Source organism: Nisaea nitritireducens, assembly GCF_014904795.1.
Lineage (GTDB): Bacteria > Pseudomonadota > Alphaproteobacteria > Thalassobaculales > Thalassobaculaceae > Nisaea > Nisaea nitritireducens.
Window position 1 is genome coordinate 284,820 of sequence record NZ_JACZFS010000009.1, and the last position, 56,136, is coordinate 340,955.

55 protein-coding genes and 2 tRNA genes (2 of these 57 running past the window's edge) are annotated in these 56,136 nt (G+C 59.8%); 31 read left to right on the forward strand and 26 right to left on the reverse strand.

Features of this window, described 5'->3' with window-relative positions; genetic code table 11:
- The 4 genes from IG629_RS02905 to paaI form a co-directional block, all read right to left on the reverse strand.
- Positions 1–1,257: the 5' portion of a hydantoinase/oxoprolinase family protein gene (locus IG629_RS02905; RefSeq protein ID WP_193170479.1), read on the reverse strand. It extends 834 nt beyond the left edge of the window; only the first 1,257 of its 2,091 coding nucleotides appear in the window; the start codon lies at positions 1,255–1,257; its stop codon lies off the left edge, out of view.
- A gap of 92 nt (positions 1,258–1,349) precedes the next feature.
- A complete protein-coding gene (locus IG629_RS02910) occupies positions 1,350–1,547 on the reverse strand; it encodes a hypothetical protein (protein ID WP_028464789.1) in 198 nt (65 codons plus the stop codon).
- Between the two features lie 208 nt (positions 1,548–1,755).
- Positions 1,756–2,697, reverse strand: coding sequence for a PaaX family transcriptional regulator (locus tag IG629_RS02915; RefSeq protein WP_193170480.1), 942 nt, complete (start codon positions 2,695–2,697; stop codon positions 1,756–1,758).
- Positions 2,697–3,164 (reverse strand): hydroxyphenylacetyl-CoA thioesterase PaaI, encoded by a 468-nt coding sequence (gene paaI, locus IG629_RS02920; protein ID WP_193170481.1) that lies wholly within the window; start codon positions 3,162–3,164, stop codon positions 2,697–2,699. The genes IG629_RS02915 and paaI overlap by 1 nt, the downstream gene beginning before the upstream one ends.
- 109 nt (positions 3,165–3,273) lie before the next feature.
- Here paaI and paaA point away from each other — a divergent pair, with 109 nt between their 5' ends.
- From paaA to paaE, 5 genes are read left to right on the forward strand one after another with little or no spacing between them, the layout of a single operon-like run.
- Entirely contained in the window at positions 3,274–4,257 is a 984-nt protein-coding gene (gene paaA / locus IG629_RS02925; protein WP_193170482.1) for a 1,2-phenylacetyl-CoA epoxidase subunit PaaA, read from the forward strand.
- Between the two features lie 56 nt (positions 4,258–4,313).
- A complete protein-coding gene (gene paaB / locus IG629_RS02930) occupies positions 4,314–4,604 on the forward strand; it encodes a 1,2-phenylacetyl-CoA epoxidase subunit PaaB (protein WP_193170483.1) in 291 nt (96 codons plus the stop codon).
- A 24-nt stretch (positions 4,605–4,628) separates the two neighbouring features.
- Positions 4,629–5,396: a 1,2-phenylacetyl-CoA epoxidase subunit PaaC gene (gene paaC / locus IG629_RS02935; protein ID WP_193170484.1), complete on the forward strand. Its 768-nt coding sequence runs from the start codon at positions 4,629–4,631 to the stop codon at positions 5,394–5,396.
- A 3-nt stretch (positions 5,397–5,399) separates the two neighbouring features.
- The gene (gene paaD / locus IG629_RS02940) at positions 5,400–5,909 is read left to right on the forward strand and encodes a 1,2-phenylacetyl-CoA epoxidase subunit PaaD (protein ID WP_193170485.1); all 510 of its coding nucleotides are present in this window, start codon (positions 5,400–5,402) and stop codon (positions 5,907–5,909) included.
- Positions 5,910–5,920: 11 nt separating this feature from the next.
- Complete coding sequence (gene paaE, locus IG629_RS02945; RefSeq protein WP_193170486.1) at positions 5,921–7,015, forward strand: 1,2-phenylacetyl-CoA epoxidase subunit PaaE; 1,095 nt, start codon at positions 5,921–5,923, stop codon at positions 7,013–7,015.
- Positions 7,016–7,067: 52 nt separating this feature from the next.
- Here paaE and IG629_RS02950 read toward each other — a convergent pair whose 3' ends face one another.
- A complete protein-coding gene (locus tag IG629_RS02950) occupies positions 7,068–7,319 on the reverse strand; it encodes a DUF1127 domain-containing protein (protein WP_226886396.1) in 252 nt (83 codons plus the stop codon).
- 125 nt (positions 7,320–7,444) lie between these two features.
- Between IG629_RS02950 and gcvA the strand changes: the two genes are divergently transcribed.
- Positions 7,445–8,359: a transcriptional regulator GcvA gene (gene gcvA / locus IG629_RS02955; RefSeq protein WP_193170487.1), complete on the forward strand. Its 915-nt coding sequence runs from the start codon at positions 7,445–7,447 to the stop codon at positions 8,357–8,359.
- On the forward strand, positions 8,359–9,693 hold the full coding sequence (locus IG629_RS02960; RefSeq protein WP_193170488.1) for a sodium-dependent transporter: 1,335 nt from the start codon (positions 8,359–8,361) through the stop codon (positions 9,691–9,693). Before gcvA ends, IG629_RS02960 begins: the two co-directional genes overlap by 1 nt.
- Positions 9,694–9,701: 8 nt before the next feature.
- Here the strand turns inward: IG629_RS02960 and IG629_RS02965 are convergent, their stop codons facing one another.
- Both IG629_RS02965 and IG629_RS02970 read right to left on the reverse strand, forming a co-directional pair.
- Positions 9,702–10,274, reverse strand: coding sequence for a PAS domain-containing protein (locus IG629_RS02965; protein WP_193170489.1), 573 nt, complete (start codon positions 10,272–10,274; stop codon positions 9,702–9,704).
- A complete protein-coding gene (locus IG629_RS02970) occupies positions 10,267–10,824 on the reverse strand; it encodes a thioredoxin family protein (RefSeq protein WP_193170490.1) in 558 nt (185 codons plus the stop codon). The genes IG629_RS02965 and IG629_RS02970 overlap by 8 nt, the downstream gene beginning before the upstream one ends.
- Positions 10,825–10,996: 172 nt before the next feature.
- Here IG629_RS02970 and IG629_RS02975 point away from each other — a divergent pair, with 172 nt between their 5' ends.
- Positions 10,997–11,341, forward strand: a complete 345-nt coding sequence (locus IG629_RS02975) for a DOPA 4,5-dioxygenase family protein (RefSeq protein ID WP_193170491.1) — start codon at positions 10,997–10,999, stop codon at positions 11,339–11,341.
- Positions 11,342–11,351: 10 nt separating this feature from the next.
- Here IG629_RS02975 and IG629_RS02980 read toward each other — a convergent pair whose 3' ends face one another.
- Positions 11,352–11,933 (reverse strand): pyridoxamine 5'-phosphate oxidase family protein, encoded by a 582-nt coding sequence (locus tag IG629_RS02980; RefSeq protein ID WP_193170492.1) that lies wholly within the window; start codon positions 11,931–11,933, stop codon positions 11,352–11,354.
- Positions 11,930–13,144: a multidrug effflux MFS transporter gene (locus IG629_RS02985; RefSeq protein WP_193170493.1), complete on the reverse strand. Its 1,215-nt coding sequence runs from the start codon at positions 13,142–13,144 to the stop codon at positions 11,930–11,932. Before IG629_RS02985 ends, IG629_RS02980 begins: the two co-directional genes overlap by 4 nt.
- Before the next feature lie 213 nt (positions 13,145–13,357).
- Between IG629_RS02985 and IG629_RS02990 the strand changes: the two genes are divergently transcribed.
- On the forward strand, positions 13,358–14,455 hold the full coding sequence (locus tag IG629_RS02990; protein WP_193170494.1) for a putative metalloprotease CJM1_0395 family protein: 1,098 nt from the start codon (positions 13,358–13,360) through the stop codon (positions 14,453–14,455).
- A gap of 8 nt (positions 14,456–14,463) precedes the next feature.
- Here the strand turns inward: IG629_RS02990 and IG629_RS02995 are convergent, their stop codons facing one another.
- Positions 14,464–15,228 (reverse strand): hypothetical protein, encoded by a 765-nt coding sequence (locus tag IG629_RS02995; RefSeq protein ID WP_193170495.1) that lies wholly within the window; start codon positions 15,226–15,228, stop codon positions 14,464–14,466.
- A gap of 150 nt (positions 15,229–15,378) precedes the next feature.
- On the opposite strand from IG629_RS02995, the gene IG629_RS03000 reads away from it, so the two are divergent.
- Positions 15,379–15,816, forward strand: a complete 438-nt coding sequence (locus IG629_RS03000) for a flagellar basal body rod protein FlgC (protein ID WP_193170496.1) — start codon at positions 15,379–15,381, stop codon at positions 15,814–15,816.
- A 10-nt stretch (positions 15,817–15,826) separates the two neighbouring features.
- On the opposite strand, the gene IG629_RS03005 is transcribed toward IG629_RS03000, so the two are convergent.
- The 7 genes from IG629_RS03005 to IG629_RS03035 form a co-directional block, all read right to left on the reverse strand.
- Positions 15,827–16,264 carry an iron-sulfur cluster assembly scaffold protein gene (locus tag IG629_RS03005; protein ID WP_193170497.1) on the reverse strand — a complete coding sequence of 146 codons (438 nt, stop codon included), beginning with the start codon at positions 16,262–16,264 and terminating at the stop codon, positions 15,827–15,829.
- A 1-nt stretch (position 16,265) separates the two neighbouring features.
- Complete coding sequence (locus IG629_RS03010) at positions 16,266–17,918, reverse strand: NTP transferase domain-containing protein (protein WP_193170498.1); 1,653 nt, start codon at positions 17,916–17,918, stop codon at positions 16,266–16,268.
- Between the two features lie 7 nt (positions 17,919–17,925).
- Positions 17,926–18,633: an XdhC family protein gene (locus IG629_RS03015; protein ID WP_193170499.1), complete on the reverse strand. Its 708-nt coding sequence runs from the start codon at positions 18,631–18,633 to the stop codon at positions 17,926–17,928.
- A 1-nt stretch (position 18,634) separates the two neighbouring features.
- On the reverse strand, positions 18,635–18,976 hold the full coding sequence (locus IG629_RS03020; protein WP_193170500.1) for an XdhC family protein: 342 nt from the start codon (positions 18,974–18,976) through the stop codon (positions 18,635–18,637).
- A 58-nt stretch (positions 18,977–19,034) separates the two neighbouring features.
- Positions 19,035–20,351, reverse strand: coding sequence for a vWA domain-containing protein (locus tag IG629_RS03025; RefSeq protein WP_193170501.1), 1,317 nt, complete (start codon positions 20,349–20,351; stop codon positions 19,035–19,037).
- A 7-nt stretch (positions 20,352–20,358) separates the two neighbouring features.
- Entirely contained in the window at positions 20,359–21,276 is a 918-nt protein-coding gene (locus IG629_RS03030; protein ID WP_193170502.1) for an AAA family ATPase, read from the reverse strand.
- A gap of 120 nt (positions 21,277–21,396) precedes the next feature.
- The gene (locus tag IG629_RS03035) at positions 21,397–22,608 is read right to left on the reverse strand and encodes a CaiB/BaiF CoA transferase family protein (RefSeq protein WP_036553113.1); all 1,212 of its coding nucleotides are present in this window, start codon (positions 22,606–22,608) and stop codon (positions 21,397–21,399) included.
- A 26-nt stretch (positions 22,609–22,634) separates the two neighbouring features.
- Here IG629_RS03035 and IG629_RS03040 point away from each other — a divergent pair, with 26 nt between their 5' ends.
- The 3 genes from IG629_RS03040 to IG629_RS03050 all read left to right on the forward strand — a co-directional run bounded on the left by IG629_RS03040 (position 22,635) and on the right by IG629_RS03050 (position 26,437).
- On the forward strand, positions 22,635–23,342 hold the full coding sequence (locus tag IG629_RS03040) for a nitroreductase (RefSeq protein ID WP_319024997.1): 708 nt from the start codon (positions 22,635–22,637) through the stop codon (positions 23,340–23,342).
- A gap of 50 nt (positions 23,343–23,392) precedes the next feature.
- Positions 23,393–24,553, forward strand: coding sequence for an acyl-CoA dehydrogenase family protein (locus IG629_RS03045; protein ID WP_193170503.1), 1,161 nt, complete (start codon positions 23,393–23,395; stop codon positions 24,551–24,553).
- 306 nt (positions 24,554–24,859) lie between these two features.
- Positions 24,860–26,437, forward strand: coding sequence for an AAA family ATPase (locus IG629_RS03050; protein ID WP_193170504.1), 1,578 nt, complete (start codon positions 24,860–24,862; stop codon positions 26,435–26,437).
- Here IG629_RS03050 and IG629_RS03055 read toward each other — a convergent pair.
- Entirely contained in the window at positions 26,416–27,360 is a 945-nt protein-coding gene (locus tag IG629_RS03055) for a UDP-glucuronic acid decarboxylase family protein (RefSeq protein ID WP_193170505.1), read from the reverse strand. The genes IG629_RS03050 and IG629_RS03055 overlap by 22 nt on opposite strands.
- A 308-nt stretch (positions 27,361–27,668) precedes the next feature.
- Here IG629_RS03055 and IG629_RS03060 point away from each other — a divergent pair, with 308 nt between their 5' ends.
- A complete protein-coding gene (locus IG629_RS03060) occupies positions 27,669–28,052 on the forward strand; it encodes a GcrA family cell cycle regulator (protein WP_193170506.1) in 384 nt (127 codons plus the stop codon).
- A 26-nt stretch (positions 28,053–28,078) separates the two neighbouring features.
- Here IG629_RS03060 and IG629_RS03065 read toward each other — a convergent pair whose 3' ends face one another.
- Complete coding sequence (locus tag IG629_RS03065) at positions 28,079–29,032, reverse strand: NAD(P)H-dependent flavin oxidoreductase (RefSeq protein WP_193170507.1); 954 nt, start codon at positions 29,030–29,032, stop codon at positions 28,079–28,081.
- A 100-nt stretch (positions 29,033–29,132) separates the two neighbouring features.
- On the opposite strand from IG629_RS03065, the gene IG629_RS03070 reads away from it, so the two are divergent.
- From IG629_RS03070 to IG629_RS03085, 4 genes are all read left to right on the forward strand, one after another.
- Positions 29,133–29,903 carry an SDR family NAD(P)-dependent oxidoreductase gene (locus IG629_RS03070; RefSeq protein ID WP_193170508.1) on the forward strand — a complete coding sequence of 257 codons (771 nt, stop codon included), beginning with the start codon at positions 29,133–29,135 and terminating at the stop codon, positions 29,901–29,903.
- 39 nt (positions 29,904–29,942) lie between these two features.
- Complete coding sequence (gene pepN / locus IG629_RS03075; protein ID WP_193170509.1) at positions 29,943–32,594, forward strand: aminopeptidase N; 2,652 nt, start codon at positions 29,943–29,945, stop codon at positions 32,592–32,594.
- Between the two features lie 11 nt (positions 32,595–32,605).
- Positions 32,606–33,268 carry an aspartate/glutamate racemase family protein gene (locus IG629_RS03080; RefSeq protein WP_193170510.1) on the forward strand — a complete coding sequence of 221 codons (663 nt, stop codon included), beginning with the start codon at positions 32,606–32,608 and terminating at the stop codon, positions 33,266–33,268.
- Positions 33,269–33,392: 124 nt separating this feature from the next.
- The gene (locus tag IG629_RS03085; RefSeq protein ID WP_193170511.1) at positions 33,393–34,610 is read left to right on the forward strand and encodes a pentapeptide repeat-containing protein; all 1,218 of its coding nucleotides are present in this window, start codon (positions 33,393–33,395) and stop codon (positions 34,608–34,610) included.
- Positions 34,611–34,616: 6 nt separating this feature from the next.
- Here the strand turns inward: IG629_RS03085 and IG629_RS03090 are convergent, their stop codons facing one another.
- The 3 genes from IG629_RS03090 to parE form a co-directional block, all read right to left on the reverse strand.
- Positions 34,617–34,859 carry an Lrp/AsnC ligand binding domain-containing protein gene (locus IG629_RS03090; protein ID WP_193170512.1) on the reverse strand — a complete coding sequence of 81 codons (243 nt, stop codon included), beginning with the start codon at positions 34,857–34,859 and terminating at the stop codon, positions 34,617–34,619.
- A 91-nt stretch (positions 34,860–34,950) separates the two neighbouring features.
- Entirely contained in the window at positions 34,951–36,333 is a 1,383-nt protein-coding gene (locus IG629_RS03095) for a DEAD/DEAH box helicase (protein ID WP_404923261.1), read from the reverse strand.
- A 344-nt stretch (positions 36,334–36,677) separates the two neighbouring features.
- Positions 36,678–38,684 carry a DNA topoisomerase IV subunit B gene (parE, locus tag IG629_RS03100; protein WP_193170514.1) on the reverse strand — a complete coding sequence of 669 codons (2,007 nt, stop codon included), beginning with the start codon at positions 38,682–38,684 and terminating at the stop codon, positions 36,678–36,680.
- 104 nt (positions 38,685–38,788) lie between these two features.
- Here parE and IG629_RS03105 point away from each other — a divergent pair, with 104 nt between their 5' ends.
- From IG629_RS03105 to IG629_RS03120, 4 genes are all read left to right on the forward strand, one after another.
- Positions 38,789–39,175, forward strand: coding sequence for an acyl-CoA thioesterase (locus tag IG629_RS03105; protein ID WP_193170515.1), 387 nt, complete (start codon positions 38,789–38,791; stop codon positions 39,173–39,175).
- A gap of 45 nt (positions 39,176–39,220) precedes the next feature.
- Positions 39,221–39,628, forward strand: coding sequence for a hypothetical protein (locus IG629_RS03110; protein WP_319024998.1), 408 nt, complete (start codon positions 39,221–39,223; stop codon positions 39,626–39,628).
- 57 nt (positions 39,629–39,685) lie between these two features.
- Positions 39,686–40,321, forward strand: a complete 636-nt coding sequence (locus tag IG629_RS03115; RefSeq protein WP_193170516.1) for a ParA family protein — start codon at positions 39,686–39,688, stop codon at positions 40,319–40,321.
- 155 nt (positions 40,322–40,476) lie between these two features.
- Positions 40,477–41,316 carry a DMT family transporter gene (locus tag IG629_RS03120; protein WP_193170517.1) on the forward strand — a complete coding sequence of 280 codons (840 nt, stop codon included), beginning with the start codon at positions 40,477–40,479 and terminating at the stop codon, positions 41,314–41,316.
- A gap of 171 nt (positions 41,317–41,487) precedes the next feature.
- Here the strand turns inward: IG629_RS03120 and glnA are convergent, their stop codons facing one another.
- The 3 genes from glnA to IG629_RS03135 all read right to left on the reverse strand — a co-directional run bounded on the left by glnA (position 41,488) and on the right by IG629_RS03135 (position 44,820).
- Positions 41,488–42,897, reverse strand: a complete 1,410-nt coding sequence (gene glnA, locus IG629_RS03125; RefSeq protein ID WP_193170518.1) for a type I glutamate--ammonia ligase — start codon at positions 42,895–42,897, stop codon at positions 41,488–41,490.
- Positions 42,898–43,102: 205 nt separating this feature from the next.
- Positions 43,103–43,441: a P-II family nitrogen regulator gene (locus IG629_RS03130; RefSeq protein WP_028464826.1), complete on the reverse strand. Its 339-nt coding sequence runs from the start codon at positions 43,439–43,441 to the stop codon at positions 43,103–43,105.
- A 212-nt stretch (positions 43,442–43,653) separates the two neighbouring features.
- Complete coding sequence (locus IG629_RS03135) at positions 43,654–44,820, reverse strand: pyridoxal phosphate-dependent aminotransferase (RefSeq protein ID WP_193170519.1); 1,167 nt, start codon at positions 44,818–44,820, stop codon at positions 43,654–43,656.
- 203 nt (positions 44,821–45,023) lie between these two features.
- Here IG629_RS03135 and IG629_RS03140 point away from each other — a divergent pair, with 203 nt between their 5' ends.
- The gene (locus IG629_RS03140) at positions 45,024–46,187 is read left to right on the forward strand and encodes an aminotransferase (RefSeq protein WP_193170520.1); all 1,164 of its coding nucleotides are present in this window, start codon (positions 45,024–45,026) and stop codon (positions 46,185–46,187) included.
- A gap of 93 nt (positions 46,188–46,280) precedes the next feature.
- Positions 46,281–46,357 (forward strand) — tRNA-His (locus IG629_RS03145).
- Positions 46,358–46,381: 24 nt separating this feature from the next.
- Here the strand turns inward: IG629_RS03145 and IG629_RS03150 are convergent.
- Positions 46,382–46,768, reverse strand: coding sequence for a DUF423 domain-containing protein (locus IG629_RS03150; RefSeq protein WP_193170521.1), 387 nt, complete (start codon positions 46,766–46,768; stop codon positions 46,382–46,384).
- A gap of 114 nt (positions 46,769–46,882) precedes the next feature.
- On the opposite strand from IG629_RS03150, the gene IG629_RS03155 reads away from it, so the two are divergent.
- From IG629_RS03155 to lon, 7 genes are all read left to right on the forward strand, one after another.
- Entirely contained in the window at positions 46,883–48,391 is a 1,509-nt protein-coding gene (locus tag IG629_RS03155; RefSeq protein ID WP_319024999.1) for an NAD(P)H-hydrate dehydratase, read from the forward strand.
- 31 nt (positions 48,392–48,422) lie between these two features.
- The gene (locus tag IG629_RS03160; protein WP_193170522.1) at positions 48,423–49,841 is read left to right on the forward strand and encodes a malonyl-CoA decarboxylase; all 1,419 of its coding nucleotides are present in this window, start codon (positions 48,423–48,425) and stop codon (positions 49,839–49,841) included.
- Positions 49,842–49,928: 87 nt separating this feature from the next.
- Positions 49,929–50,013, forward strand: a tRNA-Leu gene (locus IG629_RS03165).
- Between the two features lie 63 nt (positions 50,014–50,076).
- Positions 50,077–51,558, forward strand: coding sequence for a trigger factor (tig, locus tag IG629_RS03170; RefSeq protein ID WP_193170523.1), 1,482 nt, complete (start codon positions 50,077–50,079; stop codon positions 51,556–51,558).
- A 72-nt stretch (positions 51,559–51,630) separates the two neighbouring features.
- Positions 51,631–52,272, forward strand: a complete 642-nt coding sequence (gene clpP, locus IG629_RS03175) for an ATP-dependent Clp endopeptidase proteolytic subunit ClpP (protein WP_226886416.1) — start codon at positions 51,631–51,633, stop codon at positions 52,270–52,272.
- Positions 52,273–52,446: 174 nt separating this feature from the next.
- Positions 52,447–53,724 (forward strand): ATP-dependent Clp protease ATP-binding subunit ClpX, encoded by a 1,278-nt coding sequence (gene clpX / locus IG629_RS03180; protein WP_193170524.1) that lies wholly within the window; start codon positions 52,447–52,449, stop codon positions 53,722–53,724.
- A 111-nt stretch (positions 53,725–53,835) separates the two neighbouring features.
- Positions 53,836–56,136 carry the 5' portion of an endopeptidase La gene (gene lon / locus IG629_RS03185; RefSeq protein WP_193170525.1) on the forward strand. It continues 99 nt past the right edge of the window, so only the first 2,301 of its 2,400 coding nucleotides appear in the window; its start codon is at positions 53,836–53,838; its stop codon lies beyond the right edge, outside the window.

Below are 56,136 nucleotides of genomic sequence, written 5' to 3' on the forward strand. Positions count from 1 at the left end.
GTCCATCTTGTCGCCGACCTCGGCCTTGAGGGCGGCCTTGGCCTTCTCTGGATTGAGCGCGACCGATCCTCCGGCGAAGCTCGCCGGGTCGATCTTGCCAAGTACTACGTCAGCGTCGGTCACGGTCGGCCGGGTGCCGCCCTGATCGTAGCTGGCCGGTCCCGGGTCGGCACCGGCGCTGTGGGGGCCGACAGCAATCCGGCCGAGCTTGTCGACAGCCGCGATGGAACCGCCACCGGCACCGATCTCGACCATCTCGATGGCGGGAATGCGGACAGGCCAGCCGCTGCCCTTCATGTTGCGGTAGACCCGCGCGACCTCGAAGGTGCGCGTGGTCTGCGGCATGAAATCGTCCAGCAGGCAGATCTTCGCGGTGGTGCCGCCCATGTCGTAGGAGACGACGCTGGCAAGATCGCACTCGCGGGCAATTTCGCTCGCCAGGATGGCGCCGCCAGCGGGGCCGGATTCGACCAGCCGGATCGGGAATTTCATCGCCGTATCCAGCGTGGTCAGGCCGCCGCCGGATGTCATCAGCAGAACCGGACAAGCGAAACCGCGCTTTTTCAGATCCTCACGCAGGATGCCGAGATAGCGGGACATGATCGGCTGCACATAGGCATTGGCCGATGCCGTCGATTGCCGCTCATATTCGCGGATTTCCGGGCAAACCTCGCTCGACAGCGTGATGCTGAGATTGGGGAGGGCCTTGCGCAGGATTTCGCTGACACGCTCTTCGTGAGCGCCGTTGGCGTAGGAGTGAATAAGGCCGATGGCGATCGATCCGATGTCGTGGCTCTCGATCAGCGGGACCAGGGCATCGACGCTCGCCTCGTCCAGCGGGATCAGCACTTCGCCCCGGAAGTTCAGACGCTCGCGCACGGACCAGCGCAAATTGCGCGGCACCAGCGGGTCCGGCCGATCGATATTGATGTCATATTGCTCGAACCGGTTCTCGAAGGCCATTTCCACGGAGTCCCGTAGGCCCTCGGTGGTGATCAGCGCCGTCTTCGCGCCTTTCCGTTCGATCAAGGCGTTCGTTGCCAGTGTGGTGCCGTGGATCAGCAGACCGATATCGGCCGGCGAGGCATTGGCCACCTCAAGCGCCTTTTCGATCCCCTCCATCACACCGCGCTCGGGCATTGACGGGGTTGTCAGCACCTTCGCCGTGAAGCGCTTGGGGCCAAATTCGAGTGCGACATCCGTAAAGGTGCCGCCGACATCGACCGCGAGGCGGCCTTGCACAGAGGTCTCAGGCATTTCGATACAATCGGTTTTTAAAAGAGAGCAGTCGGAAAGGAACTGACGTTAGTAAAGACGTATGACCACCGGTCGTCAATGAATGACGCTCATCATAGCCGGACAACATTGCCCGGTTCCGTTTTCAGCACTTCGGCGCAATATCGCCGTGCCTCGGCTTCTGCCCGATCCTGATCCTCGTAGAGCCCGGATGCGTGCGAGGATTCGACTTGTCGGCCGTCCTGCCAGATTGACCACGGATACCGTATGCCGTCCGGACTGGCCCAGCATTCTATGTAGATCTCGATCATGACCTCGATCCCCAAAGCCGGCTTGATGAGTTGTCAGGTATAGACCGGTTGCGCGTCCGCTTTTTGACGCTGGACTCATTAAATCATCCCGGCGGGGGGCATGGCGAGTGTCTGGTTCCGATTTTCAGACAGAAAGGGAATACTGGATTGAGGCGGCGGGCAAAATCAGATCGGGCGGGATGCCGTCGCCGGGCAGTCGGCAGCGGGATCAGGCGACCATTCCCTGGAAACGCGAGAAATAGGCATCAGATGGAGGCGGCAGGGAGCCGTCCACGCCGTTGACAGTCTTTTCCAGATACGACTGTGCCGGTTCTTTGAGGATATCGTACATCCGAGCGGCAAGGTCGGTCGCCCGGCGTCCGCTCCATGTCTCCGGCATGATGTCGGCGGGAAGGCCCGGATCACGGAGCAATGCCCGCCGGTAGACGTGAACCATCAATATCCGCAGCTCGAACGCCGTCTCCGGCGTCAGGAGCCTGTGGTTTTCTTCAAGGGCGTTCAGAACCGGATCGAAGCTATCGATAAAGGCCCGATAGGCATTGTCGGTCTCTTCCAGGTCCCAGGTTTCACGACACAAGGTGCGCAAGGTCTCTATTGGGGAGCCCGGGGCGGCTTCGAACAATGCGACCCGGTCTTCAAGTCCGAGATTTGCAAGTTCCTGCTTCGCTCCGTCGAGATCGCCTCCGATACCGAGCAGGACCTGCGGGCCGAGAGAGCCGTATCCCGCCCATCCCAGGGCCTTTCTGAGAGCGTCACGCTCGGCGCTGTCCACAGCGCTTGTCAGCAGGGCAATCTGCCAGGCTGCATCGGCGGCTTTGCGGGTGCGGGGCGGCGCATAAATCCGCCTTTGCGCGGCATCGAATTCCTGGCGGCCGTTCTCAGTCAGGGAATAGATGCTGCGGCGCCCTATATGCCGTGCTGTCAGGATATCGTCCTGGGCCAATCTGAAAACGGCGGTCCGAACCACCCGCTCGCCGACATCGAAGACTTCCATCAATCTGATCAGGTCGCTGAGCCAGGCAGTGCCGCCATGCGGCAGGATGGCGTCTCCGTAGACAGTCACGATCAGGGACTTCGCGCGCGGTTTCAGCTCCGTGAGCGTGTCGCGGGCAAGAACCGAAAGCGTATCGGGATTAACGGCGATGCTCATTATTGCGGTGCGTCACCGACGAGGGCACCGCCGATGGTCCGCGATTTGCCGCGAAAGAAGGCGACGGGTGTGCCGTCGGATGTTGTCACAACGGTGTCGTAGATCCCCGAGCGGCCACGGTGAAACTGTTCTTCACAGGTTGCGACCAGATCGTCGCCTTCGCGTGCGGGATTGACGAAATTGATGTCGCAGCTCTGGGCCACTGTCAGGGCATTTGCCGAATTGCAGGCGAAAGCAAAGGCGCTGTCGGCGAGGGTGAATATCATGCCGCCATGACAGGTTTGATGACCATTCAGCATGTCCGCGCGCACTGTCATGCGCAGCCGCGCATATCCGGGCGCAATTTCCTCGACCTGCATGCCAAGGGCTTTTGTCGCCGCGTCGTTCGCGTACATCCAGTCGGCTACGCGCCGGGCCGTTTCTTCCGCGTTTTCCTGTGCGCCACTGCTGGTCTGACTGTCGTTCATGTCCTGTCCTTGTTATATTTTATGATACAGTTTTTTCTGGACGATTGGGAAATTATGTATCACATTGTTGATGCTATTCGGCAACGTCCGAGTTAAGCGAGGAAACGCAATGGTGGAAAGCCAAAGTCCGGGTCAAGCCTCGGAAACTGAAGAAGCGGCACGTTTCCAGGCGCGGGTCGATCAGGAAATCAAGATTGAGCCGCGTGACTGGATGCCCGAAGGGTATCGGAAAACCCTGGTTCGGCAGATTTCCCAGCATGCGCATTCCGAGATTGTCGGGATGTTGCCGGAAGGCTGCTGGGTCACGCGAGCGCCGTCCCTGCGCCGCAAGGTGCAGTTGCTGGCCAAGATCCAGGATGAAGCCGGGCACGGCCTTTATCTCTACAGCGCGGCAGAAACTCTCGGCACGCCACGCTCGGAGATGATTGACGCGCTGCATAGCGGCCGGGCGAAATATTCGAACATTTTCAATTATCCGGTCCTCTCCTGGGCGGACATCGGCACGATTGGCTGGCTGGTCGATGGCGCGGCCATCATTAATCAGATCGCTCTCTGTCGGTGCTCTTACGGGCCTTATGCAAGGGCTATGGAGCGGATCTGCCGGGAAGAGAGTTTTCATCAGCGCCAAGGCTACGAAATCATGATGTCGATGGCCTTCGGGACATCGGAGCAGAAGCGCATGGCGCAGAGCGCGCTGGACCGCTGGTGGTGGCCGTCGCTGATGATGTTCGGTCCAAGCGACCGTGATTCCGCGCATTCCTCCCAATCCGTGGCTTGGAAGATCAAGCGCGTCTCCAATGACGATCTGCGGCAGCAATTCATCGATATGACGGTGCCGCAGGCGGAGTATCTGGGGCTCACGATGCCGGACCCGGACCTGAAGTGGAACGAGGAGAGCGGCCATTACGATTTCGGTGAGATCGACTGGGCCGAGTTGAAGCGCGTCGTTTCCGGTGACGGCCCCTGCAACAAGGAGCGCATGACGGCCCGGATCAAGGCCCATGAAGAAGGTGCATGGGTTCGTGAAGCTGCCGTCGCTTACGCGGACAAGAAGCGTCAGCGCGAAAGCGCAGCGCGTATTGCAGCCGAATAACATACGAACAGCATGTCTTGCCGGCGCATTTGCACCGGCGGATCAGGAGAGAAAGCATGACAGCCGGGAATGACTGGCCGCTTTGGGAAGTTTTCATCCGCGCACGCGAGGGCCTGTCCCACAAGCATGTCGGATCATTGCACGCGTGCGACGCCGAGATGGCGCTGCAGCATGCCCGCGACGTCTATACAAGGCGGCGCGAAGGCGAGAGTATCTGGGTGGTGCAGTCGACCGATATCGTTGCCTCCGCACCGGCAGACAGGGAATCCCTTTTCGATCCGGCCGATGCCAAGATCTACCGTCATCCGACCTTCTATGAGGTGCCGGATGAAGTGGAATGCCTGTGACCCGGGTCCAATGGAGACCATGACATGACAGCCGCCGCGCAACGCGAAGCGCTCTTCGAGTATCTGCTCCGCCTGGGGGACAATTGCCTGATCCTCGGACACCGGCTGTCCGAATGGTGCGGCAAGGGGCCGGTCCTCGAGGAGGACATCGCGCTCTCCAATATCGCGCTCGATCTTGTTGGCCAGTCCACGCTTTGGCTCGACCTGGCGGCGACGGTTGAAGGTGCCGGAAGGGATGCCGATGCGCTTGCCTTCAAACGCGACGTGCTGGACTGGCGGAATTTTCTGCTGGTCGAGCAGCCGAATGGCGATTTCGCCCATACTATTGTCCGCCAGTTCCTGTTCGACTGTTTCCATGTCGAGCTACTGCAGGCACTGACAAAGTCGACCAATCAGGAAATCGCCAACATCGCGGCCAAGGCCATCAAGGAGGCGGTCTATCATCGCCGCCACAGCGGGCAGTGGGTCATTCGCCTCGGGGACGGGACGGAAGAGAGCCGGGCGCGGGCACAGGCTGCGCTCGAACAGCTCTGGGGCTACACAAAGGAGCTGTTCGACGGCGATGCCATCGATGAGATGATGATGCAGGCCGGGATCGCGATCGATCCGGGCGATTTCCACGAGAACTGGCGTGACGCGGTCACGGCTGTACTCAGTGAGGCCACGCTCACGGTCCCGGAAGCTACCTGGTCCATCGGCGGTGGCAAGAAGGGCGTCCATTCGGAGCATCTGGGATTCCTGCTGGCGGAAATGCAGTTCCTGCCACGGGCTTATCCGGATGCCAAATGGTGATGCATGGCCGAGCCCGCTTCTGTCACTGAAGATCCGGTAGGGCGCCTCTGGCAGGCTCTTGAAGCTGTGTCCGATCCCGAGATTCCGGTCCTGTCGGTGGTCGATCTTGGCGTGGTGCGGGACGTCGAAGTCTCCGGTGATGCTGCGGTTGTGACGATTACGCCGACCTATTCCGGTTGCCCGGCCATGGCATATATCGAGATGATGGTGCGTGACGCTGTGCTCGGCGCCGGTTTCGACAAGGCAGAGGTCAAGACAGTGCTGGCGCCTGCCTGGACGACGGACTGGCTGAGCGAGGCGGGGCGGGAAAAGCTCAAGGGCATCGGCATTGCACCGCCGGCGGAGCAATCCACCTCCAAGAAATCATTGCTCGGCATCGACCCGGTCGTTGCCTGTCCGCGTTGCGGCTCGGAACATACCGAGATTCTCAGCCAATTCGGCTCGACCGCCTGCAAGGCGCTCTACCGGTGCACTGACTGCGCCGAACCGTTCGACTATTTCAAGTGTCTCTAGGGAGTGCTGCCATGGCGCGTTTCACCAGTCTGAAAGTGCGCGACGTGCGCCCGGAAACATCCGACAGCGTTTCCATCGCGCTTGATATACCCGACGAACAGCGTGCCGCATTTCGGTATTCGCCGGGGCAGTATCTGACATTGCGCCATGAGATCGATGGTCAGGACGTGCGCCGGTCCTACTCGATTTGCAGTGGCCTTGATGACGGCGAGATCAGAGTGGCGGTAAAGCGGGTCGAAGGCGGTGCCTTTTCCTGCTTTGCGAATGACGGGCTGAAGCCGGGGGATATGCTCGATGTCATGCTGCCGGAGGGGCGCTTCACGGTTGAGCCGGACCCGGAGGCCGCCCGGACTTATGTGGCGTTCGCTGCCGGAAGCGGGATCACACCAGTCCTTTCGATCGCAAAATCCGTGCTGGCAGCGGAGCCGGAGAGCCGGTTTACCTTGTTCTATGGCAACAGATCGGTGCGGGAGATCATGTTCCGCGAGGCTCTGCTTGACCTTAAGAACCGCTATCCATCCCGTTTCAGTGTTCTGCATGTACTGAGCCGGGAGCCGCAGGAAGCCGCGCTGCTGAACGGGCGGATCGACAGGGAGAAATGCGAGAGCTTCTTCCGATCGATCCTGAACGTGCACGCGGTGGACCGGTTCTTCCTGTGCGGGCCGGAAGGCATGATCGGTGATGTTCGGGCTGCGCTGGCGGCGCACGGTGTCGAGGAGGAAAAAGTGCTCTTCGAACTGTTTGCGCCTGCGGGCGATGCGGCTGCGAAAGCGGCCGCGGCCCGGCGCAGCCGCCTCGTGGATGAATCCGAAGCGGTGCGCGCGGGAGCGGACGTCGCCATCATTCTCGATGGGGTGCGTACAGAGTTTACGCTCGGTGCTGACGACGTCTCCATTCTCGACGCTGCCCTGGGGGCAAGACCGGATTTGCCCTACGCCTGCAAGGGTGGGATGTGCTGCACGTGCAGGGCAAAAGTCTTAGAAGGCCGCGTCGAGATGGATCTGAATTACACGCTTGCCAAGGAAGAGGTGGAGAGGGGCTTCGTTTTGACCTGTCAGTCCCACCCGGCAAGCGAAAAGGTGGTGCTGGACTTTGATGCCCGATAGTCGGAGGGGGGGAGGGGTGCCGCGGCTTTGAGACCGCGACGCCCGCTAGGTCTTAGCGAATCCAGAACGGTTTGCTGACCTCGTACTCGACTTCGGCCCAGCTGATGCCCATGTCGGAAAGTTCGCGCTCTCCGAGCTCCCGAAGGGACTGGCGCTGGCGCAACCGGTCCTGCCAGGTAAGCAGTGTCGTGACGATCGCAGGCACAACACCACCACGGCCACGCTTGTGCGTGAAGACCGAGCCATTGGTTCCTGCTGTCATGCATGCGGCAGGAGCGACGTTCAGGGTTTCGTTCTTGAACATGAAAGTTCTCCTTAATCAATTCGTCACACACGCTCATTCGTGTCTGTCGGTGTTTGAGAATTTGGGCTACAAATGGCCGTTCATCAAACGAGTTAATCTGCCAAATGGATTAGTTCAGCTAAATCATGTTGAGCCGCTTACCCCTAAATGGCCTGCGCTGCTTTGAAGCTGCGGCACGGCATATGAGTTTCAAGCTTGCGGCCGGAGAGCTGTTCGTGACCCCGGCTGCGATCAGCCAGCAGATCAAGGCCCTGGAGGCGGAGCTCGGCTGCCCCTTGTTCCTGCGGCGCCCAAGGGCGCTGGAGCTGACCCCGGAAGGCGCACGTCTCGCCCCGGCGGTGCGGGAGGCCTTCTCCCGCTTGCTGTCAGCGGTGAACGACCTGAAGGAGCATGAGGAGGGGCGCCCGCTGACGGTCAGTGTTCTGCCGTCCTTCGCCGTTAAGTGGCTGATCCCCAGGCTGTCCAGATTCCGAATGCGTTATCCTGAAATCGATGTCCGGATCGCGGCGGAAGACCGCCGAGCGGACTTCGTGACAGACGGCGTCGATGTGGCGTTACGTCTCGGTGAGGGCAAGGAGGAGGGGGTTCATATCCAGCAGATCATGACGGAGTGTATCTATCCTGTTTGCAGCCCCGAGGTCGCAGCGCGGCCTCCGGGCCTGAAGAGCGCGGAAGACCTGAAGCATTATCCATTACTGCATGATGTGAACAGCTTCTCCGGCGAAACCTGGGTTCACTTTCTGGATCATTTCGGTATCGAAGGCGTTGATGTGCGCCGGGGCGCTTTCTTCACGCAGATGGACATGGTCTTGCAGGCAGCTATCGAAGGGCAAGGGGTCGCCCTGGCGCGCTCGCAGCTGGTGACCGAGGACTTGCGCGCGGGACGTTTGATTCGGCCGTTCGAGGTCGAGACGCCGGCGACGCTGGCCTATTATTTTGTTTGCCGCGAGGAATCCCTGAGATCGAAAAAGGTCTCTGTTTTTCGTGACTGGATTCTGGACGAGGTCCGGCGGGATGGAGATCCCGGAGATGCGACCTGATGGCGGAACGCGAACAATGGGGCACCCAGCTTGGCTTCATTCTCGCGACGATCGGATCGGCAGTCGGAATCGGGAATATCTGGCGATTCCCCTATGTCGCCGGCGAAAATGGCGGCGGTAGCTTTCTGCTGATCTACCTAGTGTGCGTCGTCCTGATCGGGCTGCCGTTGGTCATAGCGGAGCTGGCAGTAGGGCGCACGGCGCGTCTCGACACTGTTTCAGCCTTTCCCGCGCTGGCGCCGCACAGCCCCTTGCGACATGCCGGCTGGGCCGCAGCCATCGCCGGGACTGTCATTCTGAGTTTTTACTCCGTCATCGCCGGCTGGACCTTCCGTTACTTTTATTCCGCCATCAGCGGCGGGCTCTGGGAGGCGGGCGGTTCTGATTATGCCGGTTACTTCTCCGGCTTCTCGGAACGCGTCATGGAACCAATGCTCTGGCAGACAGGCGCGGTTCTGTTTGCGGGGCTGGTGGTTGCACGCGGCATCGAGCACGGGATTGAGCGGCTTAACCGGTTGATGATGCCAGTACTGGCGGGAATCATGATTGGCCTTGCCCTTCACGGCCTGTTCCGCCCCGACGGTGCTGCCGGGCTGACCTACATGTTTGCACTCGATCCGGCGGCTTTCTCGGATCCCGGCGTTTATGTTGCGGCTCTGGGGCAGGCCTTCTTTTCCATAGGGATCGGGATGGCCATTTTCGTCACTTATGGCAGTTACATGAGGGCCGATACGCCGGTCCTGAAGTCGGCGGTTTATATTGTGATCGGCGATAGTCTTTTTGCCGTGCTGGCCGGCGTCGCGATTTTCCCCGCGGTCTTCGCGCATGGCCTCAATCCATCATCCGGACCGGAGCTTGCTTTTGTCGTGCTGCCGGGTGTTTTCGAGGAGATCTATGGCGGGACGTTGTTGGCGCCCGCGTTCTTTTTCCTTTTGGCGGCGGCGGCACTGACATCGATGATTTCGGTTCTGGAGGTTTCGGTCGCGGTCTGCATGGATCGTTTCGGCTTGTCCCGGGCATATGCAACCCTGTCGATGGTTGCTGTCGTTCTCGTTGTCGGATTGATTCCCGGCCTGAGTTTCAGTTTGCTGAAAGAGGTCAGGCTGGCGGGAGGGGGACTTTTCGAGGTCTTCGATTTTGTCGCGTCATCGCTTCTCCTGCCGCTTAGCGGGATTCTCGTCAGCCTCTTCGTCGGCTGGAGCCTTTACCGCCGCGATGCGGTCAGTTTTGCCGGACTGGAGGGGGCTTTAGGCGGAGTATGGATCTGGCTGCTCAGAATCGTCGTGCCGGTCATGATCTTCGTGGTTCTGATTAATACTCTTGTTGGGGAATAGCGGTCCCGTCACTCCGGGTGATATGGAATGCCGGCGCCGATATCGAAAAACTCCCGGCTTGTGATCTGCTGTACCCGGAGCTCGGGGTTTCCCGGAACGGCAGACATGCCTGACTTTGCCCGCAGGCTGCAGGAAATGATCAGCTTGCGATTGCTCCTGAGATCGGAAATAGGAAGATCGATCGTCTGTCGGGTCCAGGAATTTCCAGAGCGGGTTGTCGAGCGCAGCGTCACGGACATGCCGGCCGGTGTATCGTGCAGGATGAATAATGCCCTGGAAGCCGCTTCCCTGCGCGCCGGTTCAACCATGTCGAGGTAGTTCCAGCCGGTGATATCTTTTTCATAATCCTCAGCCACAGCGGTCCCGATCAGGCGAAGCCGAATGAGGTTTGGTGAAACGAGATCATGGATGACGATGTAGGGGAGCAGGCGCTTGATGGCACCCGGTTCAATATCCTTGCGGTCGGGGAAGTACCGGCCTTCGCGCAGGGAATCCCAGTACGAGATGAAATCTTTGCCCTCCGATGTCAGGGATGACGGCAATGTCAGGTAGCCAGCATCAAATCCCTGTACTTCAGACATCAGGTTTCCATTTGATCGAGCAGCCCATGCTGGCGATCTGGTCTTGTGGGCCATGACCGGTCTTCGCAACCAGTTTCATGGCCTCGAACAGGTCGCGCCGGGCGCCTTCAACCGGTGAAGCCCCGCTTTCGTCCATGCGCCCCCGATATTGCAGGCCGAGCCCCGAATCGAAGCCGAAGAAGTCCGGCGTGCAGACCGCATCGTAGGCACGGGCGACCTGTTGGGTTTCGTCGATCAGATAGGGGAAGGTGAATTTATGCGTGGCGGCGAACCTGATCATGTTGTCGAAGGAGTCCGCCGGATAGGCATCGGTATCGTTCGACATGATGGCAACCGAGGCAATGCCAAGAGGGGCCAGCTTCGCAGTGTCTCGCGCGATTTTTCCAGCGATTGCCTTCACATAAGGACAATGGTTGCAGATAAACATGACGAGTGTGCCGTTCGGGCCGCGAAGATCCGCAAGGCTGTGTTCCGCACCGTCGATCCCTTTCAGCCGGAAGTCCGGCGCCGTCCAGCCGAAGTTGCAAATCCCGGTTGTGTGAAGGGCCATGACGTATCTCCCGCCCGTTCGCCTCGCTTCGCCGCCTGATAAGTGCACCAGAAAGAAACGCGTCAGTCAAAGTCTGTTAACCATAAGCTACAACAGACGGGGTGCGGTACTGTGTCGGGATCTGTATCGTCATTCTGTCGGCTCGTGACCGGATGCCGGAAAGGACACATTAATGACCAAGGACACTTCCGAGATCCTCGGATATCACGCCCATGTTTATTTTGATGCGGGTAGCGCGGAGGCCGCGCGTGCGCTCCGCGAGGTGATCGAGCGGCAGTTCGATATTGAGATGGGCCGGTTTCACGAAAAGCCTGTCGGCCCGCATCCCCGGTGGAGTTATCAGGTTGCTTTCAAACCGGAACAGTTCGGGGACATCATTCCCTGGCTCGCGCTTAATCGTGGAGACCTGACTGTCTTTGTCCATGCCGAAACCGGGAACGAGTTGGCAGATCACACGCAGCATGTGATCTGGCTAGGCCCATCCGACGATCTGAAGGTCAGCATGTTCGAGAAGTAACGGCCTGCGCTCACGGCACCAGCCAGGTACCGGCTCCGCTCAATACGTCGAGGCGGTATCGCCGGTTGCCGGTACGCGCCAGTTGCAGGATATCGGCGGTCTCGGCTGAGAAGGTAAGTACGTCGAAATTCTCATAGCCTGACTGAGCGCTGGCTGAGTCGATGCCGTCACCGGCAGCGCTTATCGCTGATCCGGTCGGCAGGCTAGCCCGATAGTTCGGCCGGTTACTGGCTGGAAGCTCTGCCCAGATGGCTTCCAGTGTCGCTTTGTCGGCGTTTCGGCCGATTGTTCCTTTGAGCCGCAATTGTAAGCTGGCCTCGTGGTCGTAGAACACGAGCATCGCTGCGCTGTTTGCAGCCAGTTCGGCAACTTTCTCGGCCCGGCTGTCTGTGTGCAATGCCGCTTGCCACGTCACCGGGTCGGCAGCCCGGAGCACCAGGACGCGCCCGTTCGGGCCTCCGTCCCGTCCGACCGTCGACAGCACGGGATAGCGGAAGGCGGCCTGCGGGTTTCCGGGGGCAGCGGAGAGGAGTGCGGACGCCCGGTCGATTAGGGCCAGTGCGTCCGGGTCCTTGTCCGGCCTTCCGCTCATTCGGCGGCGGCTTCCGGTTCCAGAGGTGCCGGTGCCTGGTTCCGGACGAGCGAGAGGCTCGCCAGCGCACAGCACGCGCCGATCATGACCGTCACCGCGAGTGCAATGAAGTCCGTATCGTTCTGGAAGTAGCTGACGGTAACGGTTGCAATGCCGCCGAACACCATCTGCATGAATCCCATGAGGCCGGAGGCGGCGCCCGCGATCAGCGGATTGACGCTGACAGCTCCGGCTATTGCATTGGGTTGGCTCATGCCGTTGCCGAACGCAATAAGGGCGAAGGGAAGGAAAATCGCGACAGCGGACAGAAACCCGAGCGTCGACAGCGCAGTCAGAACCAGCGCACCGCCCATGGAGAAGCAACAGCCAAGCAGGATCATGCGGTCAATACCGAGCCGCCGCGATATCCGTGTGGCGATGAAGTTCCCGGAAATATAGGCCAGGGAAACGATAATGAAGAAAAAGCCATAGACCTGCGGCGGAATCTTCAGGATCTCGATTGTCACGTAGGGAGCGGAAGACAGGAAGGCGAAGAAGCAGCCGATCGAGAAAGAGGTGTTCAGCGTATAGCCGAGATAGGCGCGCGAGGTCATCAGGGCACCGTAGCTGCGGGCAAGACTGATAATGTCGAATCGCTCGGCGCGGGCATGGTGCGTTTCATGCAGGGTCGGTACGGCATAAACAAATGCGGCTCCACCCATGGCGGCGACGACATAGAACCCTGCGTACCAGCCAAATGCGCTGTCCAGAAAGCCTCCGATGGCCGGGCCGATCATGGGGGCAACGGCCATGGCCATGGTGATGAAGGCGATTACCGGTGCGGCTTCCTCACGCTCATAGACATCACGGACGATGGCGCGACCGAGGACCATGCCGGCGCAACCGCCAAGGGCCTGGAAAATACGGCCGGTTATGAGCCACTCGATGGAGCCTGCGAAAGCACAGAGAAGGCTGGCGAGTGTGTAAATTGCAAGTCCTGCCAGCAGGGTCGGCCGGCGCCCGATCCGGTCTGAAATCGGCCCGTACAGGAGTTGGCCGACGGCGATACCAGCGAGATACAGGGTCAAAGTGTATTGAACGGTATGATAATCGGTCCCGAAAATCGGCACGAGGCCTGGCATCGAGGGGACAAAAAGATTCAAGGCAAGCGGCCCGGTCGCGGTCGCGATAATGAGCACGAGAATTGGGGGAGCCTTGCGCTGGGCTGTCACTGGGTACCTGCTCTGATTTTGGTGCCGGGGAGGAAGTCTCCAATGTAGACCGGAAACCGAGCATAAATAGTGCAAATACGGCGGGTTACAATTCTCGATTTGTGCGAAAGAGCACCTGACTGTGATGTAGCCTTGGTTGACTGGGGCGGTCCAAAGACTTAATTTGGAGTTTCCAATTGGCCCGGACAGAATTTCCGGTAACTAGGGATAAGAATGGTCTCTGGCGTCGAAACCAGTCTCATCGTACGGGTAAACAGCACGATATCCGCTGCTGGGTTGACCCCGCAGACCGATGAAGACAATCAGCAAAACACGATCGACAGTACAGCTGCGCCGACGGTGACGGGGCTGACTGAGTCTTCCGTATTGGCGCCGTTCGGCCAGGGTGTGCAGGCCGACGGCAGCGAAGAAGATGCGTTTTTCGTTTCCGGTCTGAACGGCCTGCTGGCGCCCCGGAACATTGCCGCGGTTCAGGAAGAAGACGGCAGCACAGAAGGACAGCGCACAGCGATTGAGGAGGAGGCCGATCCGGCTGCCGACGACGCCGAAGAGGCGCAGGCGCAGGAGGCTGGTTCGGAAGAGGAAGTCGATGCGAACGGTCTGACCGAAGAAGAGCAGGAGACCGTTGACGATCTCAAGGAACGCGATGCCGAGGTCAGGCGCCACGAGCAGGCTCACAAGGCCGCCGGCGGTCAGTATGCCGGATCGATATCCTACACGTATCAGGCCGGGCCGGACGGGCGCCGGTACGCGGTTGGCGGTGAAGTGCCGATTGAGACCAGTCCCGTTGCTGGTGATCCGGACGCCACGATCAGGAAGCTGCAACAGGTCCGTAATGCGGCGCTCGCTCCGGCGGAGCCATCAGCGGCGGATCAGGCCATTGCAGCCCAGGCGAGCCAGGGAATTCAGCAAGCCAGGGCGGAAAAGGCTCAGGAAGTGACTGAAGCTCTCGAAGAGCTCAATGGCGGCGGAGAGCAGGGTGACGAAGCTGGGAGCGCTGCCGATTCGACTTCGTTGCCCGGAGCATCCAGTCCCGAGGCTGCACCCGGTGCGGCCGGACAGAGCAGTACGGAAGCCTCTGGGATAAGCGGTAGTCCATTTGCCCCTGAGCGAGTGTCGCCATTCGCCGGGGCGGACCCGATAGATGACAGCGGGGCATTCTCGGTCACTTCCGGAAGCGCTTTTGGTGTATCGGAAACGGGTCAGGACGGTGATCGTGAGAACGGCTCTTCATTCTTTGAGCGTGAAGGCCTCTCGCCGTTTGACTTCTCACCTGTGCCGACGACGTCAAGGCTTGATATTTCAATATAATCAATAATTTATTCGTCTTTATTCAAGCAATCCTTGAAGCTTTGTTCGGATTGATCCGGCCTTTCGCTACAACTGACGAAGCGGCTGCGGCAGGTTCCGTAATCGGTGTCGCTGCCGACGAATCTGAGTTCCTCGCAAAAATCGAGATAATGGCGGGCGACTGTTTCGAACGTCTCGCTACGGCGCGTCTGGGCGACTTCTGGCCCTCGGTTTAGCGGAGCGAGGTTAAGCATCTGGGCAATGGCTTCGTTCGCACGCTTCAGGGGAATCTCTGCCTGTTCCATCTCGCCGGTCGAGGTCCAATAACGGACATGCAGCGTTTCGCCGAGCATGAAATTACGCAAAGGCGGAGGGACTTGGCCCCGTTTCAAGGCGCCCCATAGAATGAACTGAACGCCTTTTTCAGTGATTTCGTAAAGCGTTGGCTTGAAGCCGACTTCCAGCTCTTTCAGGGCTTCAAGATTGACCGGATCGTTCCCGTCTATCCAGTAGGTCGGAAGCCGCTTCCGGCTGATCGTCTTCTCGACATGCCGCGGCATGCGGAATTCAGCCCAGAGCGAGTTGTCGTCCCGTTTCATGAAGTGGAAGCGATAACCGCGGCGCGACAGGATACGGGCTTCGAGAATGGGAGCCTTGGTGATCGGGTCCGTCAGCACCTCGATGTACCACTGGATGGTCTGGGCCCGGGCCGGTGTAGCTGCGACGAGAAGCGATACCAGCAACGCAAGCAGAAGGCCGGAGTGCCAGCCAGTACGGAAGAGCCATTTGTCCATACCGGTGCGCGATCCCTTCGTTCATCCGAATGATCTTTCTCACATAACACGTTACGGCTAATGGCGCACGCGGCGGACCGGGGCGGGTTCCGCTTGTAAAAGAGCCCGCTGGAAACTATTTTTTAAGGCAATTGGCTTATTGGTAGGCGCATGAGCATTTCAGGTGCATTGAACACAGCGGTGAGCGGCATTCTTGCGGCGGGTAACCAGACCCGTAACGCGGCCAGCAATCTCGCCAACATCTCCAGCGTAGCGGCGCCGTCCGATGAGGTTCTGCGCCCGGGTCAGCCAATCCCCGAGACCAACGCCAATGGCGAGACGATTTTCCGTCCGACGGAGATCCAGTCGACCACGGCCGGTTCCGCCGGCGTGCGGACACAAACCTCGCTGGTCGATCCGGCATCCTTTCCGATCTACGATCCGAGTGCGCCGGATGCAAATGCGGACGGCCTCTCCTCGGTGGCGAATGTTTCCATCGTCGACGAGACGGTCAACCAGATCCAAGCTCAGCGTCAGCTCGAAGCGAATGTTGCGGTTTTGCAGACCGGTGACGAGCTTCTCGAAGAAACCATCGACATTCTCGCCTGAAAAGCCACGTTTAGAACGCCGGCTTTTTCTCCAATGCATCTTTCAATGCTTTGAGAGTCGCGTCGAATGGCAGGCGCACGCAGTCGTGTCGCGATTTGAAATCCCGCACCGGGGAAAAGCTCTCCAGCTCCGGCCAATCGAGGTCGTCGTCGCGCGTGCCTGCAAGATAATCCAGCAAGTGCTGTCGTACCGTCTCCAGCGCGCTCAGGTCCTTTCCTGGGGCATTCAGCTTGATCAGGGCGGCTGACGCCTCGCACAACGCACAGCCCTGAACCCGATGCCCGATCGCGACGATTTCTCCGTCACTCATTTTCAGATCGACAGTCACCCGGTCACCGCAAAGCGGGTTGTCCACACGCGCAGTGCCGTCGGCATCCTCCAGCCGTTGGTTGCCCCGGCCTTCCTTGGCCAGCCGCAGGATCTCTGCCTGATAGAGTGCGTCGCTCATCTTACTCCGCCTTCTCAAGCGTTCCGCCGGCATCCGCCAGCATTTCCGGGGTATCGATATCAAGGTGGATGGCGTTGTCAGGTACGTCCACTTCGGCAACCAGGTCTGCGAATTCCGCAAGCAGACCCCGCGCACCCTTGTCGCCTTCCAGTTCCTGCATTTCTTCGAAGAACCGATGATCCCACAAAATCGGGTTGCCACGTTTGCCGCCATGCACCGGGACGACGATGGCGCGCCCCTCGACCGGGTCATAGGCCGCGATCAGGGCGTCCAGCATCCGCGCCGTGATGGTCGGCATATCGCCGAGACAGACGAGTGCGGCATCCGTGCCTTCTGGCAGGGAGGCAAAGCCGGCCCTGACGCTGGTGCTCATACCCGTCGCATAATGCGGGTTGTGGACGAACTCGGCGTCCAGATCGGAAAGCGCGGCAGTCACTTTCTCTGCTTCATGGCCGGTCACGACAACAAGGCGACCCGCGGCGGAGGCGAGAATGGCTTCCGCCACCCAGCGGACCAACGGTTTGCCATCCAGCGTGCCGAGCAGCTTGTTGGTTGCGCCCATGCGGGAAGATTGCCCGGCCGCCAAAAGAATGGAGGCGATTTCCGGCCGCTTTTGGGTTGGTTGCGGAACCTTTGGGTTCGCACGCTTGGCGCTGGCCCGGGGCAGCGGGCGGTGCGGAACGTCCTTCAACAGGCCGCCCGCACCCATGCGCATGATGTCGCGCGGGGTGATATCGAGACCGGCACAGAGTCGTTGCAAGGCCCAGTCGAATCCATTCAGCTTCGGGGAGCGGGCACAGCCGGGCATGCCAATCACAGGGATTTTGCCGATGCGGCCAATCAGCATCAGGTTTCCGGGGTCGACCGGCATGCCGAAATGAAGGATTTCGCCACCGACGTTTTCGATGGCACTGGGGATAACATCGCGCCGGTCGACCACGGCGGAGGCGCCTGAGATCAGGATCAGTCCCGGGTTGGCGGCGACGGCACGGTGCAGGGCATTCGCGAGGGATATCTGGTCGTGATCGCATCGGGATTCCGAAACAAGTTCAGAGCCAAGTGCGGTCAAACGGTCCGTGGTCACGCGTAGCGTGCTGTCGAGCACGCTTTCCTTCGTGCCGGGCAGCCGGGACTGAATCATGATCGTATCGCGCGGCTGGAAAGGCGCGACACGCAGCAGCGGTGAGCTTTGTCCTGCCAGCGCCTCGGCAATGCGCACTGGGCTTTCGGGCACTGCAAAGGGGATGATCTTCAGCGTACCGATCATCTGGCCCTGCGTAACGGCCTGATAGGGCGGCACGAGCCCCAGCGTGATGGTCTCGTCAACCAGATTGAAGCCGTCGAGCCGTTCCGGATCGTACAGGACAATGCCGTCTGCTTCGGCGAACAGGTTCGCGCGTCCGGTAAAGGCCGAACCGACGCGGACCTGAGTACCGCAACAGGCACTGGCCAGCAGATTCGCCGCTTTATCCTCGGGAATATCGCCCTTGTCGAGGCGGGCGCAGACAACCCGCTCGATCCCGGCAGCCTTCAGCGCGGCAAGATCATCAGCATCCAGCACCCGGCCCTTCTTGAGGGCCCGGCTGTCAAGTCGCCGGCTATGAGCGAGAATTGCACCTTCGGCCTCTGCGACCGGCAGTTCGCCGAAATACATGCGTGCCTCAGGCCGCGGCTCGAAGAGGCTCGGTTCCGTGCTTCACGGCGGTCATCTCGGCCATCACGGAAATCGCGATCTCCGCCGGGGAGACAGCACCGATGGGGAGGCCGGCTGGGCCATGGATGCGCTGGAAGTCGGCATCGGTGAAGCCTTCCTCGCGTAGCCGTTCCAGGCGGCGCGCATGGGTTCTCTTGCTGCCGAGGCAGGCGATGTAGAAAGCGTCGCTTTTCAGTGCGACGTGCAATGCCGGATCGTCCAGCTTCGGATCGTGGGTCAGGGTGACGATGGCTGTCCGGCTGTCCGGATTCATCGCTTCCATTGCTTCATCCGGCCAGTCGTCGCTTAGCGCGATGCCGGGGAAACGGTCCTCGGTCGCGAAGGAGGCGCGCGGATCGATGATGGAGACGGCATAGCCGGAAAGCGCGGCCATCGGGGCCAGCAACTGGCTGATATGAACCGCGCCGACGATGATCATGCGCAGCGGCGGATTGTGGACATGGGTGAAATGCGCGCCGTCCGCGCTGATCCCGCTGCGGTCGTCCCGCATGCGGGTCCGCGCTTCGTCGATCTGTGCGTTCGAGAGGTCGAGCGCGCCTTCGGTGCCGGACGGTGTGACCAGTGCCTGCGCGCCATCCTCGAGACGCGTGACCATGGCCACGGGTCGTTTTTGCTCCCGGTACGCCATCAGGGCGTCGAACAGCTCGGCTTGCATCTTATTGTCCTTCGATCCGTTCCACGTAAACTTTTACCTCGCCGCCACAGGCGAGCCCTACATCCCAGGCCTGCTCGTCGCTGACCCCGAAATCCAGCGTGCGGGGCTTGCCGTCCTGAATGGACTGCATGGCCTCGCGCACCACGGCGCCCTCGATGCAGCCGCCGGAAACCGAGCCGATCATGGCCCCGCTATCGTCTATGGCGAGCTGACTGCCCACCGGACGCGGAGAGCTGCCCCAGGTTTTAATGACCGTTGCGACCGCGATACGGCGCCCGTCGCGCCGCCATTCAGCGATCCGTCCAAGAATATCGTCCTGTTGTGTAGGATCGTATTTATCCATAGCCGGTCTCCTTCCCATCAAGGACCTGTCCCAGGTCCATTCGCGGGAGAGGGGCTCCCTACGCCACCTCCGCCGCTTCGATCTCGGCCAGTTTTCCGAGCCAGCCTGTCATGCCGCTTCGTCTTATCCCGGCGGGTTTGCCCAACAGCTCTGCGAGATCCTCAAGGCTGTCGAGCGAATGTACCGGCCGGAATTCGTCCACATGCGGCAACAAGGCCCGGACCCCCATAGATTTGGGGGCGAAGCCATCATACCGCAACAGCGGGTTCAGCCAGATCAGCCTGCGACAGGACTTATGCAGTCGTTCCATTTCGGCACCAAGGCCTTTGCCGGCTTCCCGGTCGAGCCCGTCGGTGATGAGCAGAACGACCGCTCCCTGGGTCAGAACCCTGCGGGACCAGTCACGGTTGAAATCCTCTAGGCAGTGGCCGATCCGGGTCCCGCCGGACCAATCCTCCACCGCGCCGGTGATCTTGTCCAGCGCCTCGTCCACGTCCTTGTGGCGCAGATATCGGGTGACATTGGTCAGGCGCGTGCCAAACAGGAATGTGTGCACCCGGTCCCGGTCGTTGGTCACGGCATGCATGAAATGCAGCAGCATGCGCGAATAGCGTGTCATCGAGCCCGAGATATCGCACAGCACGACCAGCGGTGGCGGACGCATCCGGCGCTTCTTCAGCTGCAGCGGAATGATATCGCCGCCGGAACGCAATGCCTGGCGCAAGGTTCCGCGGAGATCGACCTTGTTGCCGTATCGGCTGGGGGAGAAGCGGCGGGTCGGAATGTCCGCCAGCGGCAGGCGCATTGTCTCGATGGCCTTCTTCGCGGCGCGGATTTCCTCCGTGCTCATCTTCTCGAAGTCCATCGTTTGCAGCAGTTCCTGCTCGGAATAGGTCATCACCGCGTCGAGCTGGATTTCCTGTTCGCTGTCCTCTTCCGGCGCACTGCTCTCCGTGCCGGATTCCTGCTGTTGGCTCAGTGCCTCGGCGACCCGGCGACTGATCTTCTCCGCCTCGTCCTCGCTGCCGTCGCTTGCCAGTTTCATTTCCGGCAGAACCATCTGCATCATCTTCTCGAGGATGCGCGGGTTGCGCCAGAAGATGTGAAAGGCCTGATCGAAGATTTCGCGCTGGTCCCGCCGATTCACGAAGACCGCGTGCAGAGCCCAGTAGAACACCGTCCGATCGGTGATGCCGACGGTGCGCACGGCCTCGATGGCGTCGAGCACCTTGCCGGGTCCGACCGGCAGCCCCGCCGCGCGCAGCACGCGGGCAAAGAACAGGATATTGTCGACCAGCTTGCCGCCGCCGCCTTCAGGCGGTTCCGGGAGGGCCGGAAGTTCGCCGGGCGATCCGATTTCGTCGAGCGGCGCCATGACCGTTCTAACCGGCCATCGCCAGTTCGCTCCGCACCTGCGTCAGGATACGGTTGGCCTCGCTGCCCTGGATCTTCTGGATATCGTCCTGATATTTCAGCAGCACGCCGAGCGTGTTGTCGATAGCGGCCGGGTCGAGCGCGAGATAGTCGAGCTGCACCAGCGCATGGGTCCAGTCGATTGTCTCCGCCACGCCAGGCTGTTTGAACAGGTCCATCTTGCGCAGCTCTTGCACGAAGGCGACGACCTGGGCGCTCAAGGCTTCCGGGGCACCCGGCGCTTTCTTGCGCAGGATTTCCAGCTCGCGCTCGGCGTTCGGGTAATCGACCCAGTAATAGAAACAGCGCCGCTTCAGGGCGTCGTGGATTTCTCGGGTCCGGTTCGAGGTGATGATGACGATTGGCGGCTCTTCCGCGGTGAAGGCGCCGATTTCCGGAATGGTCACCTGATAGTCGGAGAGCACTTCCAGCAGGAAGGCCTCGAAAGGTTCATCCGTTCGGTCCAACTCGTCGATCAGCAGAATGGGGGCGCCGCCTTCGGTTTTCTCCAGCGCCTGCAGGATCGGGCGCTTGATCAGGAATTCGTCCGAGAACAGATCGGCCGCCAATGCCTTTCGGTCGGTACCGCCTTCGGCCTCGGCCATGCGGATTTCCAGCATCTGCCGGGAATAGTTCCACTCATAGACAGCCGAGGACACATCGAGACCCTCGTAGCATTGCAGCCGGATCAGCTTCCGTCCCAGCGTCTCCGACAGGACTTTCGCGATCTCCGTTTTGCCGACGCCGGCCTCGCCCTCCAGGAAAAGCGGCCGCTTCAGTTGCAGCGCCAGATGCAACGCGGTGGCGAGCGGCGTGTCGGCGACATACTGGCCCTTGGCAAGCAGGGAAAGTGTGTCAGCCACGGAGGCAGGAAGCGAAGCGGTCATGAACAGGTCCGGATCATTGCTCGGTGATGTCTTTCAGATAACACGCGGCAGGGGGTGATTAAAGGGCAGGGCGCCTCGGGGAGAGCACCAATTCTGTGCTCTCCGGGAATGGATACCCGGTCAATGCTCCTGTTTCACGGCGCCGGCCGCGATCAAAGCTTCGATTCCCTCGGCCTCTATACCAGCCTCGCTCAGGATTTCTGCACTGTGCTCGCCAAGACGCGGGGCACCGAGACGGTAGCTTGCGGGCGTATCCTCGAACCGGATCGGCTGGCCGACCATGCGGATCGGCCCTTCGCTCGGATGCTCGAACAGGGGCCAGAAGCCGATCTCGTCCAGATGCGGGTCTTGCAGCAGGGCTTCGGTTCCGAGCACGGGCATGGCCGGGACGTCGATCTCGCTGAACAGGGCAAGCCATTCGGCCGAGCTGCGGGTTGGCGTGGTCTCCGCGACGATTTCATAGAGCCTGCCGATATTGCGGGATCGTTCGGCTGGGTCGGTAACCCAGCTCTCTGAAGAAATGTCGCTGCGTCCGATGGCTTCGAGATAGGTGGTCCAGTGCCGGGTCGTGTATGGCAGCAGGGCGACATGGCCGTCGCTGGATCGATACGGCTTGCGGTGCGGGGCGAGCACCCTTTCATAGCCGGTCGTGCCGCGTGGCGGCTCGAAGCTCGCGCCTTGCAGATGCTCGACATGCATGAAGGCGACAAGGCTCTCGAACATCGGCACCTCGACAAACTGGCCCTTGCCTGTCCGCCCTCGGGCCACCAGCGCCATGGTGATGGCGGAGAGGCACATCAGGCCGGTGACCTTGTCCGCCAGCACGGTGCGGCTGTAGGCCGGGGCGCCGTCCGCCCGCTCATGCAACGCGGCAAGGCCGCAGGCGGCCTGGATAATGTCGTCATAGGCGGGGCGGCCGGCATAGGGGCCGTTCTCGCTGAAGCCGTAGGCGCCGCAATAGATCAGCCCCGGATTGAGTGATTTCAGATCCTCGTATGAGAGGCCGAGACGGCGCATGGCGCCGGGTCTGATCGAGCAGACCAGCACATCCGCTTCCGGCACCAGTTTGAGGAATGCGTCCCGCGCGGCGGCATTCTTCAGATCGATGCTGAGCGACCGCTTGTTGCGGTTCACGTTCATGAAGACCGCACCCATACCGGGCGTCCTGAATGGCGTCACATTGCGGGTGACATCGCCATCGAGAGACTCGACCTTGATGACATCGGCGCCCATGTCGCCCATGATCTGCGTCGCATAAGGTCCAAGCAGGACCGATGTCAGATCGAGCACCCTGAGCCCCGCAAGGGGCCCGGCGGCAAGTTCACCAGCCATTTTGATCAATTTTCCCGAGAAGAACCGTGACAGACGCACCGATCATAGAGACCGGATACGAAAACCTGAACCCTGTCGAGGAGGCCATCTCGCAGCGCCGCTCCGTCCGGGCCTTTCTGCCCGACCCGGTATCCGAGGAAACCATTGCCCGCATCCTCTACCTCGCCGGCCGGGCGCCGAGCGGAACCAACATGCAGCCCTGGAAGGTCGAGGTCGTGACAGGCGGCGCTCGTGACGCGCTGTGCACCGATCTGGTGAAAGCACACCATGAGGGCGGGCATAGCGGCGAGTATCAGTATTACCCGAAAGAATTCTTCGAGCCCTTCAAGGGGCGCCGCCGCGCGGTCGGCTGGGCGCTTTATGGGTTGCTGGATATCAAGAAAGGGGATTTCGAGAAGACCAAGGCGCAGCACGCCCGGAATTTCACCTTCTTCGATGCGCCTGTCGGCCTGATCTTCACCATCAATCGGGGGCTGGAAATAGGCAGCTGGCTCGATTTCGGCATGTTCATGCAGAACGTCATGGTGCTGGCCCGCAGCCATGGGCTGGAGACCTGCCCGCAGGCCGCTTTCGCCACCTTTCACAAGGTGATCCGGAACCATGTTCCGATTGGCGAAGAGGACGTGGTTGTTGCCGGTATGGCTCTCGGCAAGGCGGATTGGTCGCAACCGGAGAATACACTTATTACGGAACGTGTACCTCTTGAGGATTACGTCCGCTTTCATCGCGGCTAAACTCATTTCAATTGAAACGATAAAGACAAAAATGATCCGGAGGAACGTTCATGGATTTCCAGCTGACCGACGAGCAGCGCGAATTGCAGGAGACAGCGCGCAGCTTTGCGACGCAGGAAATGACGGAAGTCGCCCGCGAGCTTGAGGAAAAGGACGAAGCGCCGTCCCGGGAGCATATCAAGCGCTATGCGGAGATGGGCTTCCTCGGGATCAATGTAGCGGAAGAATATGGCGGGCTCGGCCTCGGCAATCTGGAAGCGCTGATCGTTCTGGAGGAGTTCGCCAAGGTTTCTCCGGCCGTTGCCTTTCCGATCTTCGAATCCTCCGTCGGACCCTGCCGTGCGGTCGAGCATTTTGCCTCCTCGGAATTGGCAAAGCAGGTCTTGCCCAAGGTTTGCGCCGGTGAGCTGACCGTCGCCGTCGCCATGTCGGAGCCGGATGCGGGATCGGCGCTGACCGACCTGAAGACACGGGTGAAGGAAGAGGGCGGCAAGCTGATCCTGAACGGTCAGAAACGCTGGTGCTCCGGTGGCGGGCATGCGGAGGCTTATGTGGCCTATTGCAAGATGTCCGATGCGCCCGGCGCCAAGGGGATTGGCGCCGTCTATGTCGAAAAGGGAATGCAGGGTGTCAGCTTCGGGGAGCGGGAACGCCTGATGGGCTTCCGCGGAATCCCGAGCGCGGACATCTTCTTCGACAATGTCGAGATCCCGAAACAGAACGTCATTGTTCCGGCGGGTGGCTTCCGACAGCTCATGGAAGCCTTCGATCTCGAGCGCTGCGGCAACGCCACCATGTGCCTTGGCATCGCGTCGGCCGCCTTCGAAACCGCGCTGTCCTATACTCAGGAGCGCAAGGCCTTCGGCAAGGAGCTGGTGGAATTCCAGGCGGTGCAGATGAAGCTGGCCGAGATGGCCATGCGGGTGGAGGCGTCACGCCTGCTGATCTACCGTGCTGCCAAGAACGCCGAGGACGGCCTGCCGTCCGTGCTGGATTCAAGCCTCGCCAAATGTTTCGCCAACGAGATCGTCCGCGATGTTGCTGGCTCGGCCCTGCAGGTCATGGGAGCTTACGGCTATTCCAAGTCCTACGGCATGGAACAGCGTCTGCGCGACGGCTGGGGCTGGGGTATCGCCGGCGGCGCCATCGATATCCAGAAGGTGAACATCGCAGCTGCTCTGGTCGGTCGACGGTTTAACCAGCGGGCCTGAGTGCCTGATATAAATCAATTGCTACTGTTTCTACGGCTGATAGCCTTGTAGCTAAATCATTTCGTTCAGTATTGGCATTATGCCTCGTCTGCTGAAGAGTAGAAATGGTCAGGTGAGGAGAGCATTGCAGTGAAGATCAGTACGCAAAAAGATTTCGAACAAACACTGACGCACGCCGTTTCGTCTCTTCACCCGATAATAGCGATCCGCTCTTTTGAAGAAAATCGCGTGATCGACAGTATTGAACGGGTCGCCATTAAAGAAAAATGCGATGTCATTTTCTGGTCTTGTACCCGTGGAATTCACATGGAACGGATCGGGACAATTCTGAATCGGCCCGAGAAAACGCCCCCATTCCTGCCGAAAACCGGTCAAAACGCGGACGTGATGACGGCGATCGAGGTGCTTGAACGGAAGCTCGACCATGAGCGGGAGAAAAAAGGATCCGAACGCCGTAAGACGTTTCTCGTTCTGCTCGACGCCTCGCCCTACCTGATTGAACGCCAGAATAATCCGGCTCACAGAAGACGGCTCCGCGACTTCGCTCTGCAAAGCCGGCTTTCTGCGAAGAACGGAGTCATCCTGCTTGTTTCGGCCGACGGTGAACTAAGCCAGGAACTTGAAAAAGAAATCCTGCACCTGGAATTCCCGCTTCCCACCAAAGAGGAAATCAAGATTTGGGTGGACGATATTCTGGAACGCCTGGAGGCTTCCGCGGCCATCAAGCTCGATGAGGATGTCGACTTTCTCAAGGAAGCGGTTGTGAACGCCGCAAGCGGCCTGACGATGTACGAAATTCGTAACGCGCTTTCCGATGCCCTTGTCGATGACAGAAAGCTGTCGAGAGAAGATGTCCAAGGGATCTATCGGCTCAAGCAGGATGTCGTGAAAAAGAGCGGGATTCTTGAATACGTCGATACCACGGACTGGTCGATGAACGATGTCGGTGGGCTCGATAACCTGAAGGAGTGGCTGCGAAAGCGCGCTCTTGCCTCAAGCGAGAAGGGGCATGCCTTCGGAATTTCTGCTCCGAAAGGAGTTTTGCTGACCGGAGTGCCCGGTTGCGGCAAATCGCTCGCGGCGAAATGCACGTCAACGTCCTGGGGCATTCCGCTGATCAAGCTCGATATGGGACGCGTCTATGCATCCCTCGTAGGGGCCTCAGAGCAGCATATCCGGCATGCGATCTCGATCTGCGAGGCGGTCGCGCCCTGCGTCCTCTGGATTGACGAGATCGAGAAGGGGTTGCCGCGCAATCGCGGGCATGTGGGGGACAGCGGTGTGTCCCTGCGAGTCCTGGCCACCTTCCTCACCTGGCTGCAGGAGAAGACCGCTCCGGTATTTGTCATCGCGACTGCGAACGAGACCGTTCTGCTGCCGCCCGAAATCCTCCGCAAAGGGCGGTTTGATGAGGTGTTCTTCATCGATCTCCCCAACGATGAAGAACGTACGGAAATCTTCAAGATCCACATGGCCCGGATGGGGCACGACCCGGACGAATACGATCTTGAGAGACTGACTGCGTTGACAGGGCGGGACGAATCTTCCGGTGAAGGCGGGTTCAGCGGTGCTGAAATCGAAGCTGTTGTGCGAGAAGCGCTGATCGCGGCGTTTTCCGAAGCGGATGAGTTGGGCAAGGAGCCGCGCCTCGAGCAAAAGCACCTCGAAATGTCGGTGCTGGCAACAAGGCCGCTGTCGATTACGAGAGCCGAAGAGATCACCGAGCTTCGGCGCTGGTCGGACCAGCGCGCTGTTCCCGCAACCGGCTCTCTCGTCGAGCCTCCGTTACCTTTCCCTTTCGAGGAGAAACTGATGGATATTCTTCAGGCAGGTCGTCAGGAAAAGCCCAACCCTGCCAAGACTCAGGCGAAATCCCGGAAGTAGGCGATCGTTTTCTCAAGACCGTCGCGAAGCCCGACTTTCGGCTCCCATTCGAGCAGGTCCTTGGCCTTGGCTATGTCCGGCTGGCGCTGCATTGGGTCGTCCTGAGGGAGCGGATGGTAGGAAATCCCGTTCTTTCCCCCGACCAGCTCCGTAACGGTCTCGGCCAGTTCCTTCACCGTCATTTCGGTCGGATTACCGAGATTGATCGGGCCGGTAACGCTGTCTTTGCTGTCCATTAGGCTGATCAGGCCATCGACCAGATCGTCGACAAAGCAGAAGGACCGGGTCTGGCTGCCGTCGCCATAGAGCGTCAGATCCTCGCCGCGCAGGGCGGAGAGGACGAAGTTGGAGACCACACGCCCGTCATTCGGGTGCATGCGCGGGCCGTAGGTGTTGAAGATCCGGGCCACCTTGATGCGTAGCTTGTGCTGTCGCAGATAGTCGAAGAACAGGGTCTCGGCGCAGCGCTTCCCTTCGTCATAGCAGGCCCGGATCCCGGTGGTGTTTACGTTGCCCCAGTATTCCTCGGTCTGCGGATGCACGGTGGGATCGCCATAGACTTCGGATGTCGAGGCCTGCAGCACCTTGGCTTTTACCCGTTTGGCCAGCCCCAGCACGTTGATGGCGCCGATCACGCTGGTCTTGGTGGTCTGTACGGGGTCGCGCTGGTAGTGGATCGGCGAGGCCGGGCAGGCGAGGTTGTAGATCTCGTCCACCTCGACATAGAGCGGGAAGGTGATGTCGTGCCGCATCAGCTCGAAACTCGCATGATCGAGCAGATGGGCCACGTTATGCCGCATGCCTGTGTAGAAATTGTCGACACAGAGAACGTCGTCGCCGCGCTCCAGCAGTCGTTCGCAGAGGTGAGAGCCGACGAAGCCGGCGCCCCCGGTCACTAGAACGCGCTTCGGGACTGTTTTCATGGGTCGACCGCCGAACTGTCACGTAAAAAGCAAATCTCCTCAATCTGCATACCGCATCCACGCGCGGGTGCAAATGGGGCAGGCATCGAGCGCTGTTCAGGCGCCTGTTTGAGTGCCGTGGGAGCGTTTCGCCGTAAGTCCTTGAATCGGCGCGAATCGTCCAGATCATTCCGAATCAACTTGTACAGTAACCACAAGAAAGAGTAGGGTTCCCTTGCGTCGGCACAACATATTGCGTCTTTTCGATGCAGTGCACGCCCGGTTGAGCCGGGAGCAGCCGACAGTGGAAGTTATACTTGGAGGGCACAATGGCTGATAGCGCAGTCAGCGCATGGACCGAGGATCGTCTGAGCCAGCTTACCCAGCTTTGGGCGGACGGATTGTCGATCACGCAGATCGGAAATGAGCTCGGGGTTTCGCGGAATGCCGTGGTGGGCAAAGTCCACCGCATGGGGTTGCCGAAGCGGCAGTCGCCGATTGTCCGCTCCGACAAGCCGGTCGAGCCGAAGAAGCGGAAAGTATCGCCGCTCGCGGCGCAGGAATGGGACCGGAACAAATGTTCCTGGCCCATTGGCGACCCGAAGTCTCCTGACTTCAAATTCTGCGGTGACGGTGTGTCGCCCGGACGGCCGTACTGCTCCACGCATTGCGCGGTGGCATACACCAACATGCGGGATACCAAGGCAGCCTGATCGCCTGGTTTTCGGCTTATGATTTGTTAGGGGGTGCTGCAGAATGCTGTGGCGCCCCTTAATTTTTGTTCGGCTTCGGCTACGATCCGGGGCACCAGTTCAGCGGCGGACGGGACATCCCGGATAATGCCGGATGCCTCGCCGGCAACGACCGGAGCAATCTCCATATTGGCTACCGCTGCGGCTTCCTCGAATTCCGCGATAGCGGATTCCGGCAAATCCTTGCCTTCCCAGCGTTCCGCGAAGCTGTTGCGGAACGTGCGAAGTGCGTAGGGCGCGGGCCAATCGAATCCGCGTGCTTTGTCGAAGGTGCTGCCTTTCACAGTGACATCGCCACTTTCGGCGGCAACAGCCTGTTTGGCCGCCTCAGGTGCCATGGACTCGGTGGTCGCGACAAAGCGGGTTCCGAGAAGGACGCCGCTTGCACCAAGCATCAGTGCAGCTGCCAATCCGCGTCCATCTGCTATGCCGCCAGCGGCAACGACGGGTATATCGGCCAATGCATCGACGACTTCCGCGACAAGGGAGAACGTGCCGCGATTGGCGCCATGGCCGCCAGCTTCGCCGCCCTGGGCAATGACGATATCGGCGCCGGCATCTGCTGCCCGTTTTGCCTGTTCCAGGCTTTGAACCTGGGCGATGAGGGCTGCTCCAGCCGCTTTGATCTTGCCGGCGAAAGGCTTCTCGTCGCCGAAGGAAAGCATTATGGCAGCCGGTTGGCGTTCGAGCGCGCGATCGAGAACCTCGGGAAACTGTTCGAGGCGCCAGGTGATAAAGCCGATACCGATTCTGGCATTGCCCGCAGCGGCGAACTCTGTGTCGATCCAGTCAGGATCGCAATAACCACCGCCGATGAGACCGAGGCCGCCTGCCTGCGATACCGCGGCTGCCAGCTTTCCGCCGGAAACCCGTGCCATCGGAGCGCAGAGCACGGGATGTTCGATGCCGAGCCGGTCCGTCAGTGCCGTGGTTATTGCCAAATCACCCTCCCCATTTATGTTTAGCAAAACCTAGTCGTCTCACCGGCCCGCCGCAATCCTCCCTCCCGCCTGGCGCGCGTGCCCGTACCCTGGAGATATCATGCGCCTCAAGGACAGAACCGCGCTCATTACCGGCGCCGCCTCGGGCATCGGAAAGGCCATCGCGCTCCGGTTTGCCGAAGAGGGCGCGCGGATCGTGATTGCAGATCGAACGGACGAGCCACGCGAAGGTGGTGAGAAGACGCTGGACCAGATCAAGGCAATGGATGGAGAGGCAGTGTTCACGAAGATGGACGTGGCGGATTGGGCCTCTGTTGACGCGGCTGTCTCTCTTGCGGTCGAGAAGTACGGTGCGCTCGATATCATTGTGAACAATGCCGCCATCGGGGTCAGCAAGACGATCCTGGAGACGACGGAAGAAGACTGGGAAAAGGTCATGGGCGTGAATGCCCGGGGTGTTTTCTTCGGCTGCAAGCGAGCCATTCAGCAGATGCTGACCCAGCCGGAACGGGACGGGGTGCGCGGGCGGATCGTCAATATCTCCTCGCAGCATGGCATGGTTCGCTCACCCAACGATTTCGCATACGGGACTGGCAAGGCTGCCGTGGTCTACATGACCCGGCAGATCGCTGGCGACTACGCGGCGGACGGGATCGTCTGCAACGCCGTGGCACCGGGCAAGATTCTGACGGGGAAGAGCGGCCCGGCCACCGATCCGGCGATTCTGGCCTACTCGCATGCGCGCACACCCTGGCCGCGACTAGGCCTACCCCGCGACGTCGCTAATGCGGTTCTGTTTCTTGCCAGCGATGAAGCCACCTACATTACAGGCGAGAACCTGATGGTGGACGGCGGCTGGATGGCCAATTGATCCTCTTCAATAACAGAACACAGCGAATACGGAGCTGAAATGGAACGCGTTGACAACGCCCCCCGAGCGAAAGTGAAGAACCTGGCGGACTACACACCGCCGACTTTCCTCATCGATACGGTCGACCTCGATTTCGATCTCCGTGACGGAGAGACAATCGTCACTGCCGTTCTGAAGGGGAGGCGCAACCCGGGCGGGGGCTCGGCCGGTACTCTGGAGCTGGACGGGCAGGATCTCCGGCTGGTTTCCCTGACCCTTAACGGAGTTTCTGTCGGTGCGGACGGCTACGAGATTGCCGGAGACCGCCTTTCGCTGAAAGCAGTCCCCGACGCTTTCACGCTCGAGGTGGTGACGGCGATTGTGCCGGAGAAAAATACGGCGCTTGAGGGGCTCTACATGTCCGAAGGCATGTACTGCACTCAATGCGAGGCGGAAGGCTTCCGGCGGATTACCTATTTCCCAGACCGGCCCGACGTGATGGCGGTCTATACGACGCGGCTTGAAGCGGACGCGGCACGGTTTCCTGTCCTGCTCTCCAACGGAAACCTGACCGAGACCGGCGATGCAGGCGAGGGGCGCCATTTCGCAGTCTGGCATGATCCGTTTCCGAAGCCGTCCTATCTGTTCGCTGCTGTTGCCGGGGATCTTGCCTGTATCTCCGACAGCTTCCGTACGACCTCCGGCCGGGACGTGGCGCTGCGGATCTATGTCGAGCACGGTAACGAGCACCTCTGCGCCCACACCATGGATAGCCTGAAGCGCTCCATGCGCTGGGACGAGGACGTGTTCGGTCTGGAATACGATCTCGACCTCTTCATGATCGTCGCCGTGGGTCATTTCAACATGGGGGCAATGGAGAACAAGGGGCTCAACATCTTCAACAGCAAGTTCGTGCTCGCCGATCCCGAAACCGCGACGGACGGCGACTATGAGCGGCTGGAGGGAATTGTTGCCCACGAATACTTCCACAACTGGACCGGCAACAGGGTGACCTGCCGGGACTGGTTCCAGCTCAGCCTTAAGGAAGGCCTGACGGTGTTCCGGGACCAGGAGTTCACCTCCGATATGCACTCCCGCGGGGTGAAGCGTGTTGCCGATGCGCGTCTGTTGCGTGCGGCTCAATTCCCGGAAGATTCCGGCCCGACCGCCCACCCGATCCGTCCCGAAAGCTATGTCGAAATCAACAATTTCTACACGGTGACGATCTACGAGAAAGGCGCTGAGGTTATCCGCATGATCTACAATCTGCTGGGCGCCGAGAGCTTCCGGCAGGGGATGGATCTCTATTTCGAACGGCATGACGGCCAGGCGGTCCGTTGCGAGGATTTCGTCGCCGCCATGGAAGACGCGAGCGGTGTCGACCTCGGCCAGTTCAGGCTCTGGTACAGTCAGTCGGGTACGCCGGAGCTTGAAGTCTCGCTGAGCCACGATGCGTCCGCGAAGACCGCGACGCTCAAGGTCCGCCAAATATTGCCGCCGACACCGGGGCAGCGCGACAAGAAACCGATGCTGATCCCGCTCTCGATGGCGCTGCTCGATCCCGCGGGCAGGGAGATGCCGTTGCAGCTCCGTGGTGAGAACGCGGAGACGGCACCGGCAAGCAGGGTCCTTTCTGTGATCGAACAGGAACAGGAGTTCGTGTTCGAGAATGTCGAGACACCTCCGATTCCCTCCTTGCTGCGCGGTTTCTCGGCGCCGGTAAAATTACATAGCGGGCTCAGCGGAGACGAGGAGCGCTTTCTCTTTCAGCATGACAGCGACCCCTTTGCCCGCTGGGACGCGGGACAGAGCTATCTGACCCGGATGTTGCTCAGTGCGGCCATGGATGGGCGGGAAACCGTTCTTGAGGCGACATTCCACGATGCTGTCGCGGAGATCCTGCGTGATCCTTCACTAGAGCCGGCCTTCGCGGCCGAGCTTCTGACGCTGCCCGGTGAGTCCGTGCTCGCCGAGTCCATGCGTCCGGCCGATCCGGACGCCATCCACCGTGTCCGCCGTGCGGCACGGAAGGAAATCGGCTTGAAGCACGCAGACGCCTTACAGGCACTCTATGAGCGTCTGGCCAAGGCTTATGCCGCTGACGACATGTCGACGGCGGCGATGGGCTCACGCGCGCTCAAGGCGCTTGTGCTCGGCTATCTGGTTGCTGGCGGGGAGGCGGATGCACGTGCTCTTGCCGCTCGGCAGGCATCGGAAGCCGTGAGCATGACGGAATCCATGGCTGCCCTGCAGGCGCTGAACGGCACAGATTGTCCGGAGCGAACAGCGGCTCTTGCCGCATTCCACGACCGTTGGGAGAACGCACCGCTTGTGCTCGATAAGTGGTTCTCCCTGCGGGCCATGAGCAGCCTGCCCGGTACCCTGTCTGAGGTCGAGGCGCTGTTGCAGCATCCGAAGTTCGATTTCGGCACACCGAACCGGGTGCGGGCGCTCATTGGGGCATTCGTGAGCGGGAACCCGGTGCAGTTCCATGCGGCAGACGGCAGTGGCTACAGCTTCCTCGCGGATCAGATCATCAAGCTTGACGGTCTTAATCCGCAGATTGCTGCGCGGCTTGTGGCCCCCCTGACGCGCTGGAAGAAATACGATGAAGCCCGTCAGCGGATGATGCGGGAATGTCTTGAACGGATACTGAGGCAACCCGGCTTGTCGCCGGATGTCACCGAACTGGTAACCAAGGGACTGGGATAATGGGAAAGCATGTGACGAAACCAATTGTCGTCATTAATCCGAACAGCACGGAAGCCGTTACCGAGGCGATGAGCGCGGCGCTCGACCCGCTGCGCCTGCCGGGCGGGCCGGAGATTGAATGCCTGACCAATGCGGACGGCCCGCCGGGTATCGAAAGCCAGGCGGATGTCGATCTTGCCGCGGTGCAGACAAGAGAGATCGTGGCGCGGCGCGCAAACAGTGCATCGGCTTTCGTCATCGCCTGCTATTCGGATCCTGGCATCCATGCCTGCCGGGAGGCGACGGACAAGCCGGTCTATGGCATCGCCGAGTCAGGCGTGCTGTGTGCCATGAGCACGGTGGAGCGCTTCGGCGTTGTCGCGATTCTCGATAAATCCATTCCGCGGCATCTGCGCTATATCCGAACGCTCGGCTTCGAATCCAGGCTCGCCGGTGAGCGCGCCCTGGGACTGGGGGTGGTTGAGCTTTCGAACGAAAGCGTCACCTACGGGAGACTTTTGGAAACCGGCAAAAAATTGCGGGATAGTGACGGAGCCCAGGCGGTTGTCCTCGGTTGTGCCGGTATGGCGCGCTACCGGAGCTCGCTGGAAGACGATCTTGGTCTTCCGGTTATCGACCCCACTCAAGCGGCGGTTAGCAATGCGTTAACCATTTCGCTGCTAAAATCCCCATGAAATCAATACAATTCAATGTAAATTAGAGTGCTATTGTAACTTTTAGTGCTTGAAAAGGTCAGAAAAGAACCGCTCAATAACCTTTGATGTAGTTGTTGCGGGCTTGGGGCGGGAAATTTTCTCGATGGATGAAGCGACACTTAAAGAAGTCATAGTGCTCCATCGAGGATTCCTCGACGGCGTGCCCGGATGCAAGCGTGCCGATTTAAGAAACGCAAGTCTCAAGGGACTGCGCGAGCCCAATGCAAAGTTACATAACGCGCTTCTGTCCGGCGCAGACCTGACCGGTGCCGCCTTTGTCCGTGGCGACTTTTCCGGTGCTGATATGTTCGGTGCGGTCATGCGTCGGGCGAATCTTGCAGGGTGTAACTTCTTCCGGGCGGACCTTCGCGGTTCCAAATTTACCGGCGCGCGCCTTGGCGGCGCTGATTTCCGGGAAGCCGACATGCGGCCGGGTGAAATTCGCAATGCGGGAATGCAGCGGACCCAGAGCGTCGACATGTCGGATGCCGTGCTTGATAAATCAAACTTCTCACGCGCCAACATGACCGAAAGCAATCTTGAAGGAGCATCGCTCCGCAACAGCAATCTTTCGGAAGCCGAGCTCGTAGCTGTCAACTTCTCCGGCGCCGATCTTGAAGGGGCAAACCTGGAATTGGCGCGGATGAAAAACGCGGTGATGGCAGGGACAAATCTCAAAGGGGCAAGCCTGCGCGGAGCCGATCTTGAAGGAGCGGTACTGCGGAACGTAGACGTATCCGTCTGCGATATGAAAGGCGCGCGCCTCGATAATTGCCGCGTGTTCCTGGGCATCAGGGACCTCAAGGAGGACCTCAAGGTCAAGGTCCAGCGCCATATGAAGTGGCTGGCAACTGACGGCAAGGAGGGAGAGCAGGCTGATTTCTCCGGCGCCGACCTGTCAGGGATTGATTTTCAGTATGCCGATCTGAGCGTAGCCAAATTCACGGGAGCCAATCTCGAGAAGTGCAATCTCGGAAAATCGTTCCTGACGATGGCTGATTTCACGGGAACGAACCTCTCTGGAGCCAATTTCAGAAGCGCCGACATGAGGGGCGTCATCCTGATGAATGCGGATCTGGGCTCTGTCAATCTGGCCGACGCGGACCTGAGCTTTGTGAACATTCTAAGCACTCGCGGCGACCGCCGCGTGGTCCGTTTCCCGTCAACCCTGACGGGCGCCAATCTGGACAAGGCAATTTGTACGAACACGAATTTCAGCGGTGCGCGGCTCGACGGTGTGTCGTTCGAAACTGCGGCAACGGACGGTGCGATTTTCGGCGCCGGAGAATCTGACGAAATGGAAGCGTCTGAAAACGCTTGAGCGTCTTTACCCGAATGCTTTGAAGGTGATGATCGTGAAGGTGTCTTTCACGCCTTTGATACTGTGGATTTTTTCGGTCACGAACCGGCCGATATCAGTATCATCGGGCAGATAGCACTTCATCATCAGATCGTATTGCCCGGAGGTCGAATGCACCTCCGAGACTTCCTCGAAATCCATGATGGCAGCGTCGGCGACATTGTAGGCTTCGCCGAGCTCGCATTTAACCTGAACAAAAATAGTCTGCATCGGGGAACCCGGTATCTGGAAGCGAAGAGCTTCTGATGGTTTCCGAAAAGGGCGCCGAAATCAAGCGGCGCCGCTGGAGTGATCGGTTTTACTACTTGCGCAGCAGGAACGCCGGAACATGGTCGCCGAGGCCGACGATCTTTTCGTTATTGCCGGAATCGTCATCCCTGTCACGTCGCGGCTTGCGGCCGCGCGCTTCTTGCGCAGGAAACTCAGTGACATTGCCTGGACCGGGTGTCCGCTCGCCAGGGTAGGCGCGCTCACGGTCCCGGCCACCGCGTGAGCGGGGCTTTTTCCGACCGTTGCTACTCCGGCCACCGCGTTTCTCGTCACTGCTCTCGGCACCGTCTGCATCCGCTTTCGCCGGCGCGACATTTTCGGAGACGACTTCTTCTGTCGCGGCAGGTTCGGCTTTCGTGCCCGCAGAGCCGGTTCTTTCACTCTCCGTCTGTTTGGCCGCCGGCTTGCCGGCATTCTTGAAGACAGGAATATCCTTGCCGATCAGCTTGATGATGGCCTGGATATATTTCCCATCCTCGGGAGAGACCAGCGTAAAGGCGCGGCCTTCTTTGCCCGCACGTCCTGTCCGCCCAATCCGGTGCACGTAATCTTCCGCGTTTGTCGGGACGTCGAAATTGAACACGTGGCTAAGGCCGGCAATGTCCAGTCCTCGTGCGGCAACGTCACTTGCACAGAGCAAGTCCGCATCGCCGTCCTTAAAGCGCTGCAGCGTCTTCATCCGATCCGGCTGTGACATGTCGCCGTGCAGTTCAACGGCGTTGTAGCCGGATTTCTTCAGAGACCGGTGCACGATGCCGACATCGCGTTTGCGGTTGCAGAAGATGATTGCGTTGGCGGGCTTCTCGCTGTCGATCAGACTGCGCAGGGCGTCGCGCTTATCTTTTGCGTTTACATCGACACGCCACTGGCTGACCGTCTCGGCAGCGGAGGAGGCGGCTGCGACGGTGATTTCCCGCGGATTGATCAGGAACGCATCCGCCAGCTTGCGGATTTCCTTGGAAAGTGTCGCGGAGAAGAAAAGAGTTTGCCGGATACGCGGCAGCAGTCCGACGATACGCTCTACATCCGGGATGAAGCCCATATCGAGCATCCGGTCGGCTTCATCGATCACCAGCACCTTGACGTCGGTCATCAGGATCCGGCCGCGCTCGAAATGGTCGAGCAGGCGGCCCGGGGTCGCGATCAGAACGTCGACGCCGCGATCAAGCTTCTTTTCCTGTTCGGCAAAGGCAACGCCGCCGATCAGGAGAGCCATGTTGAGCTGGTTGTATTTGCCGTACTTGACGAAATTATCCGCGACCTGAGCTGCAAGCTCGCGCGTGGGGCAGAGGATCAGGGAGCGCGGCATCCGCGCTTTGGCCCGTCCGGCCGCCAGGATGTCGATCATCGGCAAAGTGAAGGACGCGGTCTTGCCGGTCCCGGTTTGTGCGCAGCCGAGAATGTCTCTTCCCATGAGAACATGGGGAATTGCCTGCTCCTGGATAGGAGTGGGTGTTGTGTAACCAGCATCGGTTACCGCAGAAACAACTGCGTCGCTAAGTCCAAGGTCTGAAAACGTCAAGATACCGCCTATTTTATCGCGTTGGCTGAGGCGTTACAGGGTGTCTGTAATGCGCTCGGCGCGAAGATGAAGCGGATATTATGTGTAGCGTGGCCGCTGTCAACAATAGAGATCGCCTAACCCGCGCGTATCAGCCATGTTTTGGTGGTGAGTGTAGTATCCATACCATACTTTTGTAATATTTATGAAACGATAACCGTTTTCGATATTTTCAAAGTCGGCTTCGGACGTCCGGATCAGACGTCGATATCCGTGACGAATTTGGCGTTTTCCTGAATGAATTGGAACCGAAGCTCCGGCTTCCGTCCCATCAGCGTTTCAACGGTCTGTTCCAGCGCCCGGCGCGCTTCTGCATCTTCACTTTCAGGATCGAGGCCCTTGAGCGCCGGCGGCACGGCGACCCGCAGCAGGATGCGCTTCTCCGGGTCCATGGTTGTTTCCTTGAGCTGCTTCGGCGGCATTTCGCCAAGACCTTTGAAGCGCGAGACCTCGATCTTTGCCCGTCCGGTCATTTCCGTCCGGATCAGCTCCTCACGATGAGCGTCGTCCCGTGCGTAGACTGATTTCGTCCCCTGGGTCAGGCGGTAGAGCGGGGGCAGGGCGAGATAGAGATGGCCCTGCTCGACCAGCTTGGGCATTTCACGGAAGAAGTAAGTCATTAGCAGCGAGGCAATGTGGGCACCGTCAACGTCGGCATCCGTCATGATAATGACTTTGCCATAGCGCAGCTGATCCTCGTCATAGCGATCACCTGTGCCGCAGCCGAGGGCAAGGGAGATGTCCGACAGTTCCTGGTTGCCGCGCAGCTTTTCGGTCGAGGCGCTGGCCACGTTCAGGATCTTGCCGCGGAGAGGCAGGATGGCCTGGGTCGCGCGATTGCGGGCCTGCTTGGCGGAGCCGCCGGCGCTGTCACCCTCAACCAGGAAAATTTCAGTGCTCTCCTGTTCCGACTTGCTGCAATCGGCGAGCTTGCCGGGGAGCCGCAATTTCCGTGTCGCGGTCTTCCGGGAGACTTCTTTCTGCTGGCGGCGGCGTTGGCGGTCGTCGGCCCGTTCGGTGATCCGCTCCAGCAACTGGTTCGATATTTCCGGGCTGGCGGAAAGCCAGTGGTCGAAACGATCCTTGACCGCCTGTTCGACCAGCTTGCTGGCATGGGCACTGACCAGCCGTTCTTTCGTCTGGCCCTGAAACTGGGGATCCCTGACGAAGACGGACAGCATGATGCAGGCGCCGCCCATGACGTCTTCTGCTGTGATCTGTGCAGCTTTTTTCTGGCCGCCAACCATTTCTGCATAGGCGCGAATACCGCGCAGCAAAGCGGTCCGCAGACCGGCCTCGTGGGTTCCGCCGCTGGGGGTCGGGATGGTGTTGCAATAGGCGTTCATGAAGCCGTCATCGCGATCGTCCGGCCATGTCACGGCCCACTCGACACGTTCGCGTGTGGCGCCTTCTTCCTTGTCGCCGGCGAAGGCTTCGCCGATCAGAACGCGGTCGCCGAGCGTGCTGTTCAGGAAATCCGCGAGACCGCCCGGATAATGCAGGGTGGCCGCAGTCGGGGTCCCGTCGCCTTCACCGATCAGTGCTGTATCGCAGGACCAGCGGATCTCGACTCCCTTGAAGAGATAAGCCTTGGAGCGCGCAAGCCTGTAAAGCTGGGCCGGACGGAAGCGGGCCTTGCCGAAAATCTCTTCGTCCGGGTGAAAGCGCACCGTCGTGCCGCGCCGGTTCTGCACCGGCCCCTTGGACTCAAGCGGGCCCTGGGTGATGCCGCGGCTGAAGCGCTGGACATAAAGCTGCTTGTCCCGCGCAACCTCGACTTCCATCACGTCGGAGAGCGCATTAACCACCGAGATACCGACGCCGTGCAGGCCACCGGATGTGCTGTAGACCTTGTCCGAGAATTTACCGCCGGCATGCAGCGTAGACAGGATGACTTCCAGTGCGGACTTGTCCTTGAATTTGGGGTGCGGATCGACGGGAATGCCACGACCGTTGTCCCGGATGGTGACCGTCATGTCGGCATTGAGGTCGATCTCGATCCGGCTTGCGAATCCTGCGACCGCCTCATCCATGGAATTGTCCAGGACCTCGGCCACAAGGTGATGCATCGCCCGTTCGTCGGTGCCGCCGATATACATGCCGGGGCGCCGGCGCACCGGCTCCAGACCCTCGAGGACCTCGATATCCTTCGCGGAATAGTCATCATCGCTGCGGGCGGCGTTGCTTTGAAACAGGTCCGACATGGATGGGATGCGTCCTCAGAAGCCAGAAAATAGGTTTATCCTGTAGTCTGTCAGGCGAATACTACAAGATATGGGCGACACTCGCCAAGCAATCAGGAGTGGTTATGACAGAAGTTGCACGTCAGCCGGTCGGGACCTTACAGGTCCGGACGATCGCGATGCCGTCGGATACGAACCCCAGCGGCGATATCTTCGGCGGCTGGGTGCTCAGCCAGATGGATATTGCCGGAGGTACGGCCGCCGCGCAGCGGGCAAAAAGTCGTGTGGCAACGGTCGGCGTTGAAGCCATGTCCTTTCACAAGCCGGTCCGTGTCGGCGATATCCTTTGCTGTTATGCCAGCCTGGAGAAGCAGGGCACCACGTCGCTGACTTTTCGTATCGAGGCCTGGGTTATCCGCGCCGGAACCTATCAGGGCGATGAAGTTCTCGTGACCGAAGGCCATTTCACCTTCGTTGCGCTTGACGAGAGCGGCAAGAAGCGGAAGCTGTAAAACCGTCTGAGACGGGTTGCCAACAGATTTTCGGAGGCGTACTGTGTGCGCATATTCGGTGTGTTGAACGACGTTCTGAAGCGACATCGCCGCGTTCTGTACATGGCTGTTGCCGGGCTTCTGTTGCTCGGGAGCGGCGGCACATCGGCCGGGCAGGCCGATGTTGAGAACGTGAAGGTCGAGCGGTCTGCTGATGACTCATACAGCTTTCATGTGACCGTGCGTCACGCCGATACGGGTTGGGACCACTATGCGAATGCCTGGTCGGTACTGGCGCCGGATGGAACGCTGCTTGGCGAACGCGTGCTGTATCACCCGCATGTCAACGAGCAGCCGTTCACCCGGTCGCTGTCCGGCGTTTCCATACCGGATGGTATACGCAAGGTAATTGTGAGAGCGCGCGACAGCCAGCATGGCGAGGGAGGGCGCAGTCTCGAAGTCGAATTGCCGTGAGTCTGCCTGCGAAGGACCTAAACGGGGCGAGAGCCGCGGCAACGAGACGGAGAAGAAATGTTTACCATTGCGGTAGCGAATACCAAGGGCGGCGCAGGAAAGACCACGCTGGCGACGACACTGGCGGCGCACTATGCGGGACGGGGCTTGCAGACAGCTTTGGGTGACCTGGATTTGCAGCAAAGCTCGTTGGGCTGGCTGCGCAGGCGTCCGGCGGAAGTGCCAAAGATCAGCGGTGTCGATCTCGAAGAAGACGGTGCCAAGCCGCGCAAGAAGACTGATGTTCTCGTCGTGGATTGTGTTGCCGCGATGAGCCGCGATGTGGTGAAGGACGTGGTGAAACGCGCGGACGTCATCGTTATTCCGGTATTGCCTTCGGCATTTGACGAAGACGGGACCAGGCGCTTCATGGATCAGCTCGCGGATCTGAAGCCAATTCGCAAAAACAAACGGGCGGTCGCCTTTGTCGGCAATCGGGTACGGCTGCGTACCAAGGCGGCCGAGCGCCTGAACCATTTTCTCGAAGATCTCGGTTTTCCCACCGTCGCGACGCTGCGGGATACGCAACTCTTTGCCCAGGCTGCGCAGGACGGTCTGGCCATTATGGAATTGCCGAGCCGGCGCACCTACGATCATGTGATGGACCTTCAGCCGCTCATCGACTTTATCGAGGAATCACGTTTGTCCGCATGATTTCGGATCGTCACCGCGCTTGTACATTTTTGCGCCGGCTGGCCTGTAACAATGTTGGTTGCGGCAGGTGACTGTGCTCCCGATGATCCGCCGGTAGAAATTCTGATGGGATTCAGAAAATGCCGGCGGGACACGCATTTAAGACAGCATTTCTTGTGATTGTTTCCTGTGCCTTCTTCGCGGGGGCTAATGCCTGTGCCAAGGGGGTACAGATCCTGGAAGTCGGCCCGGATCTTCACCCTCTGCAAATCGCCTTCGCGCGCTTTGCATTCGGGTTTCTGACCCTTCTGCCTTTCATTTTGCGCCGTGGTCGTCGTGTGTTTCGGACACGAATTCCGATCACGCATGGACTGCGCATCATCTTCGGAGCCGCCGGGGTCACGGCCTCCTTCGCGGCAGTCGGTATGATGCCATTGGCCGACGCGATTGCGATTGCCTGGACCAGCCCGATCTTCGCCATGATCTTCGCGATCCTTTTCCTGCGTGAGCGCGTGGTGCCGCTGCGATGGGCTGGAGCGGCGCTCGGGCTCGTCGGGGTGGTGATCATGAACCAGCCTGGGGCCGGTGTACTTCAGACGGGAGCCCTGGTGGCGCTCTTGTCTGCGGTTCTGGTCGGAGCGGAGGTGGTGACCATCCGTCTGCTCGCGCAGTCCGACGACCCTCTGACCATACTCGCCATCAATAATCTGTCGGGCGCTGTGATATCGGGATGTGCGGCTATTCCGGTCTTCCAGATGCCTGACTTGGCTCAGCTCCCCTATCTTATCGGAGTGGGCTCGGTGATGGTCTGCGGGCAATTGCTGTTTATCCGAGCCGCAGCGATTGGTGAGGCCAGCTTTATCGCGCCGTTCTATTACAGCACGCTGATTTATGCGGCGCTCTTCGGCTTGCTGTTTTTCGGTGAGATCCCGGGGCTGCATCTGCTTGCTGGAGGCGGGCTTATCGTGGCCAGCGGTCTTGTCATCGCATTTGCCCGGCCGCGTGTTGTTGCCTGAACCGGCGGCCCGTCCTCACAGAACGAGCTTCACAAAACCGGCACAAAAAAACGGGCCGCACGAGGCGGCCCGAGTTTTGGGAGGAAGCCTTCCGCCGGATAAAAGCGCACCGGCGAAAGGACTTGGAGACGTCCAAGACGAAGCGGCCGGAAACTCCGGCCGCCCGTTGCCTTAGACGGAGTAGTACATCTCGAACTCGACCGGATGCGGGGTCTGTTCGAAGCGGATGACCTCGTCCATTTTCAGTTCGATATAGGCATCGATCTGATCGTTGGTGAAGACATCGCCCTGGGTCAGGAACGAACGGTCCGCATCGAGGCATTCCAGCGCTTCGCGCAGGCTGCCGGCAACGGTCGGGATATCGGCCAGTTCTTCCGGCGGCAGGTCGTACAGATCCTTGTCCATCGGGTCGCCCGGATGGATCTTGTTCTGGATACCATCAAGGCCAGCCATCAGCATGGCGGAGAAGGTCAGGTACGGGTTGCCGGCCGGATCCGGGAACCGGACTTCGACGCGCTTGCCCTTCGGGCTGTTCACGAACGGAATACGGCAGGAAGCGGAACGGTTGCGCGCGGAGTATGCGAGCAGAACCGGAGCTTCAAAGCCCGGAACCAGACGCTTGTAGCTGTTGGTCGTCGGGTTCGAGAAGGCGTTGAGTGCCTTCGCGTGCTTGATGATGCCGCCGATGTAGTAGAGGCACATCTCGGAGAGGTCGGCATAACCATTGCCCGCGAAGAGCGGCTTGCCGTCTTTCCAGATGGACTGGTGAACGTGCATGCCCGAGCCGTTGTCTTCAGCGATCGGCTTCGGCATGAAGGTCGCGGTTTTGCCATAGGCATGGGCGACGTTATGCACGACGTATTTGTACATCTGCAGGGCATCGGCGGTTTCGATCAGCGTGCCGAACTTCATGCCAAGCTCATGCTGGGCTGGGGCAACTTCGTGGTGGTGCTTTTCGATCGACACGCCCATTTCGCCCATGACCGAGAGCATCTCGCTCCGCAGATCCTGTTCGCTGTCTACCGGCGGGACCGGGAAGTAGCCGCCCTTGACGCCCGGGCGGTGACCCATGTTGCCCTCTTCATAGGAGCGGGCGGAGTTGTAAGGGCCTTCCGGGTGATCGACTTCGTAATAGCCGATATTGGAGCCGGTCTTGATCTTCACGTCTTCGAAGATGAAGAACTCGGCTTCCGGGCCGAAGAACGCGGTATCGCCTATACCTAGGCTGTTCAGATGGCTCAGCGCGGCCTTTGCCGTGGAGCGCGGATCACGCTCGTAAGGCTGGCCGGTGATCGGATCCACAACGTCGCAGAGGATCATCAGGGTCGGCTGTGCGAAGAACGGATCGACGCGAGCCGTGGACAGGTCCAGCTTGAGGCTCATGTCGGATTCGTTGATTGCTTTCCAGCCGGCGATGGATGAACCGTCGAACATGAAGCCTTCAACGAGGCTTTCTTCGTCGATCGTTTCGATGGCCTGCGTCACGTGCTGCATCTTGCCGCGCGGATCCGTGAAACGGAGATCAACGAACTTGCAGTCGTGTTCCTTGATCATGCTCAAAACGGTGTTCACATCAGACATAGTCTTCCTTCCTGACTTGATGGGTCGTTGCCTCTCCGGGCGTTCGGAGCAACCGTTGGCGGTTTGTCCGAAAGCCTTTCTGGCCGAGCGTCCCTGGTTTGACGGGGTTCCGAGTTTCTGTCCGGCCCCGACGAATTCATTAATCCAACCGATTCCGGTTGGGTGGTTTACGTCCTCCCACCGGGAGGAGCGGGTTTATCGGGTCCTAGAGGGCATCGCCACCGGATTCACCGGTTCGGATACGGATAACGTCATCGACAGTAGAGACGAAGATTTTTCCGTCACCGATACGACCGGTTCGCGCTGCGGACTGTATGGCGTCCACTGCCCGCTCGACCAGCGAGTCCTCCATAACGACCTCGATTTTCACCTTGGGGAGAAAATCGACGACGTACTCGGCCCCGCGATAGAGTTCGGTGTGCCCTTTCTGGCGCCCGAAGCCTTTGGCTTCGGTCACGGTGATCCCCTGGATCCCGACTTCGTGCAGCGCTTCCTTTACCTCGTCGAGTTTGAAGGGCTTGATGATGGCTTCGATTTTTTTCATTGCGCCTTGCTCTTCTCATTGATGTCCCGTGCTTCGGGTCACGCCCCCCTAAGAGCATGCTGCATGCCAGTTACACAAAAAATCGTAACCAATTGAAATCATTGGGAGTAGGGGGGCGTGTTATGGGTGGGTCAGGTATTTTTCTGCTCCAATTTCGCGCACCTGATTAAAAAACAGGCAGCAAAAAAGAGGCAGGACGTCATCGGTGCAGCCTATGCGAGGCATTTCTTGATGCGGGCAATCGCCTCGACGATGTTTTCGGTCGAATTGGCGTAGGAGAAGCGGAGATAGCCCTCGCCGAAGCCGCCAAAGCTGGTGCCGGCAATCACTGCCACACCGGCTTCCTCCAGAAGCTTTTCCTGCAGTGCCTGGGCTTTCATGCCGGTGCCTTCGATGTTCGGGAAGGCATAGAACGCGCCGCCCGGCTCGATGCAGCGGAAGCCGGGGACGTCGTTCAGTTCCTTGACGATCACCTTGCGGCGCGCGTCGAAGGCCACGAGCATTTCCGAAACAGCGTCCTGAGGACCTGTCAGAGCCTCAAGGCCGGCGTACTGTGCCGCCGCGTTGACGCAGGAATGAATGTTCACGCAAAGCTTCTCGGCGTGCGGGAAGATGTCTTTCGGCCAGACGCTGTAACCGAGGCGCCAGCCGGTCATGGCATAGGTTTTGGACCAGCCGTCGAGCAGAATCAGGCGATCCGCGATTTCGGGATATTGCAGCAGGCTGACATGTTCACGGCCGTCATAGAGCATCTCGCTGTAAATCTCGTCGCTCATGATAGCGACATCCGGCCAGGCCTGCAGGCCGGCCACAAGTTTGTCGAATTCGGCCCGGGGCACGACGCCGCCGGTCGGGTTGGCCGGGCTGTTCACGATGATCAACCGAGTCCGCTCGGTAATGCCTGCCAGAACTTCCTCGGCCGAAAAGGCAAAACCGTTCTCCTCGCGCAGCTGGATGGAGACAGCCTTGGCGCCGGAGAATTCGATGGCGGACTGGTAAATCGGAAATCCGGGATCGGGGAACATGATTTCCGCGCCGGGCTCGCCGAAAATCATCATGGCGAGGAACATCGTCACCTTGCCTCCGGGCACGACCAGGACCCGGCCCGGATCGACGGCAACACCGTGGCGTTTTTCCAGGTTGGCGGCGACCGCTTCACGAAGAGCTGGAATGCCGTTTGCCGGTGTGTAGCCGTGATGCCCGTCATGCAGGGCCTTGACCGCTGCCTCGACGATGTTGTCCGGGGTGCGGAAGTCCGGCTGCCCGATACCAAGATTGATGATGCTGCGGCCTTCGGCGGCAAGTGCATTGGCCCGCGCTAGAACGGAGAATGCGGTTTCCGTCCCGAGATGGTTCAGTCGTTCCGCGAGCTTGGTCATGTCCCTGTTCCTTCCGATTTTATCGGGAATTTATTAATTTCCGTGAGGCCCTTATAGCGGTGCGGAAAGGGCCGCTCAATTGGCAGTTTCGTCACGTGCAATATGTGCTGCGTTGCAGCACCGCTGCGGGAGCCTTGCATTGGCTGCAGCCTTGGGCTAAGCGCCATGCCACTCTTTTTCCGGAAACCCTCGGAGTCGCGCCAATGAAGCCTGCAAACAGCCTCCTTTCCTCGTTCGGAACGACAGTGTTCGAGGTGATGTCGCGTCTGGCGATAGAGCATGGCTCCATCAATCTGGGGCAGGGGTTTCCCGATGACTGCGGCCCGGACGCGGTTCTGCAGCAGGCGTCGAATTTTCTGTTCGACCGGCCGAACCAGTATCCGCCGATGCTCGGCGTTCCGGAATTGCGGCAGGCTGTCGCCCATCACAACAATCGGTTCTATGGCCTCGATGTCGATTGGCAGAGCGAGGTCATGGTCAGCACCGGGGCGACAGAAGGTCTGGCGGCGTGCTTCTTCGGTCTGATCGAGCCCGGCGACGAGGTCGTGCTGATCGAGCCGACCTATGACTGCTATCTGCCAATCATCAAGCGGGCAGGGGGCATTCCCAAAGTGGTGACCCTGCGGCCACCGGAATGGAAGCTCGACATTGCGGCTTTCAAGGCTGCGTTCAGCGAGAAGACCAAGCTCGTCATTCTGAACTCCCCGATGAACCCGGCTTCCAAGGTGTTCACGGAGGAGGAGCTGAAAGCTGTCGCCGAGACCGTGATCGAGAACGATTGCTACGCAGTCTGTGATGAAGTCTACGAACATATGGCCTTCGACGGCCGCCAGCATCATCCACTGATGACGTTGCCGGGCATGCGTGAGCGGTCGGTTCGGATCGGTTCCGCCGGCAAGACCTTTTCGGTGACTGGCTGGAAGGTGGGTTATGTGACCGCACCGGCGGAGCTGTTGCAGCCTATTTCCAAGGCGCATCAGTTCCTGGTTTTCACCACAGCGCCGAACCTGCAGCGCGCAGTCGCCTTTGGTCTCGGCCAGGATGACAGCTATTTCAACGGATTGCGGGATACGATGCAGGCCAAGCGCGACCGTCTCGCGGACGGATTGAGCCGGATCAACGGGTTCGACTGTGTCGAATGCGAAGGGACATATTTTCAGTTCGTCGATATTTCCGGGCTAGGTTTTGACGGAGACGATGCCGCATTCTGCCGCCATATAACGACCGAAGCCGGCGTTACCGCCCTGCCGGTCAGCGGCTTTTACTCCGGCGAGGCGTCGAAGAACTTCATCCGTTTCTGCTTCGCCAAGCAAGATGCTGTTCTGGACGATGCGGTCGCCCGGCTGGCGGCGCATTTCGGCGGCTGAAAAGAACCGGCATTTCGACACGGTAAACCGGTTGACGGGCCTGCTGTGTTACAGTAGGTAAACGGCCCTCGCGAATGTGCGAGCGGATTTGTGGCGGGTGTAGCTCAGCTGGTTAGAGCGCCAGATTGTGGATCTGGAGGTCGTGGGTTCAAGACCCATCACTCGCCCCACTCCCCCTTTTGATATTCCTCCCCTTAATACTTTCCAGGGACAGAGCGGGCGCCGGCAATGCCGAGTGCCAGCCATCCAAGCATGAACGACATGCCGCCATACGGGGCGAGCGTGGTCGGCGTGGCGCCACCGCTGAATGCGCTGACATAGAGCGATCCCGAGAAAAGCAGAATCCCGAGCAGAAACAGGCACGCGCCTGCCGTGGCCAGCCGTGAGGCTTTACGTCCAACGAGTAGCAGGGCGGCTGCCAGTGCGCCGAGATGGACCAGATGATAGAGCAGGGCGCTGGCAAACCGGTCATGGGCGACATCGTCGAAACCGGCTGCATGTGCGCCGTACGCACCTATACCGACGGCAATCAGGCCGGCAAATCCAAGGGCGATCCAAAGAGCACGGTTCAGAACGGTCATGGGGAATTCCAGGGCTTGTTGTGAGCGAGGTGACTGGGGCAGCGCGGATTTACCGCATTCCAAGACCGGCACTCTCGTCCTATCCTCCGCCCGACTCAAGATCTGGAGAGGCATGTGGACGATCTGACGCTGCTCAGTGTCGAGGATATGGGGAAGGCGGACCGGATAACGATCAGTGGCGGTACGCCCGGTATCGAGTTGATGGAAACCGCCGGCTGGACCGCCTCCGACGTTATTGCCGCCCGGTTTACGCCTCGCCGGACACTCGTCGTTTGTGGCCCCGGAAATAATGGCGGTGACGGCTTTGTTGTCGCCCGGTTGCTGCGGGAGCGGGGCTGGGACGTAACGCTGGCACTGTTGGGGAAGCTTGAGGACCTCAAGGGCGATGCGGCGCTCGCTGCTGCTAAGTGGGGTGGTCCGGTTGCCGCACTGACCCCCGAGCTGCTTGATGAGGCGGAATTGCTTGTCGACGCGCTTTTCGGTGCCGGACTGGCGCGCGATATCAGCGGTACTCCATACGATTTCCTGAAGCGTGCCGGGTCGATGGTACGCGAGGGGTCTCTGACGTCTGTTGCGATCGACATGCCGAGTGGTGTCGACGGGAACACCGGTGCCGTGCGCGGGATTGCCGTTCCGGCTGTGATAACCGTCACGTTCTTCCGGAAGAAGCCGGGACACCTGCTTTACCCCGGACGCGCCCTTTCGGGAGAGCTCGTCGTTACCGATATTGGGATCCGGACAGACGTGCTCCGCGAAGTACGGGCGTCAACTTTCGAAAATGCCCCGGATCTTTGGGCCGCGACGCTGCCGCAACCTGATGCAGCCAGTCATAAATACACCCGCGGCCACGCCGTTATCAGCGGCGGGCCTATGACCGGTGCCGGACGTCTCGCCGCACGGGCGGCCCGTCGGGCCGGGGCGGGGCTTCTGAGTATAGCGGCGCCCGAGGCCTTGTGTTCGCTGTTCGCGGCCGATGCTCCGGGCGTCATCACGGTGCCTGTGAGCGAGCCCGGCACTTTCGAGGACCTGCTTGGAGATGCACGCAAGAACGCGGTTCTCGTCGGACCGGGGCATGGTGTCACGGAGCATACGCGGCGGATCTGCGAAACGGCGTTGCGGGCGGACAAGGCTGTTGTGCTGGACGCCGATGCCTTGACGGTTTTCGCGGACGAGGCCGAGACGCTCTCCCGCTTGATCAATGGACCGACCGTCCTGACCCCGCACCAGGGTGAATTCGCAAGGCTGTTCCCCGATTGCTCAGGCAGCAAGCTGGAGCGGGCGCGTGCTGCCGCCAGCCTTGTCGGCGCAGTGGTGGTCCTGAAAGGGCCGGACACGGTGATTGCCGGGCCGGACGGCCGTGCGGCAATCAATAGCAACGCGCCGCCCTGGTTGGCGACCGGCGGCACCGGGGACGTTCTGGCCGGCACGATTCTGGGATTGCTTGCGCAAGGCATGCCGGCTTTTGAGGCGGCGGCGGCCGCTGTCTGGATAAACGGTGCGGCGGCCAGCCGCTTCGGACCGGGGCTGATCGCCGAAGATTTACCGACGATTTTTCCGCGAGTTTTCGCTGATGATCTTGGATGGGCGAACTTTTCCTTAAATTCTTCACCAACAGAGCGTTGAAGCCAACCATCAGCTGGGCCATCTTTCAACTATGCCAAACGATCAACCGACCAGTTTCATCGACCGGACCCTTACCAACCTGCGACAGGCATGGTCGGGGCTTTCGGATTCCACGCGTCACATGCTCTCCGGCTTGCCGCGCCCGGATCTTCCCGACGAGGATCTGGAGCGCGTCCGGCAGCAGATGGAAGATTGCCTGACGGTACGCGCGGACGAAGTATCCGCCCGCGCTCGTGCCGCCGATCTCGGCCGGATGTATCTGGCGCTTGAACCGGCAGGACAGCTCCGTTTCCTGAAGCTTCTGGCGGAAAATTACGGAATTGACCGCACCGGCGTCGATACGGCGATCGACGGGCTCAAGGCTGCGAAAGACGACAAGGCAAGGGTGAAAGCGGAAGCCACCTTGCGCCGCGCTCTTGAGCCACGCTGGCGCCGCCTTCTGAAACGCTTCACCACGCTGCCTGAAGGTGTGAAATTCCTCGTGGACATGCGGGTCGTGATGCTTGAATACGCCCGTACGGAGCCAGCCATCAAGGCGCTTTCCGACGATCTGCAAGAGATGTTGAGCGCCTGGTTCGATGTTGGGCTTCTCGAGCTGACACAGATCACCTGGGAAAGCCCGGCGGCGATTCTGGAAAAACTGATCGCCTACGAAGCGGTGCACGAAATCCGCTCCTGGGACGATCTGAAGAACCGACTCGATTCCGATCGGCGTTGTTTTGCCTATTTCCATCCGGCTATGCCGCACGAGCCGTTGATCTTCGTCGAAGTCGCGCTGGTGCCGGAAATGGCGGCCAACGTGCATGACATCCTCGACGCGGATGCGCCGAGGGGGGATGTCTCTGCGGCGACTACGGCGATCTTCTACTCGATCTCCAACGCCCAGAAGGGACTTGTCGGCATCAGCTTCGGCAATTTCCTGATCAAGCGGGTTGTCGAGCTGCTGAAGCACGACGTGCCGAACCTGAAAAAGTTCGCGACGCTGTCGCCGATTCCGGGGTTCGGTAAATGGTCAGCCCGGACGCTTGATGAAGATGCCTTCGAGCTGACCAACACGGAGCGCAAGGCACTCACTCAGCTGGTTGAAGGCAAGACCGACGGGGAATTGCTGAAATCCGCGCTCGGCAGGACGAACTGGTTCAGGGACGAGCACCTCACGACTGCTCTGAAGACGCCGATTAGCCGTATGGCGGCGCATTATCTCCACGAAGAGCGCCGTCCGGACGGCAAGGCGAAAGACCCTGTCGCGCATTTCCATCTGTCGAACGGCGCCCGTATGGAACGGCTTAACTGGCTCGGTGATACGTCGCAAAAAGGTCTCGCCCAGGCCCACGGGATGATGATCAATTATCTGTATCGGGTGAGCGACATCGAGAGTAATAGCGGTGACTATTCCTCCTCCGGGAAAATCGCGGTCTCTTCCTCAGTGAAATCGCTGCTTCGCGACTGACGCCATAACTGTTGACGCGCCGGGCCGGTTCGGATAGCCATGCCGGTCCTATACGACATGGCGCCTCCATGGACGCCAAGAGGGCTCGCGGGTGTGGTGGAATTGGTAGACACGCCAGATTTAGGTTCTGGTGGCGAAAGCCGTGGGGGTTCAAGTCCCTTCACCCGCACCATCGAATTGGCCATGGCGCGAGTATCGTGGGCGTACGCAGACGAAGCAGATTGAGCGAAAACCAATGCAGGTTACTGAAACTTCCTCCGAAGGCCTGAAGCGCGAATTCCAGGTCGTGATTCCCGCCGAGACGATTAACGGCGAGGTCGATGCGCGTCTGACGCAGCTTGCCCCGACCATCCAGATGCCGGGTTTCCGTCCGGGCAAGGTTCCCGTTGCGCTCCTGAAGAAGCGCTACGGTCCTTCTGTGATGGGCGAAGTGCTGGAGAAAACCGTCAACGAGACGTCTCAGAAGACTCTCGATGAGCGCGATCTCCGGGCAGCGACGCAGCCGCAGATCGAGATCACCAAGTTCGACGAAGGTGGCGATCTCGAGTTCAGCATGGTGGTCGACATCATGCCGGAAATCACCCCGATCGATTTCTCCACCCTGGAGCTTGAGCGTCTGACTGCCGAGCCGAGCGACTCCGATCTGGATGAAGCCATCGGCAAGCTTGCCACCCAGCACAAGAGCTCCGAGCCGATCAAGCGCAAGCGGAAGTCCAAGTCCGGCGACATCGTCGTGATCAACTTCAAGGGCATGGTCGACGGTGAGGCATTTGATGGCGGCGCTGCCGAAGGTCATCAACTGGAACTTGGCTCCGGCACGTTCATTCCGGGCTTCGAAGACCAGCTGATCGGTGTGAACGCCGGCGACAAGCTCGACGTCAAGGTCACCTTCCCGGAAGATTACGGCCAGGCCACCCTTGCGGGTAAGGAAGCCGTCTTCGAGACCGAAGTCACCGAAATCCGCGAGACGACCGATCCGAAGATCGATGACGAGTTCGCCAAGCTGTTTGGCATGGACGATCTCGACACTCTGAAGGAAGCCATCAAGGGTCAGCTGTCCCAGGAATATGTTGGTGCCGCCCGCACCAAACTGAAGCGGACTCTGCTCGACACTCTCGAGAAGCAGCATTCCTTCGAAGTGCCGGAAGGCATGGTGCAGGCCGAATATGACGCGATCTGCCAGGCTGTGAAGCCGCAGCAGCATGATCATGACCACGACCACGACCACGATCATGACCATGATCACGCGCATCAGCATGCCGCCGACGAGTCGCTCAGCGACGAGGACAAGGCAGAATATCGCGGTATTGCCGAACGTCGGGTGCGTCTCGGTCTCCTGCTGCAGGAAGTCGGCCGCCTGAACAATATTTCGATCGGTGACGAGGAAGTCGCCCGGGCGATCTATCAGGAAGCCAGCAAATATCCGGGGCAGGAACAGCAGGTCGTGCAGTTCTACCAGCAGAACGCACAGGCCCAGGCCAACATCCGGGCGCCGCTGCTTGAGGACAAGATTGTCGACTTCATTGTCGAGATGGCCAAGGTGACCGACAAGACGGTGGCTGCGGAAGATCTCTTCAAGGAAGACGAAGCCGATTCGGCCTCCGAGGAAAAGCCGGCAAAGAAGGCTGCGGCCAAAAAGCCTGCTGCAAAAAAGAAGGCTCCGGCGAAAAAGCCTGCTGCAAAAACGAAAAAAACAGACGACGCTGCGGAAGGGTAGTCATCTGGGACTGGACGTCCCATATGCTGATTACCCAACCGATTGCGACGTAACCCGATGAAGGCCGACACAATGCATGATCCCGCAGAGATCTATATGAACTCCTTGGTCCCCATGGTGGTCGAACAGACCAACCGCGGGGAGCGGGCCTACGATATCTATTCCCGCCTCCTGAAAGAGCGGATCATCTTTGTTGTCGGCCCGATCAACGACGCGATTTCGAGTGTCGTCTGCGCTCAGCTTCTGTATCTGGAAGCCGAGAACCCGAAGAAAGACATCTCCATGTACATCAACTCTCCGGGCGGGGTCGTGACCTCCGGTCTGGCGATGTACGACACGATGGAATACATCCGCCCGGACGTTTCGACTGTCTGCATAGGTCAGGCGGCATCCATGGGCTCTCTGCTGCTGACGGCGGGCGCCGCGGGCAAGCGTTATTGCCTGCCGAATGCGAAAATTATGATCCATCAGCCGTCCGGCGGATTCCAGGGGCAGGCCAGCGATATCGAGATTCATGCCCGTGAAATCCTCAAGACGCGTGCGCGTCTGAACGAAATTTACGTGAAGCATACCGGCCGCAAGGTCGACGAGATTGAAACCGGCATGGAACGCGATAATTTCATGGTGCCGGATGAAGCTAAAAAGTTCGGTTTGATCGACGAAGTCGTTGATAAACGGCCTGTTGACGCCAAAGAAGACGACGCCAAGAGCTGACTGACCGGGAACGAGAGCGGCCCCGCCCGAGATGGCTGACGGGGCTGTTCTGCGGCATGTCCGCACCGGGCTCTACAGCCGTTGTCTGGCATGACATGATTTTTTCACGTTGTGCGGCTTCGGCGCCTTTGGCTAACATGACCAATCAGCCGTCCCGTAACGAATGTGGATAAGATGAGCAAATCCGGCGGAAGCACGAACGGTGGTGATTCGAAGAACACCTTGTACTGCTCGTTCTGCGGCAAAAGTCAGCACGAGGTCCGCAAACTGATCGCGGGCCCAACGGTCTTCATTTGCGACGAATGCGTCGAGCTCTGCATGGACATCATCCGTGAAGAGCATAAGACCACGCTTGTGAAGTCGCGCGACGGGGTTCCTACCCCTCGCGATATCATGGAAGTGCTGGACGATTATGTAATTGGCCAGCCTTACGCGAAGCGGATTCTGTCCGTCGCGGTGCATAACCATTACAAACGCCTGTCGCACTCCAGCAAGAACAACGATGTAGAGCTGGCGAAGTCCAACATCCTGCTTGTCGGTCCGACCGGTTGCGGCAAGACACTTCTGGCACAGACCCTAGCCCGGATCATCGACGTCCCCTTCACCATGGCGGACGCGACGACCCTGACCGAAGCAGGTTATGTCGGTGAGGATGTCGAGAACATCATCCTGAAACTGCTGCAGGCTGCCGACTACAATGTCGAGCGGGCGCAGCGCGGCATCGTCTATATCGACGAAGTCGACAAGATCAGCCGGAAGTCCGACAACCCGTCGATCACCCGCGATGTATCGGGTGAGGGCGTGCAGCAGGCCTTGCTGAAGATCATGGAAGGCACCGTTGCCTCCGTTCCGCCGCAGGGCGGTCGCAAGCACCCGCAGCAGGAGTTCCTGCAGGTCGACACGACGAATATCCTGTTCATCTGTGGTGGTGCCTTTGCCGGGCTCGAGAAAATTATCTCGAACCGGTCGCAGGGTTCCTCCATCGGTTTCGGGGCCGACGTGAAGGATCCGGACGACCGCCGCACAGGCGAAGTGCTGCGCGAGGTCGAGCCCGAGGATCTGCTGAAATTCGGTCTCATTCCCGAGTTCGTTGGCCGTCTGCCGGTCGTCGCCACTCTGGAAGACCTCGATAACGAAGCTCTGGTCGAGATTCTGACGAAGCCCAAGAACGCACTGGTCAAGCAGTACCAGCGGCTGTTCGAGATGGAGAACGTCAATCTGGAATTCCGCGAGGAAGCCCTGAAGGCGATCGCCGACAAGGCTATCGAACGGAAAACCGGTGCTCGCGGTCTGCGTTCCATCATGGAAGGCATTCTGCTCGATCCGATGTTCGACCTGCCCGGCATGGACGATGTCGAAGAGATCATCATCAACGGCGAAACCGTCGAGAATGGTGCGGCTCCGATCATGGTCCATGGAGAGCGGCGCGAGGACGTTGGCTCAAGTGCATAATTCGCTCCCGACTTGAACGGGGTCGGGAGAACGCCATTTAAATAACGGCTCGTCCGGGCGTTCTCCCCATCCCGGAAGCCGTTTTGCAGAGGGGAGCGAGTTGAAAGACTGATGCAAGAGACAGGCACCTCGAGTTATCCCGTCCTTCCGCTGCGCGACATCGTTGTCTTTCCGCATATGATCGTCCCGCTCTTCGTTGGCCGCGACAAATCCGTACGCGCCCTTGAAGATGTCATGAAGGACGACAAACAGATCCTTCTGGTCACGCAGAAAAACGCTGCTGACGACGATCCGTCGCCGGAGGATATCTACACGGTTGGCACCATCGGTACTGTTCTGCAGCTCCTGAAGCTGCCCGACGGTACAGTCAAGGTGCTGGTCGAGGGCGTACAGCGTGCTCGGATCACCGAGTTCAAGGACAACGAAGACTTCTTCGAAGCTTTCGCCGATCCGATGGTCGATGAGGAAAGCGACGAGCCGGAGCAGGAAGCTCTTTCCCGCGCCGTGGTCAGCCAGTTCGAGCAGTACATCAAGCTGAACAAGAAGATTCCGCCGGAAGTGCTGGTATCGGTCAATCAGATCGAGGACCCGGCAAAGCTGACGGATACCATCGCTTCTCATTTGGCTCTGAAGATTGCCGAAAAGCAGGAATTGCTTGAAAGCGAGACGGTCATTGAGCGTCTTGAGCGGGTCTACGGCTTCATGGAAGGCGAGATCGGCGTTCTGCAGGTTGAGAAGCGCATCCGGAACCGCGTCAAGCGGCAGATGGAGAAGACCCAGCGCGAGTACTATCTGAATGAGCAGATGAAGGCCATTCAGAAGGAACTCGGCGAAACCGACGACAGTCGCGACGAGTTGGTTGAACTTGAAGAGCGGATTCGCAAGACGAAGCTCAGCAAGGAAGCGCGCGAGAAGGCCGATGCGGAGCTGAAGAAGCTGCGCAACATGAGCCAGATGTCGGCCGAAGCAACCGTTGTCCGCAACTACCTGGACTGGCTGCTTGCCATTCCGTGGAAGAAGCGCTCGCGGGTCAAGAAAGACATCAAGCACGCCCAGTCCGTTTTGGATCGGGATCATTATGGGCTTGAGAAGGTCAAGGAACGGATCCTCGAATATCTCGCCGTGCAACAGCGCACCGGCAAGGTGAAGGGGCCGATCCTGTGTCTCGTAGGCCCTCCGGGTGTCGGCAAGACCTCGCTCGGCAAATCCATCGCGGAGTCCACCGGCCGTAACTTTGTCCGGATGTCGCTCGGCGGCGTGCGTGACGAGGCTGAAGTGCGCGGGCACCGCCGGACCTATATCGGATCGCTTCCGGGCAAGGTCATTCAGGGGATGAAGAAGGCGAAATTCTCAAATCCGCTGTTCCTGCTCGACGAGATCGACAAGCTCGGCAACGACTATCGGGGCGACCCGTCTTCGGCTCTGCTGGAAGTGCTCGATCCGGAGCAGAACACGACTTTCCAGGATCACTATCTGGAAGTCGATTACGATCTGTCGGACGTGATGTTCGTCACCACGGCCAACACATTGCGTATGCCGCAGCCGCTTCTCGACCGTATGGAGATCATCCGTATCTCCGGCTACACCGAGGACGAGAAGGTGGAGATCTGCAAACGCCACCTGATCAGCAAGCAGGTCGAGCAGCACGGTCTCAAGAAGGGCGAATGGTCGATCACCGACGACGGTCTGCGTGATCTGGTTCGCTACTACACCCGTGAGGCCGGCGTCCGTAACCTTGAGCGCGAACTCGCCAATCTGGCGCGTAAGGCGGTCAAGGAAATCCTCATGGACGGGGTCAAGTCAGTCGAAGTGACGCCCGAAAATCTTGAGAAATACGCGGGCGTCCGGAAGTACCGCTATGGAGAGGCCGAGGAAAACGATCTGGTCGGCGTCACCACGGGCCTTGCCTGGACCGAAGTTGGCGGCGAGCTGCTCTCCATCGAATCGGTGACCGTACCCGGCAAGGGCAAGGTGATTTCGACCGGTAAGCTCGGCGATGTCATGCGCGAATCGATCCAGGCGGCCGAGAGTTTCGTGAAATCCCGTGCCTTCATGTTCGGGATTCCTCTGAAGAGCCTCGATAATCGGGATATCCACGTGCATGTGCCGGAAGGTGCAACGCCGAAGGACGGTCCCTCCGCAGGTGTCGGCATGGTGACGTCGATCGTATCGGTCTTGACCGGTATCCCGGTGCGCCGGGATGTTGCGATGACCGGTGAAGTCACGTTGCGCGGGCGTGTCCTGCCGATTGGCGGTCTGAAGGAAAAGCTCCTCGCGGCGCTTCGGGGCGGCCTCAAGGTCGTATTGATCCCGAAGGACAACGAAAAAGACCTCGCGGAGATCCCGGACAACGTCAAGGAAGGCCTGGAAATCATCCCGGTTGCGTCGGTTGACGAGGTTCTGGCCACGGCG

Bases quoted from the DNA above. Each gene is read 5' to 3' on its own strand.
- IG629_RS02910 (WP_028464789.1), bottom strand. From the start codon at position 1,547: ATGATCGAGATCTACATAGAATGCTGGGCCAGTCCGGACGGCATACGG.
- IG629_RS02915 (WP_193170480.1), bottom strand. From the start codon at position 2,697: ATGAGCATCGCCGTTAATCCCGATACGCTTTCGGTTCTTGCCCGCGAC.
- paaI (WP_193170481.1), bottom strand. From the start codon at position 3,164: ATGAACGACAGTCAGACCAGCAGTGGCGCACAGGAAAACGCGGAAGAA.
- paaA (WP_193170482.1), top strand. From the start codon at position 3,274: ATGGTGGAAAGCCAAAGTCCGGGTCAAGCCTCGGAAACTGAAGAAGCG.
- paaB (WP_193170483.1), top strand. From the start codon at position 4,314: ATGACAGCCGGGAATGACTGGCCGCTTTGGGAAGTTTTCATCCGCGCA.
- paaC (WP_193170484.1), top strand. From the start codon at position 4,629: ATGACAGCCGCCGCGCAACGCGAAGCGCTCTTCGAGTATCTGCTCCGC.
- paaD (WP_193170485.1), top strand. From the start codon at position 5,400: ATGGCCGAGCCCGCTTCTGTCACTGAAGATCCGGTAGGGCGCCTCTGG.
- paaE (WP_193170486.1), top strand. From the start codon at position 5,921: ATGGCGCGTTTCACCAGTCTGAAAGTGCGCGACGTGCGCCCGGAAACA.
- IG629_RS02950 (WP_226886396.1), bottom strand. From the start codon at position 7,319: ATGTTCAAGAACGAAACCCTGAACGTCGCTCCTGCCGCATGCATGACA.
- gcvA (WP_193170487.1), top strand. From the start codon at position 7,445: ATGTTGAGCCGCTTACCCCTAAATGGCCTGCGCTGCTTTGAAGCTGCG.
- IG629_RS02960 (WP_193170488.1), top strand. From the start codon at position 8,359: ATGGCGGAACGCGAACAATGGGGCACCCAGCTTGGCTTCATTCTCGCG.
- IG629_RS02965 (WP_193170489.1), bottom strand. From the start codon at position 10,274: ATGTCTGAAGTACAGGGATTTGATGCTGGCTACCTGACATTGCCGTCA.
- IG629_RS02970 (WP_193170490.1), bottom strand. From the start codon at position 10,824: ATGGCCCTTCACACAACCGGGATTTGCAACTTCGGCTGGACGGCGCCG.
- IG629_RS02975 (WP_193170491.1), top strand. From the start codon at position 10,997: ATGACCAAGGACACTTCCGAGATCCTCGGATATCACGCCCATGTTTAT.
- IG629_RS02980 (WP_193170492.1), bottom strand. From the start codon at position 11,933: ATGAGCGGAAGGCCGGACAAGGACCCGGACGCACTGGCCCTAATCGAC.
- IG629_RS02990 (WP_193170494.1), top strand. From the start codon at position 13,358: ATGGTCTCTGGCGTCGAAACCAGTCTCATCGTACGGGTAAACAGCACG.
- IG629_RS02995 (WP_193170495.1), bottom strand. From the start codon at position 15,228: ATGGACAAATGGCTCTTCCGTACTGGCTGGCACTCCGGCCTTCTGCTT.
- IG629_RS03000 (WP_193170496.1), top strand. From the start codon at position 15,379: ATGAGCATTTCAGGTGCATTGAACACAGCGGTGAGCGGCATTCTTGCG.
- IG629_RS03005 (WP_193170497.1), bottom strand. From the start codon at position 16,264: ATGAGCGACGCACTCTATCAGGCAGAGATCCTGCGGCTGGCCAAGGAA.
- IG629_RS03010 (WP_193170498.1), bottom strand. From the start codon at position 17,918: ATGTATTTCGGCGAACTGCCGGTCGCAGAGGCCGAAGGTGCAATTCTC.
- IG629_RS03015 (WP_193170499.1), bottom strand. From the start codon at position 18,633: ATGCAAGCCGAGCTGTTCGACGCCCTGATGGCGTACCGGGAGCAAAAA.
- IG629_RS03020 (WP_193170500.1), bottom strand. From the start codon at position 18,976: ATGGATAAATACGATCCTACACAACAGGACGATATTCTTGGACGGATC.
- IG629_RS03025 (WP_193170501.1), bottom strand. From the start codon at position 20,351: ATGGCGCCGCTCGACGAAATCGGATCGCCCGGCGAACTTCCGGCCCTC.
- IG629_RS03030 (WP_193170502.1), bottom strand. From the start codon at position 21,276: ATGACCGCTTCGCTTCCTGCCTCCGTGGCTGACACACTTTCCCTGCTT.
- IG629_RS03035 (WP_036553113.1), bottom strand. From the start codon at position 22,608: ATGGCTGGTGAACTTGCCGCCGGGCCCCTTGCGGGGCTCAGGGTGCTC.
- IG629_RS03045 (WP_193170503.1), top strand. From the start codon at position 23,393: ATGGATTTCCAGCTGACCGACGAGCAGCGCGAATTGCAGGAGACAGCG.
- IG629_RS03050 (WP_193170504.1), top strand. From the start codon at position 24,860: ATGGAACGGATCGGGACAATTCTGAATCGGCCCGAGAAAACGCCCCCA.
- IG629_RS03055 (WP_193170505.1), bottom strand. From the start codon at position 27,360: ATGAAAACAGTCCCGAAGCGCGTTCTAGTGACCGGGGGCGCCGGCTTC.
- IG629_RS03060 (WP_193170506.1), top strand. From the start codon at position 27,669: ATGGCTGATAGCGCAGTCAGCGCATGGACCGAGGATCGTCTGAGCCAG.
- IG629_RS03070 (WP_193170508.1), top strand. From the start codon at position 29,133: ATGCGCCTCAAGGACAGAACCGCGCTCATTACCGGCGCCGCCTCGGGC.
- pepN (WP_193170509.1), top strand. From the start codon at position 29,943: ATGGAACGCGTTGACAACGCCCCCCGAGCGAAAGTGAAGAACCTGGCG.
- IG629_RS03085 (WP_193170511.1), top strand. From the start codon at position 33,393: ATGGATGAAGCGACACTTAAAGAAGTCATAGTGCTCCATCGAGGATTC.
- IG629_RS03090 (WP_193170512.1), bottom strand. From the start codon at position 34,859: ATGCAGACTATTTTTGTTCAGGTTAAATGCGAGCTCGGCGAAGCCTAC.
- IG629_RS03095 (WP_404923261.1), bottom strand. From the start codon at position 36,333: ATGGGAAGAGACATTCTCGGCTGCGCACAAACCGGGACCGGCAAGACC.
- parE (WP_193170514.1), bottom strand. From the start codon at position 38,684: ATGTCGGACCTGTTTCAAAGCAACGCCGCCCGCAGCGATGATGACTAT.
- IG629_RS03105 (WP_193170515.1), top strand. From the start codon at position 38,789: ATGACAGAAGTTGCACGTCAGCCGGTCGGGACCTTACAGGTCCGGACG.
- IG629_RS03115 (WP_193170516.1), top strand. From the start codon at position 39,686: ATGTTTACCATTGCGGTAGCGAATACCAAGGGCGGCGCAGGAAAGACC.
- glnA (WP_193170518.1), bottom strand. From the start codon at position 42,897: ATGTCTGATGTGAACACCGTTTTGAGCATGATCAAGGAACACGACTGC.
- IG629_RS03130 (WP_028464826.1), bottom strand. From the start codon at position 43,441: ATGAAAAAAATCGAAGCCATCATCAAGCCCTTCAAACTCGACGAGGTA.
- IG629_RS03135 (WP_193170519.1), bottom strand. From the start codon at position 44,820: ATGACCAAGCTCGCGGAACGACTGAACCATCTCGGGACGGAAACCGCA.
- IG629_RS03140 (WP_193170520.1), top strand. From the start codon at position 45,024: ATGAAGCCTGCAAACAGCCTCCTTTCCTCGTTCGGAACGACAGTGTTC.
- IG629_RS03150 (WP_193170521.1), bottom strand. From the start codon at position 46,768: ATGACCGTTCTGAACCGTGCTCTTTGGATCGCCCTTGGATTTGCCGGC.
- IG629_RS03160 (WP_193170522.1), top strand. From the start codon at position 48,423: ATGCCAAACGATCAACCGACCAGTTTCATCGACCGGACCCTTACCAAC.
- tig (WP_193170523.1), top strand. From the start codon at position 50,077: ATGCAGGTTACTGAAACTTCCTCCGAAGGCCTGAAGCGCGAATTCCAG.
- clpP (WP_226886416.1), top strand. From the start codon at position 51,631: ATGCATGATCCCGCAGAGATCTATATGAACTCCTTGGTCCCCATGGTG.
- clpX (WP_193170524.1), top strand. From the start codon at position 52,447: ATGAGCAAATCCGGCGGAAGCACGAACGGTGGTGATTCGAAGAACACC.